Source organism: Streptomyces sp. NPDC043908 (genome assembly GCF_056435525.1).
In genome coordinates this window covers 16,387-68,249 of the sequence record NZ_JBWKEI010000024.1, presented here as the reverse complement: position 1 = coordinate 68,249, position 51,863 = coordinate 16,387, and the positions used below count along the sequence as shown (strand labels likewise).

Genomic DNA, 51,863 nt, shown 5'->3' with positions numbered 1-51,863 from the left:
GGGAAAGACGCGACGACATCCATGAAGCCTTCCTGGGCCTCGCCGTCTGCCTGATCACCCATCGGCATGTCCAGAGGCTTTGTTAGGGCCAGTAAGACTTGTCCCACCTATTGCGGCTGGGGTGGGAGGGACATACGGGCTGGCATGATGGCGTCCATGACTGCATACCGAAAGGTCGATGCCGCGTAGACGGCCGAGCGCCCTGCGCGCCGAACCATGTGGCCCACGCATGTGGGAGGACCTGCCCGCGGACCGGATCCGGGGGCTCTCCGGCCGCACCGGCCTTGCGATACATCGGGTGGAGCGTCTTTCCCGCGACTACTACATCTATCCCGGTGCCACTGAACGCGCGTTGCGGCGATATCAGGAGTTCCTGGCCCCGCAGGGGCGTGGCCCTCTGTACCCGCGGTACGCGCACTGCTCGTGCCGCGGTTGTTCCTTCGACGACGTGCGACATGCACGCGACGTGCTGGAACAGGTCCTGCAAGAGCTGCCTGCCCGGCCCCGCGTTCAGCTGAAAGGCCAAGTGGCTTCCCTGGACGCCGCATACCTCAAGCGCACCCTTCCCGATCCCTTCGCCCGTCAGCGACAGTGGGGCTCTGACCTGTGGTGGCGTCGTCGGCTCGCCGACGGAGAGGAGGGCGTGGGATCTCTGGGTCCCGGTCGGGATAGCCGGTGAGATTTGGAAGGCGTGCACGCGGCAGGCCCCCGACGGCCCGTGGCGCGAGGTGTCCCACGCTCCCATCCAGCGCTGGTGGGCGATGTGAGCCGCGGCCGTGGGGACGCAGCGCCTGGGCATCAAGTGGAGTGACCACGCCAAGACGCCCGCCTCGCTCCAGCACGGTACAGACCTGGTCATGCTCGAGGACGCTCTCATGCTCGCCCGCCGCGATCCTCGCCATCGTCTTCGTACACAAGCTGACGGCCATGCAGCACACCAAGACCCCGCACGGGCCGCTCGCCGCCGTCTGGCCCCTGGTCTACACCGTCAAGGGCGCTGCCCCAGCACTACGGCCCGGGCCAGCGCCCTTTCCCGTGCCCGCTTCACCCCCGCCGCATGGGGCCTTCCCGCGGTGCGGAGTTGGTGAGAATTGGACAGATCCGCCCTGCGTGCGCCTCGTCGAACGCGTGCGTCCGCTTCACAGGAACATCACAGGCTTCCCTGGGCTCGCAGCGCGACGGCACGCTGTGGTACCGCTGCGCTGAGTAGGCGCGACACTGGCCGGAATCATCGAACTCCCGTGCTATTTGACGCGGTTGCGCCTACGGTTGCCCGCATGCACGGAGGGTCCTGACCCGGCCCGGCGTGCGCGCACGTTCAGCAGCGGCCGGGGGAAGGCTGTCGCCCGTGAGGGTGAGGTGTGCCCTGGGTCGCTTCGGCCTCGGGATGAAAGGCACCTGCTTTGCGCTCCAGATCACCGAACCCTCTCTTACCCAGGCCCGGAAAGTCGGGGCTGGCAGCACGGATCATTCTCCTGCTGACCGCCGTGGCGATGGTGGTCGGCCTCGCGGTGCGGCCCGACCTTGCGCGGCCCGCTGGCCGTGATCAGCTGGGTCTGGTCGGGGATTCCTACGACGGCTACGACACCAAGTCCGCTGAGCAACTGCGCGAGGACCAGTGCGTGGCCGCACAAGCCCTGCGCAAGAGCGGACCCAGCCTGTATGCCCTGGCGCAGGACGCGATCACCCTGGCGCCGGACCAGCTCCACCAGAAGGTCCGCCGGGACCTGTTGGACGACAAGACGCCCCTGCACCAGGCGAACAACGCGGACCGCGACAGCACCGCCCAGTGGCTGAAGAAGGTCAGCGACCAGGAGCAGGCGTGGTCCGGCGCCGTCAGCGGTCTGGATTACCCGCACCCGCCGCGAGGCGGCGGCAAGATCTTCGATCAGGTGGGGCTGCTGCCGTGGCTGTACCAGTCGTACGGGGCCGGGGACGACGTGTGGAACCCGTTCTACGATCCGTCGCCGACCGCTGACGACAAGTCGAAAGCCGCCGCGCTGGCGATCGGTGACCAGCTGTATGCCACCGGGGGCACCCCGCAGGAGCAGCAGGCGTGGGCGCTGTGGAAGAAGAACTCGGGGAAGGTCGAGGAGAACCAGTGGTTCGTCCCCCGGGTGTTCGCCGACGACGCCCGCATCTTCCTCTCCTCGGGCGGGTTCCCCGCCACGGCGCCGGCGCCGGACAGCCCTGAATTCCGCATCGCTGTCGAGGACTTGAAGGCCCGCTTCGCCAGCTGCTCGTGGCACGACCCGATCGACCCCGACCGGGTGCTGGGCAAGGAGGTGGGGCAGGCAGCCGCGGAGTGGCAGCAGGAAATCGTCTCCCAGGCCACCCAGCGTCAGCAGATCCTCGCTTCCAGCTCCACGGCCGCGAAGGCGTTGCAGGACGGTACATTCGCCCTGGGCAGGCTGCTGGGTCAGTCGTGGGTGGCGGACTACTCCACCCGCTGGCTGGACTACTCCACCGAGGGCGGTCTCGGCTGGATCGGGGATGCCTCCAACGTGATCAAGGTGGTCGCCGCTGGGGGCAAGTGCCTGGACGTCGCGGGCGGAGGGAAGACCAACGGCACGCCCGTCCAGATCTGGACCTGCAACAACGACCCCGCACAGGACTGGCGTCTCTACCAGGACGACCACGGCCTTCACGTGATGAACGTCGGCTCCGGCCGGTGCCTGGACGTCAGCGGAGACGGCACCGCGGACGGTACGAAGATCCAGATCTGGGGCTGCAACGACTCTCCGGCCCAGACGTGGGAAGCCGACGTCCGCGCTACCACGAGCCTGAAGAACACGAACTCGGGCAAGTGCCTGGACCTGCGCTCGTTCACCAACAGCCAGGACGCCTTCCTGTTGTCCTGCAACGGTACGGACGGTCAGAAGTTCAAAGTTGCTCCCAAGGGGCACACCGGCCCTGCCCCGGCCAAGGCCAGTGTGGACAAGGCCAGGACGAACGTCACCGCTGCGCAGGCGGAGGCGAAGAACCAGCTCGGCGTGATCCGGGCCCAGCTGGAGACGGCGAAGAAGGCTGCTGCCGCCTCCACCACGGCGCAGCAGGCCGCCTACGCGATCGCTGACCAGAACGGAGCTCCGCGGGGCCGCGGGCTGATCGTCGGGCAGCAAAAGGACCAGGTCACCCAGGGCACGGTTGCCGCGCTGGAGGCAATGGTCAAGGCCGGGGAGACCGCGGAGGCCGCTACCCGCGCCTCGGCGGCCGACAGCGACACCATCACCCAGCGCGCTCTTGCCCAGGCAGCGCAAGTACGAGCCGAGTTCCGTAAGAAGGCTGCCGAGACGGCCGAGGTGCAGGCCAAGGCCGCCCGGGATGCCGCCAAACTTCACCGCGACAACGCCAAGACCGACGCCGAGACAGCGAAGGCGAAGCTGGCTGACGCGGTCAAGGCCGAGGGCCAGGCGAAGGCCGCCGCAGCCGATGCGCACGCCAAGCGGCTCGCGGCGGAAGCCGAGGAGCAGAAGGCCAAGGCGGAGAAGGAGACCGCCGCCGCCAAGCAGGGCGAAGCCAACCAGCACAAGCAGAACGCCCAGACCGAGGCCGGCAAAGCGAAGGACGCCAAGGACCGGGCCGAAGCCGCCGAGCAGACCGCCAAGGGCAAGCGCGACGACGCGGTCAAGGCCCGCGACAAGGCCGTCGAGCTGCGCAGCGACGCCTACAACGCCGAGCAGAAAGCCAACACTGCGCGCGTCAAGGCCGACGCCAAGGAAGCCTACGCACAGTCGCTGGACGCCGGTGACGCCGCGGACGCCGCCCGCAAGGCGGCAGATGAAGCCGCTGCCGCGGCGAACGACGCAAAAGCAGCAGCCGGGCGGGCCCGTTCCGAGGCCGATGCCGCCACCCAGGCGGCAGCCGAGGCCGACGCCGCGGCCACCCGGGCGGAGGCGGCGGCCAAGCGGGCACGTGCCGACGCGGACGGCGCACAGGCCGCGAAACTGAAGGCCGACGCGGCCGTCAAGACGGCCACCAGCGCCACCGCGGACGCCATCGAGGCAGCCCAGCACGCGGCGACCGAAGCCGCCGCCGCGGTCAAGCAGGCAGGCGTGGCCACAGCCCAGGCGAAGTCGGCCAAGGCCAACGCCGACGCCGCCATGAAGGACGCCCTCACCGCGCTCGCCGCCGCAGCCAAGGCGGCGGGCTACGCCCATGTCACCGCGCAGGCAGCAGCCGACGCCACGGCTGCCGCCCGGCAGGTCGCCAAGCCGGCCAACGACGCCATCCAGCTCGGTGGCCCGTACGCGGACACCGACAGCACGGCCTCCCTGGTGGTGCTGACGGGACAGGCATCGCGGACGATCGCCGAGCAGCAGCAGGCCGTCGCCCAGGCCCACGCCGACAACGCCAAAACCGAGGCCGAGGCGGCCAAGGACATCGCCAACCAGGCCCAGGGCGACATGAAGGAGGCATACCTCCACGCCGCCAACGCGGCAGCGTACGCCGCAGAAGCCCGCGGGTACGCGAAGGAGGCCCTCGGCTACTCAGCACAGGCCGCCGGGTATGCAGCCGAGGCCGCCAAGTCCCTGGCCCGCACAGTCGAATACGACCGGCAGGCCACCGAGGACGCGGCAGCCGCTGACAAGGCAGCCGGCCGAGCCGAAGGCTACGCCAAGGAGGCCCGCGCCTCGGCCGACGAGGCCGCGCTCGACGCGGCGGCAGCGCAGGAGGCCGCCAGGCAGGCCACGCAGTCCGCAAAGGACGCCCAGGCCGCAGCCGACCGCGCCGACACCGCCGCCACCGAAGCCGAACAGGCCGCCAAGGACGCCGACCAGGCATCCAAGGACACCCAGGACGCTGCCCAGCGCACCGAGACGAAGGAGAAGAACACCCAGATCTCGACCGGGGCCGGCAGCATCGGCGGCGTCTTCTTCAAGACCAAGGTCGAGCCCGTCGGCGACCCGGAAAACGTCAAGAAGGACAACTGCAACGTCATCATCCACACCGGTGACTGCGTCATCACCGCGACGATCACCTCCACGGTGTCCGTCGACCTGTACCTGTGCACCAACCCGAACATCCCTGACGCACAGTACGGATGCCCCACCTCCGACACCTTGTTCCTCGCGAGCCTGGAACTGAAGGACCCCCAGACCCAGGACGTCACCTACACCATCAGTCAGCAGGAGTTCAACCGCGCCGTCGCCAAGGGATTCATCAAGGCGCTCACCGAAGACTTCACCGGCTGTTGGGACAAGTTCACCGGAGGCGGCGGAAGCTGGGGCAACTGCGGCTGGGCAGCCTTCGACATCACCACCCTCGTCTTCGGCAACGTCGCCATCAAGGCCATCGCCGACGGCGTCAAGTCTCTCGACGCCGCCTTCCGAACCGGCATCGGCATCACAGACGCCTGGAGGGCCCTGCGCACCGCCGGCCTAAGCGAACTGGCTATCGAAGGTATCGGTGCGAAGTACATCAGCAACTTGGTCAGGCTGTGTACAAAGCCCAAGCCGCTCCGTGCGGCAGCCGCTGGTGACGGTGATCTGTGCAGGAAGATGATCCCGTATGCCGGTTCGGAACTGGCCGTCGTGGCCTACAAGTTCCGGGTTGGCAGTGGGCTCAGGTACAAGTTTGGGATGAATGTCGCGGTTGCGAGGGTTCCGGGGTGGGCCGCTGCCACCGGCGCGAAGGATGACTTCGTTGTCTTCGCCAACACGCCACTCGGGCTTCACTCTGAGGAGAAGATTATTCAGAAATTGGAGTCAAAGGGGTTCAACCGGAGCCAGATCTCTGAGCTCTACAGCGAGCGCAGCCCCTGTCCGGACAAGTGCGCTCCGCTGCTGGAAGGGATCCCCTACACCTGGTCAACACCAAACGGCCCTGGATCCGCCAGCATGCTCAAGACGATGATCGAAGCGTTTGAGAGGGGAAGGCTCGCTCGGTCTGCTGAGCGGCAGCCGTCTGGATGAGTCACTGGGGTGCCGGATTCTTAGAATCCGGCACCCCAGGCAACCAAGGAAGCGTGATCAACATCAACTTCGATGACCTGACACCCGAGGACCTCGGGCTCAAGCACGTCACCGCGGAGGTGGCTGAGGCGCGGTCCAGGCTGGCTGGCCAGGTGTGCGATGAGCTGCGAAAGGCCGGACTGCCGGCCTCCCTGGGCACGATCGACGACCCGTCACCAGGAGCGAAGGTCGAAGTCGAACTCCTTGAGGACCATCCAGCAGCAGCCTCCGTCTACTGGAAATGTGATCCGTCCGTACACAGCGCGTACGACACGAGCCGCCCGGACGGCGGCCCTGCCTTCCAATACTTCATCAAGGCGGCAGGTCACGTGCAAACCGCAGTGATGGGGATTCTGCGCTCAGCCGGATTCACCGTGGAACGGGACGACATGGACCCGCTCGCCCTGTGGGTCATGCCGCCCTCTACATGACCCGTTGACCTGCCGGGCCCTGCCCAACCAAGACACGGCAGGGTCCCGGCAGCCACGGGCCAATATGCGCTCGGGTGGGCCGGGCCTTCTCACTGCGAAGGGCCGCCCCAGGCCCCCTGTCCCGGCCGGGTCGTCGAAGTGGCCAAACTCGCCGGGCACGGTTCCCTGGTTGTGCGATGCCTGGTGCGGTGAGGCGCTTGTTGAGCCACGCCGTTCGAAACAGCCTCCGAGGCGTAGCCGTTCTTTCCCGGCGCAGCATTGCGGCAGCCGGCCGGTCAACAGGACCAGGAAATCAGACAACCGTCTCCATGTCAGATTTGGCGTTCCCTCCACGCAGGCTGGGGGGTCTGCGGCGGGTACCACTGCCTGTTTACGGGGCCGTAAGAAGACTCGTGGAGGAGCAGGAAGCTGTCGACCCTGCGCTGCAGCGAAAGCTGCCAGTCCATCCCTCGGGCGAGCAGGCCGCGACGGAGCTCGGCAGCCCGCCCCGCCTTCTCCGCAGCCACTATCCCTGACTCGATGACCGCTCCTAACAGGACCGCGTCCCTTGGGGTCAGCGACCCGCAGATATCAATGATCTGGGGGATCGGCCGAAGCTCCCTCAGCGAGGCCCTTGGCCGGGGCAACGACGGCCCCGACGTCCCGCCCGCCACAGCCGTCGCGTCGTTCGCTGACGTTGCCGTCACCGTCTCCGTCGGGCGCTACAGAGGCCCCACCAGAAAGAATCTGGTGGGGCCTCGGCTCGATTATCGGAGAGGGTTTCCGTCAGTCACTATCAAGCATCTCTTCGACTATCGCCTTGATGGCTTTCAGCGCCTCATCATCCACGGCGAGTGGCGCTGCAAGCGTTTCGATCCAGTGCCGCAGTTCGACTGCGGTTAGGTCCCGCCAACGTGGATGGAGGGCAGCCCTTCTAGCAATTAGTCGCCAGTGATGCTGGTGCTGCGACAGTCGATACCATTCATCCTGATTCTGCGCTCGCCCTGGCATCGAGCTCGAACGCAATCCGGAGATCAGACCTTCGCGAAGGTGCTTCAGCGCCGACGCATAGACCGGACTCCCGTTGAGCACGTCCGCATCATCGGAGAGCTCAAACTTGAGCTCCATACCTGCACGGAGCAGCATCTCCACCTGGGCAAAGTTGTCAAACTCGACCAGTTCTGACATCAGAATGGGTTCCTTCCATGGAAGAGGACATTCCCTGCGGGGATCTTCAACGAGCCTCTCGTAATCAGCTCATTTGGCTGAGATCCCGGACCAAGCTCTACACCTTCAGGCATCCGAAAGGCAAACATGTAGTCAGCCTTTCCGGCGTACATCGGGTTACCGATGAAGATGTTCTGCTCGATCTCTGCCGGACTTCCAATTTCTTGGGTCACATGGACCTTGCCGGAGTTGGCGCCAATCCTGAGACTGCCATCATCGGCCAAAATCCCACTGTGTCCTCCCTCGCTCGTGTAATGGAAGTAGACGTTATCGTCGAGATTATCGACAATGTTCCCGACTTTATGAGTCGCCGCGTTACCACAGTTATGAACGAGGACTGGCGTGGCGCCTGCGAGTACATAGTACGTGTGGAGGTCATTGACCGTGAGGTTGTGCATGTATGCGGCCCCGGGGACGGTAGCCGCTTTGAGGAGAGCGACCTTTTGGCCCTTATCGGTGGTCAATGCGTGACCTGCAGTGAGTCTGCCGGCCGGTACCCAGGCATGCGTGGTGGCGTCCCAGAAGGGGTGTTTCTCGTTGGTGTGGATGGTGTTGCGGGTGCCGTCCGGCCCCTTCACTGTGAGGTCGGTGAGGTCGTCGTCTTTGTTGATGAGAGTGGCATCGACGCGCCGGGAACCTTGATTCCCTCCTGTATCTGGGTCTGCCACCTGGACTTTGTCACCAACCTGAATATCTCCGATGGGCTTTGTCTTCCCGCCCTCAAGGAGGACTGGAGTTTCAGGCGTGAAGCTGCAGGCTCCCTTGAACGCGCGCACTCCAAGACCGGCCTCGCCTAGTTCGCCTTCCACGACCCCAGTTGCAATGCTGGACAGTGTGGCGAAGTCGTCGAACGTCTCAGATTTAACATCTACGCCACGCTCAGCGTATTCTTTACGGATTGCGTCGCTGGCACATTCAACCTCCCCGAAGAGCTTGAACAGGCTGCATGACCATGTCGTGGCATCGACAACACCTGTGACAAGGCCAGGGACGATATCGCGGTCCTTGCCCAGTGGCTGGTCCGTTTCGACATACTTGCACCGCCCAAATCTCGCGCATCCGGTTTTGGACTTCACCTTGGGGCGCGTACTGGTTCCGACCAGCTCCCCTGGTTTGGCTGGAGTCGTGCCGCCCAGTTTGGGCTTGCTCTGCCGTTCCACCTCCTCGGAACCTGTCGGGCAGCTGCCGGTTTCCATGTTGCAGCTGAAGGTTCCGGTGGGGTCGGAGAGGGTTACCGGGTTGTTTTCGGTGTAGCTGTAGCCGGTGAGTGACTGTGGTTTGTTGGGTTCGAGGAGGGGGTCGATGCTGATGAAGCGGCCGGTGTTGGGGTCGTATTCACGGGCGCCGAGGTGGGTGAGGCCGGTTTGGGTGTCGTTGGTGCCGCCTACGAAGCCTTTAGTGCCGGCCCAGGTGGTGGGCGGTGTGCCGCGGTTCTGGCCGAACGGGGTCATCCGGCGTTGGGTGGCTGTGCCGTCGGTGGCGTTGATGCTGGTGTCGGCGGTGCCGTGGTGGTCGGTTGCCTGGAAGGTGACCTTGTTGTCGTCGGTGCGGACGGCCGTGGCCGCGCCGAGCGGGTAGTAGCGGGTGGCGGTCGGCTTGGCCGCGCCCTTGGTGAGCTTCAGCTCGGTGGCACCGAGATAGAGCGTGGTGTTCTCGTCGGTGGGATTGGCTGTGTCCAGGGTGTGGCCGGTGAGGCGGTTGCCGCTGGGGTCGTAGACGTAGTCGGTGGTCTTCTTCGTCGTCACCGACGAGGTGGCGTTCTTCGTCTGGACGGTGTCGGTGACGTTGGCCAAATGGCCTTCGGTATCCCAGGTCAGGCTCTGGTCGCTGGAGAGGCTAGGGCTGGGGCTGAGTGTCCGGCGGGTGGTGTTTCCGGCCTGGTCGTAGTCGTAGGTGTCCGTGACCGGGTTGGTAGTGCCGGTCGTGGTGGCAGTAGAAAGCAGGGCGTGCGGGTGGGCCGCTCCCGCGGTCGGGAAGGTGTACGTGCGGGTCTGGTCCTTGGAGGTGTCACCCGTGGTGTCGTGCTGGACGTCGGTCTTGCGGGTGCCGTCGGTGTTGTAGGTGTAGCTGGACCAGTAGGGGGCCGGGCCGCCGAGTTTGCTGCCGTCCGGCGTAGTGGGGCAGGCCGTATCGGTGGGGGTGAATGCCTCGGTGAGGCGGGCGAGGTAGTCGTACTTAAAGCACTGGCGGTCGGTGCCCGTGCGGGAGACGTCGCTCAGTTCGGTGACGTTGCCCGCCTCGTCGTACTTGTAGGCGTTGGCGCGAGCCGGCACGGCCGTGTTGTCCGTGTCGGTGCGGCTGACGGAGAGGCGCTGAGTGCCCTGCTCGTAGCCGTTGGTAATGGTGGTGCTCACGCCTCCGGCGTTCAAGGTGGTCCGGTAGGGCTTGCCGGTGAGGGTGTAGGTCTGGCCGGTGAGGTAGTTGGACAGATTGCTGCTGGCGACGGTGGTCTGGTGAAGCTTGTTGTAGGTGAAGGCGACCACTTCGGCGGGCAGGCTGCCTGCGGCCGGATACGACGTCGCCTGGACGGTGCCGTCCGGGTTGTAGGAGTTGCCGGTGGCGTAGTCACCGGCCAGGGCTTCCTGGCCCGGGACGGAGGGGACCGTGAGGGTGGTCCTGGTCGGCCGGTACAGGGGGTCGTAGGTGTTGATGGTGGCCGTGTACGGGTAGAGCTTGCCGCCGATTGACACATGGCGGGTAGAGGTGGCCAGTTGTCCCTTTACTTTGTCCCACGTCTGCGAGGTCAGCATTGGCCCGGTAACCGTACTGTCGTGGGTTTCCAGGAGGCGGGAGAGGTTGTCGTAGACGCGGGCTATCGTCTTGCCGCGGCCGTCCTTGGTCGCGATGATTTCGCTGCGGTCGTTGTACGTCTTGGTGCTGGTGCCCGAGTCCGGGTCGACGGCCTTGGTCTGGCGGCCCAACTGGTCAAAGGTCCATGACCACTGGGCGCCCTGCGGGCCGGTCATCCCGGTCATGTGCCCGGCCGCGTCGTAGCGGTAGGTCGTGCTGTCGTACGGTCCCGTGGGTCCGGCTGGATTGCTGGCCTGGTACTGGCGCAGTTCGGTAGTGCGCCCCTGGGCGTCGCTGACAGTGGTGGTGGGGGTGGCGCCCTTGGGCGGGGTGACGGTGACGCGGTCGCCGCCGTAGATCGTGGTGGTCGTGGCGAGCGGGGTGCCTGTGCCGTTGCCGGAGAGCAGGGTGGACTTGGTGGGCCGTCCCAGGCCGTCGTACTCGGTGGCGGTCTGGGTCTCGATGCCGTCGGCGTCCACCACCGTGAACAGGGTGTTGCTAGGTGCCGCGGTGTTGTGGTAGGGGGCGTAGGCGAGGCGGACCTGGCCGCGCTCGTCGTAGAACGTGTCGGTCAGGATGCGGCCGCCGTCGGGGCCGGGGGCCTGGGTCTGGCGGACGCGGCCGAGGCCGTCGTAGAGGGTGTAGCTGGTGTCGGTGGAACCGTCGTTGTTGAGCGTGAGGGTGGCGACCGACTGGATCGTGTTCTCGGCGTTGGTGTAGCGGAACTGCAGGTTCGGTGACTGGTTGTTCAGCTTGGAGCGGTTGGGCTTCCACACCTTGAGCGGGCGTCCGAGCGCGTCGTATTCCACATCGGTGCGCAGGTTGTTCGCGTCGGTGGTGATGTACGGCAGGCCGCGCAGCGGCTCCAGGTAGGACGTTGTGGTCTGGGTGGTGGCCGTGTTGCCGACGGTGGCTGGGGGGCTGGTGACCGCTGCTTTGGTGGGTCGTCCGGTGGCCGGGGCGTAGGCGGTCGTGGTGGTGCGGGGGCTGGCCGCCGGGGTGGTGACCGGAGCCTTGGCCGGGTTGGTGGGGTCGAAGAGGCTGGTGGAGGCCAGTGCCGTAGTGCTCAGCGGACGTCCGTAGGCGTCATAGCTGGTGGTGTCGTCGAGATAGGTGGCCGTGCTGCCGCTGCGGGACTTGAGGGTCTCGGTCATGGTGACCAGCCCCTTGGTCGGCACGGCCCCGTACGCCTGACCGTCATAGCGGGTGCGGGTGTCGGACAGGACCACGGAGGTGCCGTCGGCACGGGTGTCACGGTCCGGGTTCGCGTCGCAGTCGGCCGCGATGGTCTCGGTGTGGATCGCGGCAGCCCGGATCCATTCGTCGTCCGCGTAGGTGGTGCGGGTGCACTTCTCGTCGCCCGTCACGTCGGTGTCGCCCAGGTCCTCGACCTTGGGGGTCCTGCCGAGGTCGTCGAGGGTGGTGTTGACGCGGGTCTCGCGCCACTTCCCGGCCGCCACGAGATAGGTGAAGTTCCGGGTGCGGCTGGTGCCGGTGAGGTTGGCTGTGGTGGTGCCCCAGTCGCGTACCCGCTTGGCGGTCTGCTTCTTCCAGGGCGTGTTCACCGTCTTGGCCAGGATCTTCCCGCCCGGCCTGTCGAAGGTCTCGCTGCGGTACTCGTAGGCGGCCCAGCCCTCGTCGTCAGTGAGGTCGTTGCCTTCCCCGTCGGAGACGATGACGCTGCGGGTTTTCGTCTTGTCGGCGGGGTCGGTGCGGTCGCCGTTCATGCCGCGCAGGAAGTAGTGGTCGGCCTGCGTCGACATCGACTGGCTGCTGCCGGTCTGCACCCGGACCTTGCCGTAGCCACGCCACTGCGACCAGGTCTTCAGCTTCTCCTTGGTGATGCCCTCGGTGTCGTCGAATGCCCACGCGCCGCCGTCGTAGTAGGTGTAGTTCGTCTGGGTGCTCAGGGCGCCACCGGTACGGTCGGAGGAGATGACCGAGTCCACGACGTACTTGTTGAACCACTCCGTGGTCACCGGATCACTGAAGCCAGCCTGGTACATCTGGGGGAAGCAGCGCGAGGTGTTGGACTGCGGGCTCGGCAGACTGTCCCAGGAGCAGGCGGCCTGCGAGTAGTTCACGTCCAGCTGCCCGCCTGACTCGTCGAGCACGGTTCGCAGCCGCTGCTTGTAGAAGCCCGGCCGCCCGTCGCCGCTCTTGTCCAGGCGTCCGATCTGCGCGCTGTAGGACAGGGTCGTCGGCGGCAGCGGGACGGGGGTGGATCCGGCCAGTCCGGTGTGCTTGATGGAGTCGAGCAGGAGCTGGTAGTCGAAGTCGGCGGTGCCCCACTTGTGGTGCAGCTCCCAGGAGTCGACCGGCTTGTAGCTGCCGTCGCTCTGCAGCGTCTTGGTGGTGACGTTGCTCAGCCGGGTGCGCCCCCAGAACGTCGGCGACAGGCGCCCCATGTCGCACTTGCTGCCGCTGTTGCAGTTGCGGTCCCAGGGGGTGTCGTACCAGTACTGCCGATTGGTGTCGATTTTCGCCGGGTCACACAGCGCGGCGTCGGTTTCCAGGCAGCGTTCGGCAGTGGTGAAGTCCACCCGCGCCATCGGCTTGACAGCGTCCGAGTACACGTCCTTGAGCTGCTGGCCGTACTCGACGTGATCCAGGACCGAGGCACGAACGTAGGGGGTGCCGTCGGAGTCCTTGAGGTTGCGGCCGTAGGTGTTGGTCTCCTGCTTGTACCAGTAGGTCATGTCGTTGCCCTTGGCATCGATGACCAGGTCCAGGTTCCAGCGCCGGCCCTGCTGGCACCACGAATCCGCGAACGCCGCCTTGTTGCACGGCTCGCCACTGTTGTTGCCGAAGACCGGAACGGTCTCCACCGATTTGGTCTCCGGCTTGCCCGCTGTCCAGTTGGTCAGCCGGTTATAACCGAAGTAGTAGCGGGTGCCATCAGAGGTGGTGGCGCGGAAGTACTCACCGTCGTTGTCACCGTTGCCACGGTCGTCCTGGCGCCAGTGGAAGACCCGGGTGTTATCGTCGCCCTTAATCCGCCATTCCTCGTCGTTGATGGGGATCAGTTCGCCAGAGTGCCCGTCGAAGCTGATGGTGGCGTTGTCGTACGCCCAGCACAAATCTCCCGGTTCGATTCCGTTGGTCTTGACCCCGTCATCGCCACACGGCTTGTAGGACCGCTCGACAAAGCCGGGCGCGATGTTGAAGCCGTCACCGGCCCACGACGCCTGATTGTTGGAGTTCGCGGTGCGCCCGTCGATCTCGCCCGAGTTGTAGGACAGGTCGACCTCGGGGGTTAGCCCTGTCGGCACGGACGGTACGGGCATGTTGTACGACCAGGAGAACGAACCGCTGTTGAGCGCTGTGCTCCACGTCGACGCCGCCGACAGCGGGGAGGCCTTGTAGTCACCTGCTGGGCTCGCGGAACCGGCGGTCGCGGCCAGCACCGTCGCACCGCCTGCCAGTGCCCGGGCTCCGACGGCGGGGGCTGCGGACTTTGATGTGCTCGTCGTGGTGTCCGCGATGGTGACCGCATCGGCGGTCACTGTGTGCTTCTCCGCGTCGTTGCGGCCTGCCAGCGGGGTCGCTGTGCGGCATTCCGGCTTGCTGGGGGCGGTCAGCACGCACGAGGGCAGCTGCACCAGGCGCAGCCGCTCTCCATATGCGGCTCCCGCCGCATCCGCGAACGCGTCGTAGTCGACACTGACCCGGACCTTGGCAGCCGCGCCGCCATTGGAGGCAACCGTCAGCAGAACCCCGTTCACACCGGCCTTCTGAGCGGCCTTTTGGTCCAGCACCCTGACGGTAGCGGCCGTGTCCTGTACGGCGTACGGCGGTGCTGCCAGCTGGTGCGGAGCGAGCGGGCCGTGCGGCGCAGCGGCCAGCGACACCGGCAGGGAACCTGCTCTGACCTGACTGCCGGTCCCGCCGGACGTCTTCGCGCTGAAGCCGGAGCCGCTGGGGGCCGGGAGGGCGACGCTGGCGGTGCCTTCCTTGGGCCAGGCCGCCTTCGGGGTACGGCGCTCGGAGACGGTCTTGTCCGCCGGGCGCGGCTTGGCCTTGGCATTGGTGCCCTTGACCGACTTCTCCTTCCACGACGCTGTGGGAAGGTTCGTTTCGGCTACGGCCTGCGTCCCGGGCAGGACTTGCAGCAGTCCCGTCACCAGGGCGGCGGACAGGACGGCGGCGACTCGCGCCGTGGTGCGGGTGCCCGTTCTGCGGGCTGGTGTGAAGCGCATCGTAAGGAATTCCCCTGCCACCCCAGCTCAGGGACCGGGGCAGCTGATCGTGCCGGCCGGAGGCCAGGCAGGTGTGAAGAGGAGGCGAAGTAGGGAGGAGCAGGGTTGCGTGCCCGCCCACATGGTGTGCGGGCACGCAACCGGAGGCCTGATCGCCTAATTGGCGAGGCTTGTGTGGCTCAGAGCTCGTCGCCTTGTGCCAGCTGTGTGATCCCGGCGGGGCTCAGGACGCCCTGGTAGGCCCAGACATCATCGATCTGGCCTGAGAACCAGTCCTTGTTGGCGACGGTGTCCAGGTTGCGGCCGAATCGCAGCGGCTGGGTCGCCTTCACCGGCTGAGCCGCGGAGGTGAACGAGACATGCGGGGTGCAGCCCGTATCTCCGTCGGGGCAGATCTCGTTCTCCCGCTGCCCGTTGACATACAGCGCCAGCTCATTGGAGAAGGCGTCGTACGTTATCGCGAGATGATTCCAGTAGCTGCCGACGCTCTGTGAACCGTCGAAGGTGTGCACCGCGACCGCATGCTTGGCCGCACCATCCACGGTCTCCACCTGCCATTCCCCAATGTTGCCGGGGCTGACTGGGTCGTCGCTCATACGCAGGAACTTCCAGCGCACGGTGACGGCTGGACCCTTGTCGCCGCCCAGGGAGAGCACGGTCATGTCCCGGTTGGGCGGCGCAGCCGACTGAGCCCAGGCCGCCAGGGTGAAGCTCTGTCCCGTGTCCAACGGCACCGAGCTGGTCTGCGCATACGCGCTGGTCCCGTCCAGCGTCAGCGTGCCGATACCGACCCGGGCCCCGTCCAGTGTCGTGGAGATCTTGGCGCCGCCGTACAGGGAGGCGGGAAACATCTGGCGGTCCTCCGGCGAGACCGGCGGAGCGGTCGCGGTGGCGGCGTTGAACTTCCACCGGGCCGCCAGCTGAGGACGCTGCTGGACCATGGTCCTGGCCTCGTCGCCGGTGACGATTCGGTCGAAGACGCGCACGTCGTCGAGGTCACCGCCGAGGAACTCCGCGGGCGTTCCCTCCCGGCTGAGTCCCGCGATCATGAGTGGCTTCGGCGCCGCCCACGGCGTGGACTGGGTGTAGTTGCTCTCGTCGACCAGGTAGCCGTTGATGTAGAGACGGATCTTGTGGGTGACCGCGTCCGAGACCCCCACCAGGTGCGTCCACTCGTTGTTCGTGGCGCCGAAGCACGGCACCCCGTTCCCGGGGGTGCAGGCAGGCTGCACCGCGCGCACGAGAGTGTCGGCGGAGGAGTCCTCCGTGGACCGGCCGAAGATCCACTTCTTGTAAGAGGGGGAGTAGTAGAGGGAGAACTCGGGCTGGTGGACACCGGGCTGGCTGATCGCCACCTTGGCGGTGGAGTCTCCTGCGGCCAGCGCCGGACGGCGCACCCAGGCGGAGACCGAGAAGCTGCGGGTGCCGTCAACTTGCGGACGGGACGTGGTGGCGTATCCGTCCGCTCCGAAGCGGACGGCCTTGTCCTCGATGCCGTCGGCGATGCCCGTTCGCAGGTCGCCGGTCGTCGTCAGGTCGCTGGTCTCGGAGGTGCCGTCAGCGGTCGTGCCGCTCTCGTCGAGCGACCACGCCGCCTTCGCGCCCGTGCCGGTGCTGACCTGGCGGCCGGCCGCCAGGTCTGTCATCTCCGCCAGGCCCAGTGCCCGGTCATAGACCCGGACGTCGTCCAGCAAGCCCTTCCACGGATCGGTGTAGGTGTCGCGCCAGCGCAGCTGGCCGAAGTTCATCGCGCCGCGCGCCGACCACAGGCTCACACCCGAGGTCGGAGTTGACGGCTTGCCGCTCACGTACAGAGTCAGGGTTTTGGCGGGTGCGTTGTACACCCCGGCCAGATGCGTCCACTGGTTGGCCACCGGGACGGCATCGGAGGAAGCGGTGTACCAGCCGTAGTCGATGGCATTGTCCGCCGTCGGCGCCTTGATGGTCCACTTCCCGCCGGTCAAACCCAGTGACACGCCTTGGTGTACGCCACTCTGGCTCACTGCGGACTGGAACTGGGCTGTCACGTCCGTGGTATTCACCCACGCCGACAGCGTGAAGCTCTGGTCCGTCTCCAGTACCGCGCTCTGGGTGGACAGGTAGTTCTTCGGCGTACCGTCCGCTGCTGCTTCGCCCGTCAGGGCCACGGCGCCGCCGGTGTGTCCGGCCGCGCCCAGGGTGCCGCCGGTGACAGTGGCGGGAAAGTTCGCAGCCGGGCTTGAGGCCAGGCGCCCGCTACCGGCTGTGTCGTTCATCGCCCACCCGGCCCGGGGTGCCTGCCCGCGCCGCACGTTGAAGTAGTACGTGGTGGTCTCACCCGCATTGCCGGCCGCGTCCTTCGCGCGGGCCGTCAGAGTATGCGGTCCCTCGCTCGGCATGAGTACCCGCACCGACCGCGCGGCTCCTCCGCTGGTGGCCACCTCTTGGGCGGCCGCGGGCTGCTGGTCCAGCCCCCACTGGTAGGCCACTGCATCGGTGGAGGCGGTGGTGAAGGTGAAGGTGCCGTAACGCCCCACCCCGTCCGTCCACGCCAGCGCCGCCTGTGCATCGTGCGATCCGGGGAAGTCGAACGAAGTGGTCACAGGTCCTGCGGGTTTGCTGGTGTCGATAGTGAAGTAGCAGCCGGTGGGATCACCGTCCCAGCTCCACGGCCCCCACTCCGCGCCGTCCCAGGCCCGAACCGCCCAGCCGACCGGCTTGTTCTGCGGGGTCCCGGACGGCAGTTGCAGAGAGAAGGTCGATCCCGATGCCCGGAACGCGTTCGATGAGGGCGGGGTGTTCGCACTTCCAGTCGAATACCAGGAACCGGTGTCCCAGACAAGCGCGAACTGCACACCGATGGTGTCCTGATCCGGGTCCCATACTCGCGCGTACACCTGCGGCACCTTCGTGATCGGCGTCGTGGTCGAGGAACAGACACCGCCGGGCGAGGACGAGAGGTCCTTCATTTCAGGCCGCTTCGGAGGCAGGTTGTAGAACACTTGCAGGTATCCGTCGTCAGTGAACCGCTTCCACTGCCCATACGCCGAGGCGCTCTCACTGCCGGCCTTCAGCCCCAGCGTCAGGTCCACGGCCTTGCGGTTAGCGGCCGACTGCACCGCATCACGCAGCCCTGCCGGTTCGAACTCCACGTATCCGGCTCCGCAGCCGTTGAAGCCATACGCGTCATTGCGCGTCGCCAGGTACTTGTTCCAGAACGACGAGGATCCCATCGAGCTGGAGTTGTTCCACGTGGTGTTGGAATTGACGCGCCCCGTGAGGAACAGGTCGACCGGCTGGGCGGTGCAGCTCCAGGAGTGTGAGTTCCATGCCCGGAACTTGGCGTCCTGGATGTGCTTGCCCACGAAAGCCTGACCCTGCACCGGGATCGCGTACAGCACCCGCTTCACATCGGCCGGCACACACCGGCCCTCATCCCCGCAGTAGCCCATGCCGAAGTCCCCGGAGAACTTCCAGAACGAGGTGCCCGACCAGTACCGGGAGATACCTGCCCAGCCCACCGCCCGCGGCGCCCGGACATCCGGGTCGATCATCACCGGGAACACCGTGCCCGGAGCATCCAGCAGCTTCTGGTCCGGGGTCAGCACCAGCGACTTCTGGTCGGCGGGCACCGCTACCTCCACCGGCGCCGCATGAGCCGCCGGTGCGTCCACCGGGACCGGGGCATTCTTCGGCGCGGCAAGTGACTTGAGCCGCCCAGTGGGGGCGGCGGACATTGCGGAGCCATCGGTCAGGCCCGGTGAGGAGTCGAACATCATCGGCTTCGGCGCCTGGAACACCGCGCCCCCGGCCGCCTTGTCGACCATCGACAGCGACCCGTCCGTCTCCTTGCGCACCATCAGGTCAGCACTGGACATCCCCAGCTTCAGCTCGTCCAACTCCGGATTCTTCGCCGCCTCCGGCGTCTTGACCACAATGAGCTGCGCGAATCCGGAATCGGTGGCGGTCATCCGCAGATCAACGTCCGGCAGGATCGAGCGGTACTCGGCCGTGCTCCCATTAATCACCGGCACCGGCAGGGGCTTGGGCCAGGTCAGCTTCACCTCCTTGCCGGCGCTCGACATCCGCACCAGCGGCTGCGTCCCGCCGCCGGAAAACTCCATGTCAACCAGCGTCGCCGTCGGTACCACCGTGCCACCGCCCGTGGTGCGCAGAGAGGTGTCGATGGCCCGCCAGGAACCGTTCTTACGGGTACGCACCGGCCTCGTGTGAATCGTCGCGGCAAGCCGTCCATCCGGCTTGGCCACCACATCGCTGGTCTCAGTCTGTAGCGATGGAACGTTCACGTCTTTGCCGCTGCGCCTGGCCTCTGTCACCGCCAGTGACTCGGGCGTCTCCTGCGGATCCGCACCGCTGCGGCTCGACACCGACTGGTCACTCGGATCACCAGGTACTGCGGAATCCGCCACGGCCGTCAGCGGCTGCGCCGCGGCGAGCATGAGCCCCGATACCGCAGCCCACCCCGCCCACCGTGCCACCCCATGACGCCGGACCTGTCTCACGGCACGACGGCCGTCCCCACCCCACACTGACGCTCCCCCCACAGGAACCACAAAGAAAAAACACAAGTGACCGAATCAAACGGAACCCAAGCCCCCGCGGTCAACGGTGATACACGACACAGCTGGGCGCCCCCAGCGCCGCCATCGCTTCCCTTGAGCAACCAAAAAGTAATCACTGCTGCCAATGCAAGACAGCCAACTACCCCTGAAATCCGGCGTTTCGGAGGTACCTTCCGACTGCGAAACGCCTCACGCGTTAATGCAGTTGGCACACCCTGCAGTGCACTGTTCACTCACAGATCTTTACCTTGCGCTTACCTGCGCGGTGGGAACGCAGCGTAGGGAGTGCAGGTTGGCCGGGCACATCCGGTTCTCCCGGCATGGGCCAGCCGACCGACGGACGGCGGTTGCGGTCGTCGGTCCCGGGTGCCATGCCAGCGGCATCATGAATGTCGCGGCGGTGTACGGCTGGTGGGCGGCCACGTGGAGTTCCAGCCAGGCGGCGGTCCGGACGATGAGTCGTCCGGACCGGACCGGCGTAGCGATGGCGAGCACGCTCGCGCGGGGATCTGTGTGCTGCTCGCGCTGGACCTGCTGCTGGCCTGGATCCGTATCCCGTTCCCGCTGCTGCGGCAGACGGCGTGGCTGCTGACCGCCGCGACGATTGCTTTCAACGGCGCGGCGGCCTGGCCCGACCCGCTGGGTGTGGGGATGCATGCGGTGATCCCGGTGCTGTTCGTCGTCGCCGTCGAGGCGGCCCGCCATACGGTCGGGCGGATCGCGGACATTACCGCCGGCAAGCACATGGAGGGCGTGCGCCTCACGCGCTGGCTGCTCTCGCCCGTGCCGACGTTCCGTCTGTGGCGCCGGATGAAGCTGTGGGAGCTGCGCTCGTACGAGCAGGTCATCAAGCTGGAGCAGGACCGGCTCGTCTACCGTGCCCGGCTCCAGGCACGGTACGGCCGCGGGTGGCGCCGCAAGGCGCCCGTGGAGTCGCTGATGCCGCTGCGGCTCGCCCGCTTCGGCGTCCCGCTGGCCGAGACGGGACCTGCGGGGCTCGCCGCCGCCGGGATCGAGCCGACGCTGCTGCCGACGGCGCCGCCGGTGACGCCGGTGGTGAGCGCGACGCCGCAGCCGGTCGAGCTCCCGACGGCCGCACAGCCGGAGCCGCAGGGCGAGCCGATGCCGGTGCCGCAGCAGGGGTACGCCCCAGAGCAGCAGGCCCAACCCGCTCCGGCTCCGGCTCCCGCTCCCGCTCCGGCTCCGGAAGAGGTCGTTCCGGTCGGGAGTCCGTGGTTTGCGGCGCGGCAGCTGTCCCAGGGGGTGTACGGGGCAACGCACGGCCCTGGATACGTCGAGGGCCTGGACATCACAGCGGCGGCGCCCTTCACCCGGCCAGGTCGCGGTGACTTGGCAGGTGAGGGTCCGGTGCCGCAGCGGAGTGCTGCCCGTCCAGGGACGGACGTGGATCCGCTGGAGCGGTCTGCCGCGCCGGCCACTGCGCCAGAGGACCCCGGTGTGGTGGAGGCGGCTGAAGCGCAAGCGGAGACTGTGCCGGTATCGGGACCTCGCGAAGGGGAATCCGTGCCGGCCGACGCCAGGGCCGCGGCCGGGCCGGGTTCGGCTCCGCCTGTCGCTGGCACCGGCCACACCACAGATATTCCGGGCGGGAGCGAGGAGCTTGACGCTGACCATTCCGGATCGCTACTACCTGGCCTGGGAGTCCTACCTCGATGAACACCAGCAGGAACCCACTGCGGTGCAGCTCTCTGAGTATTTGGCAGGCAGGGGCGTCCTGGGCAAGAACGCTGCGCCCATCCCGCCCGGCAGCCTGCGCCGCTACCTTCTGGAGTTCCGTATCTACACAGTCTGGGCCCAGGAGCGTATGAAGGCGGGAAGTGAGCCTGAGATGCGTCTGGTTGTTGAGGAGCTGGCCCGCCGCGGCGTCAGCGGCCAGTACAGGCGGCCGCTCGTACAGGGCGACGTGGAGAAGTTCGTGTCCGGCTTCCGACGCCGCTACCGGGTCGTCTCGCTCGATTTGAATGAGGCAACACCCTGATGGGGATCGGTGCGAAATTCCCCAGGTCTGCTCTTCGTTCTACGTTCTCTGCCCGCACATCGATGATCGGTTGGCCTGCCTGCAGGACGTAGCCTGCTGCCGCACGGCGCATCGCTGAGGCAGGGAAGGTGCCGCACTCGCGGCCGGGCAAGATGTATGGAGTCAACCTCCTGCCCGGCCGCGAGTGCGGCACCTTCGCCGCCTGGCTCGCTGCGCGCCCCGGCGCTGGGATCGCGCAGGGACCTGCGCCACCGTGGAGAGCAAGGCCGTCGAGGAGGCCGCGCCGGTCGCCCTGAAGGTCGCCGCTGGCCTGTGGCACACGTATGTGGGCGTGGGCCGTTGGCGGGTGCACTGCTTTCTACGGGGTTTGGTGTGCGGCTGTGCCTGGGCTGTTGAGGAGTTCGTTGATGAGCTGTGTGGTTTCCAGCTCCAGTGAGCAGTCGAGAGTGCGGTTGACTTGTTGCACGCGGGCGATGGCGGTGTGCAGTCCGGAGCGGTTGCCGCGTGCAGCTTCCAGCCGGATCATGTCCCGGTGGAGCAGTTCTGCTGAGTCGTCTACTTCAAGTCCGGTCACCAGGGCCCGGTGTGCGGCGCTGAGGTCGTGCTGGGGGCCGTGGGGGATGCGGTAGGTGGCTATGGTGTGCGCGACGTCGATGATCCGGGTGGTCATTTCCTGCTGGTAGGGCTCGGCCCACGGCAGGGGCCTGCCACCGAAGGGCCTGCCGCGCACGAGCGTCAGCGCCTTCTCCAGGTCTACGAGCCCGGATGGGCCCAGCGGCAGTGCGCGCTCGACAAGCTGGAGGAAACGCGTCCAGTCGCAGCGCACGCCGGCCGCGAGCTTGTAGGGGTCTTGGCTCGCTTTGCGGCGTGGCACATAGAGAGTGCCGGACGAGTCGCTGCCCAGGGAGCTGCGCAGGCCCCGCATCCGCGCGTTGAGGGTGCTGGTCGACCACGGGCTGAGGGGGTCCATGTCCACACACAGGGCATCTGCGTGGCGTCCGGGCCGAAAGTACAGCAAGGCGGCCAACTGTGCGATGCGCGGGCCGTGGCCGGTGCTGTCCACGCCGCTCACCTCAACCGGCCCCAGGACCCGGATCTCCGGAGCGTGCAGGTCCTGTGCCTCGGTGTCTTTTCCTGTCAGGGCCGTGGGTTCCGTGTGTGCGTGCCTGGGGCCGTCAGCGGTGCCGGCCTCTGGCGCGTCGGCGGAGGCCGCAGCGGCCGGGGGCGTTGCAGCCGGCGGTTCTGCTGTCTTGCTGCCGGGGCCCGGGGTGTTGCCGGGCCTGGGCGATGGGGCGGCGGGGGAGAGGAGACGTAGCCCGGAGGGATCGGTGCTGGCGGCGAGCAGGGCCGGGAAGGCCTCGCCGCTTGCCTCCGTAGCTGCCGCAGGCGACGGGGGTGAAGCGGAGGCCGGCGCGGTGGATTCCTCACGCGCTGCCTGATTCCGCTCCGGCATCGAGCCGGGCTCGTCCGGGATGTTCTGCCAGGGTCCCTCGGCCGGGTGTGGCGGCTGCCCGGACACCATCAGGGCTGTGATGATCTGCATGTAGGCGGCGTGCTCCAGGCGCTGCACCGTGATGCTGGTGCCGACGCAGTGGAGGTGCTGCGGGTCGTTGAGGGAGGCGTTGAGGATCTCCGCTTCGGGGAAGGACGCGGCCGCCGTGTTCGCCGGGGCGATCAGCGTGACAGGAACGGTCCCTGCCCGGCCGATGAGGTCGGCGAGTTGCCAGGCCGTGTCCTCGTCCAGGGAGGAGGCGCACAGCAGCAGATACGGCTGGTGCTGGGTTTCCGGCATTTGATGCGCTTCCAGCAGGCGTTCGCCCAGATCGCGCAGCGCGTGGGCGGGCTGGCGCATGTGGGCGATCCGCGTGGCGGGCAGCAGATGCGGCAAGTCCTCGCCGAACCCCACGGTGATGACCTCGACTTCGTTTGCCCATGGGCTCATGGCGAGTTCCAGGGCGAGGGAGGTGCAGACCTCGGTGATGTGGAGCGGGTTGCCGTCGAGCAGCAGCGCGGGCAGCTGCGCGAGGTTGAGCAGCAGGAGGTCTCCCGTCTCGGTGCTGCCGATCGTGACCAGCCCCGGGTACGGTGCTGGCACCTCATCGGTGTCCTCTTCCTTCAGGAGGACGGCATCGGAGGGCAGGGCCCACCATCCGTCCTGCCCGGTGGCGAAGGGCGCCGCAGGGTCCTGGGTGAGATGCTCGGGCAGCACCTCGACCGTGCGGGCACCGATCCGGGCAGCCCGCAGTGGAGGAAGGATCGCGTCCGTCTCCCGAGCCGCCTGGTTTGCCAGCGTCCGCAGGGCCGCGTCGAGGCGGGCAGCACCGCCCGGCTCGGCGGCCGCCGCCAACTGCGCCTCAGCCGTGGACGTCTGTGATGCGATGGCGATCGTCTCGCCGGGCCTGCGGCGGCGGCGCTGCAGCGTGCGGCGCAGGGCAAGAGCACCGGTGATCGCAGCCGCCAGCAGGGCGCCGGCCCCCAGGACCGTGCGCAGGTCCTGCTGGCCTTCAGACCGCGACACCGGTGTCTGTGACGGCGTGGCGGCGGGGGAGGGGGCAGCGGAACTGGACGGTGCCGGCGACCCTGACGCAGAGGCGGCGCTGCTGCCCGGCTGCGGCCTTCCTGAAGGAGCAGTGGAAGGGGGGCTCTGTGCTTCTCGGGGCGGCTCGGCGGGACGGCGGCTCGCTGCGCTGGGGGCCGGCGACGCTGGCGCTCCTGCCGTGCCGCGGCCCGGAGCCGGCGCATCCCGCGCGTCACCGCCCGGCGTCTGCTGGGCGCCGGGCGTCTTCGGCGTCGGGGCAGGGGTGGCCTGCCTGCCCGACCCATCGCCGTCGTCGCCGCCGCGCTGCGGCGGACCGGGATGCGCGGGGCGGGCGCCGGGCACGGTGACCTGCTGCCCCGAGTACACCCGGTCGGGGTCGGTGATCTTGGGCAGGCCGTCTGGCTGCGGCTTGTCCTGACTGGCGTCAAACAGCTCGGGCCACTTGTCGCCGTCGCCGAGTTCCTCTTGTGCGATCTTCGACAAGTAGTCACCCGAGTGGACCGTGACGACATGCTCGGGGTCCTCGGAGACAGCCGCCGGACCGTCACCCAGCTGCGCATGGACGCTTCCTGGAGCGGCGGTGGCCGCGGGCATCTTCAGCTGCCAGCCGGGCTGCAGAAAGCTGTTCGCGCGAAAGACGGTGCCGTCAACCATGGGGCGGCCTTCGTTCAGGCGCGCGATCTCCCGCCACCGCTCGCCCTCTCCCAGCTCGCGTTCGGCGATGCCCCACAGGCTCTCCGCCGGCCGCGTCTCGCGCACGGTGTACGTGGGCGACGTCGGTGTGCCAGCCAAGGTTGCGGGGGAGACCTGGTCGGCGTCGGCCTTCTGGCCGCTGTTGTCTGCCTGGCCAGGCAGCAGGCTCGCCATGGTGGCCGGTGCGGCCTGTGCATCGGAGGCCAGGGCCGAGCTGGTGGGCAGCAGTACCAGGATGCTGCCGATCAGGAGAGCTGCGGCGCGCTGCGGGGCGCCCATCCCACGTGGGGCATGCCAGGTCCGGCCCCGTACCTGCGCGATCAGCTCGCGTGCGGCACAGAACGTGAACTGCGCCCACCCGGTCCAGGCCATGAGTACGAGCACGAGCACGAACAGGCCGCCGGTGTCCTGCCGGTCCAGGAGGTGGGCGAGGTCATCGTGGGTGGCGGCCCAGATGACCGGGGTAGCCCAGATGAGCAGCAGCGGCAGCCCTGCGATGACCGCCGTCAGGACCAAGAGACTGAGCACGGCCGACAGGACCCGTTTCAGGGTGCGGCCGGCGGCTGCGGAGCGGGTGGTGGAGTGCATCAGTTTCCTTGGGGGGCGGTGACGCCATGAAGGAGGGTGGCCTTGCCGTGGCCGGTCACCGACAAGGAGCCGATCCCGACCACGGGCAGGAATTTCGTGGTGTAGGAGCCGGTGACCGTGACATTCAGCGTCTTGCCGTTCCCGGAGACGCTGACGGTGCCGGTGGCCCCAGCTGAGTTCAGGTAGGCCTGTGCGGCGGCGGCTGCCGCCTGCGGATCGACGGCAATCGCGGTGCCGTTGATGGCGCCGGTGGGGTCGATGGCCTGTCCGCCGGCCCGGGCGGCTTCGCCGGCGATGTAGTCGGCGCGTTCGGTGGCGCGCATCTTGCTGCCACCGTCGACGGCCAGGCCGATGATGCCGATCAGCGCGACGACGCACACGGCAACGAACACAGCGATGCCTCCGCGGTCGTCGCACCGTGTCTGCACCGGCCGAAGCACGATCATCAGGCAGCTCTCTGTCGGTACCGGTCTACGACGGAGGTCGCCGTCGACGTGATCGTCTTGGCTCCTGGCACGCCGGGCAGCAGCAGGTCGGACAGATGGACGGTGCAGGTCACGGTCACGGTGACCGTGCCGACTTGCCCCACGGGCACGGCGAGACCACCGGTGTTGACGGTGACGTCGGTCGATGCGCAGGTGATCCCCTGGTCGTCGAGGGATTCGGCGGCCGCGGATTGCGCGGCGCTCTGGGCGGCGGCGATTGTGCGGTGGATGGATGCCTCCCTCGCCGCGTCCTGGGCCGCGGCGTCGATCTTCGCGCCGGAGGTGACGATCCGGCCGCCCGCGACCGCCAGGCACAGGAACATGATCAGCGACGGGAGGATGATGGCCGCCTCGATCGCGGCGCTGCCCTCATCACCGTGAAGATGGCGGTTGCGGGCAGGAGGGGGAATGGATCGCACGTGATTCACCTCCCCGGGACCGTCCAGCGCTCTACTGGCCCGGATGCCGCCTGCTTGATGCGCAGGCCCGGTATTCCTGGAATCATCGACAGGGCCGTTCCCGATACCCGCACCCGCACGCGCTGCCCGTCGCTGCTGGCCGCGACGCTGTAGCCGCGCAGGCTGTCACCGGCGGTGCGCCCCAGCACGTGGCGTGCCTGGGCCGCACCCTGGGCTGGGGTCGACTGGTAGGCGCGGGCGGCGGTCAGGCCCTCGCGGGCGGCGGTCAGGGCGATCTGCCGGGCGTAGTACCACATGGAGGCCTGGATGACGGCGGCGGTGGCGAGCAGCACGAGGGGGAAGACGATCGCCATCTGGATGCTGGTGTCCCCGCGGTCCTCGCGCCACCGTCGCCCCTGCCACCATTGCGTCAGCCGGGCGGGTGGGTTCATCACAGGCCGCCGATTTTGCCGTTGTACTTGGCGATCACGACGGCGATGGTCCCGGCGATCAGGAGGGCACCGGTGACGGCGGCCACCCAGATGATGACGGTCGTAATCGAGATGTCGCCCCGGTCCGGCCGGCGCGCAGCCTCCTGGAGGCCTTCTTGCACGCGCGTGGTGAGCCGGAGCACAGCACGGCGGCTGCGGGCTGCGAGGTACGTCATGTTTCCCTGCCTTTCGGTGTGTTGAATGAGTAGGAGGCTCAGACGGTGAGCATGCGGATCACCGCGGGGAAGGCCATCAGCAGCATCACCAAGACGGCCAGGAGGGCTCCCGGGGCGGTCATCTTCTCGCTGGCCGCGTTGGCTTCGGCTCCCTGATCGGCGAGCAGTTCGGCGTTGAGTGCGGCGGTGCGGGCCCGCAGTGCCTTGTAGACGGCTGCGCCGTCGGTGGCGCTGCCGCGCATGATGTCGGCGACGTCGTCCAGGACAGGAAGGTCGTACTGCGCGGCCAGTTCCGAGAGCGCCTGATACGGCGGGATCTTCTCCAGGCGGGCTCGGCGCAGCGCGCCCTGCAGGAAGAGAAAAGGCCAGCCCTCACCGACTGCGGCGGCCTTCTCCAGCGCCTCGGCGGGCCCGGCATCGGCGGCCCGCTTGAGCGCGACCAGGTCCAGGTAGGCGGACAGGGCGTGGGCGAACTCCTCCCGTGCCCGTTTGGCCTGGTCCCGCACCGCCAGGTCGGGCGTGATGAACAGCAGGGCCGCGACGAGGAGTCCGGCGCCTGCGGGCACATAGAACGGCAGGCCGGCGCCCGCGATGATCCACGGAATGGTCGCGATCACCGGGCAGAGCAGGCCCATTGCGGCGAGCGCGGTCTTCTTCAGCATGAACTGGCCCGGCCCCAGTCCGAGCAGGGCCAGGGCGGTCGTGGGGACCCGCACGCCCGGAATGCGCTCCAGGCGGGCCAGGAGCCACCGGCCCCAGACCTCCTCCCGCTCCAGGTGCGGCTCGGGCATCGCCAGCGCAGCGGGGGCAGTGCGTTTCAGGGCCGGTGCCAACGCGGGCTGAGGCAGGAGAAGTTCCCGGATCAGCAGCGCCACGCCGGCGCCGACCGTGCCGCCGGTCAGAACAACGGGAAGCAGGCTCACCGCTCAACTCCTGCCAGCCCGGCGACGGGCAGGTCCGGCTCCGGCGCGGGCGCAGGCAGCCGGACGGTGCTCGTGGGGTCGCTGATCAGAAAACGCGGGATGCGCCGGAAGGCGCTCAGCTGCCGCATCAGCGCGAGCGTGGCGACGAACCCGGCCACCAAGAACGCCAGCACCAGCTGCCCCAGCAGCGTGGTGTACGGCCTCGTATAGGACGGCACCATGAACCCGCCGATGACGACACCCACGGTGATGATCGTCATCCACCGCACCGTGGTGCGTGGCTTTGCCCGGTCTGCCTCGATGGAACGTTTACGGGTGACTTCGTCGCGGACCGTACCTGCCAGGTCCTCCAGTGCCTGCGCCAGTCCCGGTCCGCGGTCGCCCGCCGACAGGATCAGCGCGGCGACGACCTTGTCCGCGGTGACGTCGTCAAGTTCCCCGGCGAACGCCCTCAGCGCCTGCTCCGGGCGCCAGCCCAGACGCAGCCGGTCGGACAGAGCATTGATCTGCGATGCCAGTTCCTCAGGCGCGCCTTGGCGGCTGGTCATCATCGCCTGCTCCAGGCCCATGCCCAGACGGAGCAGGCCAGCCAGGCGCTGCGTCCACTCGCTCAAGCCTTCCAACTGGCCGATGCGTTCCTTGGCCATCTGCGCCGGGGTGATCAGCCACGGCACGCCCATGACTGCGGCACCCAGGAGCAGGGCGCCGACGAAGTTCCCGGAGAGCAGCCACACACCCGCGAACACCACGAAGGCACCAACCGCCAGCGTGCCCTGCCGCAGCCGTGCACTCTCGGTCCCGCCGCCGCGCAGGGCCTGCCACCGGTGCCGCAGGGGGGCCCGGCGCGGCGCCGCGGTCCCGACGATGCCCGCCACGATGCCGATCAGGCCGCCAACGACGGCCGTGCCGCTCAACACGGCCCACACAAACGTCAGCGTCATCGGCGCACCCCTACCTTCAGTGCCAGTGGTGCGCTCCACGCCCCGTAGGGCTGCTGCAGGAGGCTGGAGTCGAAGCCGACACGGCGCAGGTCGTCGATGCAGCCCGGCTCCATCCGCGGCACCGCCCGCAGCTCGCCGAACTCGGTGCCGGGGGAGAAGATCTCGTTCGTGGCGGGCCGGCCGTTCTCACCGATCCCGGTCAGCTCCAGGACGTGGGAGACGTAGCGGTGGCGACGGCCACCGATCTGTGTCTCATCGGTCATGTCAATGAAGACCACGAAGTCCAGGCCGTTAGCGGTCTGCCGGTAGGCGAGCTGCTCGGACAAATTCCCCTGAGCCAGCGCGTACAGCTCGGCGATCCGGTCGAACACGATGGATGCGCGCCGGGCGTGGATGGTGCACAGGTTGCCGCCCGACCCGTTCGTCAACGCCTGCATCATCGCGACGACTTCCGCTCCGCGGACCTCGCCGACCACGATCCGGTCCAGCGACATCCGCAGCGCGGGATGCATCAAGTCCAGGAGCGTCACCTCACCGGCGCCGCGCCCTGCGGCGTCCTTCTCGCCGTTGGACTCACGGCCCACCAGGGAAACCACCTGGCGGTGGTAGCCGTTGGCGTGGGCGAAAAGCTCGTCCTCGGTCTGGACAGTGGCAAAGCGGCACTCCGGGTCGAACTCGCGCAGCATGGCCCGCAGCAGCGTGGTCTTCCCCGCCTTCTGCTTCCCCGCGATCATCACATTCTTCTCGGCGCGTACGCACGCGCCGAGGAATTCCCGCAGGACCGAGTCGATGGTGCCCAGCGTCACGAGGTCGTCGAGACCGGCGTGAGCGACGCGGTGCCGGCGGATCACCGCATACGTCATCGGACCGAGCCCGGTGATGGCCTGCAGACGGGAGCCGTCCTGCAGGGACAAGGCGAGAGTGGGACTCGCGGTGGAAATGGTGCGCTCGCTGTGCCCGGAGCCACGGGCCAGCTCCCGCAGCAGCTCGAGCAACTCCTCCTCAGAGTCGGCAATCGCTCCGACCCGGTGGCGCTTGCCGTCGCCGTAGTCGAGCCACACCTCATCCGGTCCCTGGATGATGATGTCCTCCACCCGCTCATCGTCCAGATATGGCTGCAGGCGCCCCGCCCTGAACAACAAGTCATAGACGGCGCGCCGCAGCGCTTCATCCTCCTGGGGCGCCATCGCCTGGGCGTCCGACCACAGCGCGACGGCCTCGTTGATCCACTCCAGACAGCGCTGCTCCTCGCTGGCCCGGTCCATGCCCGGCGTGGTTTTCAGCAGTTCCTCGCGCTGTTTGGCGACCTGGGAGGCAATGGTGCGGGCCGTTTGGTAGGGGACGGTGGCCCCGGCCGCTGTCGTGCCGAGCGCATGTGCACTCGAGGCAGCACCGGCAGGTGCAGGCGTGCCGTTGGCCGGCTGCCTCGGTGCGTGCGGCAGCGGTGCCACCGTGGGGTTGGGGTGCAGGGGCCTAGCGTGCATGGGTCACTGTCCCGTCTGCCGTACCCAAGCCGCGTGGATCGAGGCGGGTCCGGCGCCTGGCGGCGTGCTGGGCCAGCAAGGTGCTCGCCGTCGCCGCGGCCTTCATCAGGGACGAGCGGGTGAAGTGACGTGGTTGCTCGGCTCCGTCGGACAGCACGCGGGCGTCCTTCGGCGCGTACGGGAGTGTGGCGATCACGGGCACCTGCAGAACGCGCTGTACTTCGCCTGCGGGATACGGGCCCTCGTTGATCATCAGCACACTGATGTCACCGACGGACTCCTCCAACGCGCGTACCCGGCCCTCTGCTGCCTGCAGGCAGCGGAGGGTGTTGCGGACCACCACGAACACGGCGTCGGCCTGCTCGACCATGACCCCGCAGGGCCCGTACGCCCCTCTGCGGCCCAGGTCGATGAGGACGTCGTGGCCGCTTTCTGCCTCGATGCCGCGGAACATCTGCATCAGCATCTTCCAGACCGAGACCAGGCTCGCCGCCTGGGAAGGGTCGGTGACACCGGGCAGCAGCAGCCGGTCACGCGGCGACGCTTGCGTGCCGTCGTCACTGCTCAGGTCGATCAGCTGCCGCCAGAAGGCGTCGCTGAACTCGCCCTTGCGGGCAGCGACGGAGAGGTTGCGCAGCCCGTACCGGTCGCCAAGCGTGCCTTGCAGCAGGCCGTGCAGCACGGCCCCGCCGTCCGGGTCGCACTCCGCGAGGATCATCTTGCGGTCCGCTGCAAGCGGCCACGACAGGAGCAGGGCGAGGGCGCTCGTGGTCACGCCGGGTGCTCCGCTGCAGCCTGCGAGCGCGATCACAGCCATCAGCGGCCGTCCGGAGCAGCAAGGACCAGGCGCAGCGCACCGGCCGCCTCCCATGCGGCGGCCGTGGGGCCGTAGGCAGCGGAGGTGGCGACGTCGACCACCACGATCCCCGTGCCGGGCGCGGCGCCAGAGGCCTTCACGACCCGGCCGTCGATGGTCTTCGGAGCGGCATCCGACGCCTTGCCCGTGTCAGCGGCGCCCTGGGCCGGGACATGGACCAGCTGAACCTTCTGTCCCGGCACGAGAGCGGTGGCCGGGATCTGTTTGGGCTCCAGGCCGATCGGCACCAGCGACTCGCCGGCCTGCACCAGAGAGTCCTTCGTCACCTGTGTGGGGGCGAGCAGGGAGCCGGGCTTGAGTTCCACCGCAGCTCGCTTGCCCACCACCGACTTCAGATCGTCGGCGCGCACGGCCTTGACGGCCGGGTCCAGTGCGACGGACGCCTTGCCGAGGTCTGTCTCGGTGAGGACCTGGCCGACCTGGACGTCGCGGACCACGGTTACCACGTCGGTGCGGTGACCGACCTGAAGCAGCAGGACGGCAACGCCGGCGCCCCCCGTGGCGATCAGCGCCACAGACAAGGCGATGATCCCTGGCCGCCGTCTGCGCGCCGACACCCGGGGCGGGGCCACCGGCCCAGCAGCCCGTCCCTGCTGGGGGACTCCATTCGAGCGGGCGGTATCTGCACGTTGGGTCTTGCTCACCGTTGTGTCCTTCCGGCTGCGTTACCTGACGACCTGCACTTCGCCGACCGCCACCTGCGCGTTGGTCTGCCTGACCTCGGTGAGCTGGCCGGCCTGTCCGCCGCCCTGCCAGTTGATCAGCCACGTCGAGGTCGCGGTCACCGGGAACTTGCCGCCTTGAGCACCGGCGGAGGTCTTGGAGTACAGGTGTCCGCAGGTCGGGGAGTGGGCCATGCCCTGCGAAGAGCCGTAAGGCGTGCCGGGGCCGTTGCACGTCACAACGGAGCCGTCGCCCATCGCCCACACGATCTTCGACACCTTCGCGGTCGCGGTGACGGTGACACCGCCCGCCGTGGCCGACGCAGTGTTCGGCCCATAGGTCGTCGCGCTCTGATTGACCCACATCCACATCGGGACGCCCACCGTGTAGCGTCCGCTCGCCCTCGGACTGGCGATGTCGGGACCGAGCAAGGTCATGGAATCCGCCGCCCGCTGTGCCAGCGCCCGCGGGTCGATCTGCGGCACGGGCGGCTGGCCTATCGGTACGACCACGAAGCCATCTGGGTTGCTTGGGCCGCTGTCCGTGCAACCGTAGAAGTACACGTCGTTCTTCTTAGGGTCGGCGCCCTTCCAGCCCGGCCATTCGTTGGGCGGCTTCGGATCGACCTTGTTGTAACGGCACTGCATCTCGCTGTCGCTGCTGTCGCTCGCGCCATGGGAACGGCCTGCCTGGCCGCCGCTGCCGCCAGTCTCGTCCCCGTCGCTGGCGCCGACGCAGAACTCGACCACGTGGCACTCGCCGGCACTCGTTCCTGGATCATCGTCGGCATGCGCGACGTCGGATGAGGCCAGGACGAGGGCGCCGATGAGTACGGCGAGGCACGGGATCAGCAGGACTGCTCTTGAGCGGTCAACTTCGTGACCATCCACGTCTTCCCCCACTTTTCAAGACTTGCGGTGCTGACGTATTTGGTGAGCCGCGTCGTGGGCAATGGGACCGGCTTCCTCGATGCCTTATCGATCAGGATCCAGTTCGTCGTATCGACGCAGTCCTTGAGCGTTGCCTTGGAGATCCTTCCACTGGTCACGTTGACGACCTTCGGATGGATAACTGGCTTGCCGGTGGTCACTTGCCCGGCCTTTCGCATGGCCGAGAGGCTGCTCTCAATATCGAACAGTGCCCTCAGGGTGGTGTTCTTCTTCAAGTCGGTGCCCGCTGAGGAGGCCTTGGCGTAGGCCGCGGTATGCGCTTCCCAGGAGCTGGTGTATGCCGCGATGACCGCGTCGTCCTCGGCACTGGTAGTGGAGTTGGGGGATGGCGAGGCGGCCGGCGGGGTGGGGTTCGGCTTGGAGGACGTGTCCGGTCCGCTGTCGCTACATCCGGCAAGTGCCAGCAGACTGCTGGCCGCGATCAGCGCGGTCACGTGCTTCGGGAGTCCTGAAGAGCGTCGTTGTGTAGCTGTCACGTTGTCTCCTCGTACGACGGGGTGCCGTAGCCAGCCGCCCTCGGTCTGCGGCATGCGGCGGTGCGGAACTGCCGCCAGATCCAGCTGTGGCAGTGCGTTTGCGGGATCGTGGGATTGTGCATATGCCAGCCAACTTCCCATCTTGATACCGGAGTTCACTCGTACAACGCAGGCTGTATCCGGTCACACTGGGAACCCGATGTCGATCGCCAGTGCGCCCTGTAGGACAACGGCACGTTGCCTGTAGATGTGTGTCATGGGGCGGGAGATCCACCGGTGAACCCGCCCGCGTGGACCTCCGTTCCCGGCCGCGCTGCCCTCGGGCGGCCGCACCTTCTCTTTGGCTGTTCGTGAGTGCGAACTTCAGTAAGAGGGTCAGGCGCATGAGAACCTCTAGCGTCGGTCTCGCATGGCGTGTCTTTGCGGGTTCTCTGCGCTAGGGCAGCAAGATATATGTTCGCGTACGCAAACTTCAAGGGTGTGGCGCGTAGTGGCAAGGCAGTGCCGTTTGCCCGCCTCCTTCGGGGGTGTCACAGCTGGGTCCACGGCCGCGAACCGCCGCCCGTCAGTGGTACCCAGACCTCACTCGTGGGCCCCTGCTCTTCGAGGTCGTCCAGGACTGCGGCGCCCATCGGCACCTGCCGGGCCAGCGTGCCCACCAATGGGTGCTGGGCGGCCATGGCCTGCAGGTCACTGATCCGGTGGTCCAGGACGTACCGGGAGGCGCCGGTCAGGACGAACAACACCCTGGGGAACAGGGGGTACCAGCGCAGCCACACCGCCCCGAGAGCGGCTGGCGGCCGTGAGCGGGGCCGGCCGGCGGGCTGCGGCTCGTAGGACCACAGCCGGGCGTACTCGATCAGCTTGGAGGCGAGCCGCTCACTTCCCATAGTCGCCCGGTCGACCTCGACGAACGCCCGCAGCTTGGTGCGCTCCTCGCCCTCGATGAGGGTGTAGTGCATGACCGCGTCTGCGATGACCCGTTCGCCGTCGCTCAGAGGGTGGGCGACCTCCGGTGTCCAGTCCAGGTGGCCGTGCTCGTCGCCCCGTCGGCGGGCGTCGGCGACGAACGCGAGGTGGGTGCGGAGCACCGTCAGAGTGTGGGGCGTCTTTAGGGAGGCTGCTGTGGCTGAGCTGATGGGGTAGGCGGGACGGCCGCGCAGGGCGGGGAAGTCCCGGGTCAGCCGGGCGCCTTCGCTCGTCAGGTACCAGGCGCGGGACCGGTTGGACTGCGGCAGCACGGTGTAGTCCACCAGGCCGTCGCGGCGCAGCTGGTTCAGCGGCGCGGAGACGGTCTGCCGTGCTGCGCCGGGCCGCAGCAGGTCGTGGAGCTGATGCGTAGTGGCCATCCGGTGCTGGCCGAGCACGGCCAGGAGCTGATGCGGCAGCGGTTCGACCGGGCTGGGCTTATGGGCGGAGGGCCTGGTCTCGAAGGCGGTGCTCACTTGTAGCCCTTCTTCTGTAGATGGACGGCTGACGTGGAGGAGTGCTGGGTGAGGAAGTCGTGGACGCGGGGGAGCTGGTTTTCAGCCCGGTTGGTGAGCTGGCCCAGCGGGGCGGCGCCTGCGGTGGCTCGGGCGGCGCGCTCCAGTGCGGCGGCCTGGCCTGGGCGGGCGTAGTCGGCGAACACCTCGTCGAGGTGGGGGCCGGTGATCCGGACGGGACCGACACGGCGGCCCTCCACGGTCAGCGACATGTAGTGATCGAAGCGGTCCAGGGCGGCCACGACGTCCGGGCCGGGGCGGTCGCCCCACTCCGCGGTGATCGGGGCGATGGCGGACTGCGAGCCCGCAGTCGACGCCAAGCTCGAGGCGTTCTGCACCAGCGACAGCCTCACTGGCATGGGAAGGCGGCCCAGCAGCTGGGTCATCCCGTGGACGTGAACACGGTATTTGCGGAAGTCCTCGAACATCGCGGCGATCGTCTCGGGGGCGGCGCCGGTGAGGGTGATCAGCTCGTCGAAGTAGGCGCGGAACGGCACCCGCTGGTCTTCGGGGGTGTCGCGGCGCGAGCGGACGGCCCGCAGCAGATCCCGGGCCAGCAGCGCGGTGATGAGCCGGTCGGTGGGCCCGTTCCCGCCCGGGCACACCCACACGATCATCCGTGAGTCCATCGCGGCGCGGATGTTGTAGACGCCGGCGGGCTGTCCGAGGAAGGCCCGGGTGACGGGGTTCGCGGCGAGGCGGGCGATCGGGTTGAGGACGACGGCGAACGCGTCGGTGGGCAGCGTCGGGAACACTGTCCGCCACCACGAGCGGGTCTCCTCGTCCAGGCGCGTCTCCACCGCGGTGAGCGCCGCCGTACGGAAGACCGGGTCGGTCAGCAGAGACCGCAGGTGAAAGACGGTGGTCTGATCCTCGGGCCGCCCGGCCTGGCAGGCGGCCTGGTTGACAGCCACCAGCACCGCAAGTGCCGCGGTGAAGATGGTCAGCGCACGAGGGGCGCTGGCGTCGTCCCAGCCGAGCACGGACGCGTAAGCGTCGGCGGTCGCCTCGACTACTTCGTGCGCGGCCTGGCCCTGGTGCATGCCGATCGGGTTCCAGCAACCGAGCTGCGGAGCCGGGCCGTTGGCGTTGAGGTCGATGAGCGCGATCCGCTCCATGAGGTGGTCGTGGGCGAGGAACGGCAGGGCACGCGGCCACGAGTCGCGGTGCGGGTCGACGAACATCAGCCCGCCGCCGGCATGCGCCCAGCCGATCGCCTGGGCGAGGGCGCGCTCTGTCTTGCCGCCGCCCGCCTTGCCCACCCCGACCTCGAACAGCGTCTCTTTGGCGTAGGTGGCGACCAGGCGCCGGCGGCCGTCCGGGCTGCGGTAGATCCCCTGCAGCAACAGCTCGGGATCCCCGTGCGTGAACGTCGGCAGGTCGCCGGCAAGCAGCGGCATGCGGCAGTGCGCCGTGGGCGGCTTGAGCAGGCCGGTCAGCTCTTCCAGGCGGGCCCAGTTCGGACGGGGTGGCTGGCATTGCCCCAGAGCCCAGCGGCGTTCGAAGCCGCGGCGATTGGGCCAGCGGTCCGCCCCGAACCGCCAGGGGCCTACCCGCCAGCCTCGCATCGCCCATCGCGAACCGCCGCCGAACACATCCAGGGCGGCCTGGAGCTGCGCAAGCCTGGCCTGGGCGCGGCCCTCGGTGTTGGACGCGCACATCACCAGCAGCTGCACCCGCACCAGGTGGTCGTCCTCGGCGAGTTTGCCCAGTGCCTCCTGCGGGTCCACCCGGCGTGGGACGGGCGGCATGACCAGTCGGCGCCCGCCTGCGCCCTTGCCGGTTGCCAGTTGCTGCAGTTGCCAGGTGAGCGAGTCCTCGATGCTGGTGGCGTCCTGCCGTACCCACCGGGCGGCGCGCTGGGCCTCTTGTCGCTCCGCGCGACGTGCGTTGCTCATCAGCTGCCACCGGCGCGCCCGCAGTTCCCACTTGGGGGCGCGCTGGATGTCGAGCCGGATCTCGGCGAGATCCCCCAGCTCGGCCCTCAGGTCCGAGACGGCGTCGACCAGCGGCTGCAACGGGTCGGGGGCCAATGGGACCTCGCGCAGGGGTGCGGCCGGCTTACCCCGCAGGATGAACTCCGCCCGCACCACGTGGGTGCGGGTCTTGTCGGCGAGGGGACGAGCCCGGTTCACGGTGACAGCCGGACCGAACGGCGTGATCGACAGCAGGCGCTCGCCGCCTGCCGGTCCTTCGATGCGGTAGCGCAGCGGGCTGGAGCCATCGGCGCGCAGTCTGACCTGCACCGCCTTCGACCGGTGCGGTGCCCACCACGGCATGCTCGTCGAGGCCCGGGCGAGCTGAACACCCCGGCGGAAGATCTCCTCCAGACCAGGGTCGAAGTGCCGCGACGGTACGAGCTCCAGTGCCATGCGTTCAGCTGAGGCCTTGCGTGCCAGGCGGCGCACCACTGCCTCGCCCCCGGCCCAGACCGCGACGGCGGCGAGAGCCGCAGCCCACCAGTAGGTGATCAACCAGCCTGCGGCGTGGAGGATGCCGATGACGAGGCTGAGCAACTGCCCGGATGCCGGTGCGGAGCTCTGCCCGGTTACGAACGGGGCTGCGGAGTCCACGTGGACGCCTCCTTCTGTGTGGTGCTACGGGCGAAGTGCCAGTCGGTAATACGGCCGTCGGCGAAGGTGCCGCCGCGGTCGGTGCCGGCCCACACCAGGTGCACCACGGCCTTGTCCGGGCTGCCATCGCGACGCGCGATCACCGCCTGGATCCGGAACCGGGCGCTGGCGAACGCTGGTGCGAGGCCCGGCGAGGCGGGGAAAAGCGCGGGCCACTGCGCGCGGCCGATGCCGGTGGCGTCGGCGCGCAGGAGGGCGCGTCCTGCGGCCAGCAGTTCGCGCGCATCGCTGTCGGGAAGATCGGAGGGCCACGCGGCCTCCAACGCCCGCTGGACGGCCGTGTCGCTGGCCGTGCCTTCGCCGTGCGGCGGCAGTGCGGACTCATCGGCCGCCGGTGTCAACGGGGTGGGCGCCGAAGCCGGCGCACCGCGGGCCGGCGCGTCCGTGGTCGCAGAAGAGGCCTGAGGTGAGGGATCTGTGGTGGCAAGAGCAGCGGGGGATGCCGCCGGTGCCAGCGGCTGCTGACCCTGAGGAAGGCCGAGCAGGGCGACGCCGGCGACGGCGAGCACGGCTGTGCTCAGCACCAGCAGACGAGAAGAGCGCGGTGTGGCGGTCACAGCAGCCGGGCACCTCCCGCGTAGCCGGACATGGCGGTGACCGCGTCCAGGCGTACCACGGTCCCCGGGCGGGCCGCGTTGACCATCTGCCCGCCGCCCACATAGATCCCGACGTGGTAGATCGTCGCGTCGCGGCCGGGAGCGTAGGCGTAGAAGACCAGGTCCCCGGGGCGCAGTGCGCTGGTGCCCAGGCTTGCGGAGATCCGCTTGCCCACCGTGGCCTGTTCGGCTGCGGTGCGGGGAAGGCGCATCCCCGCCCTGGCGTAGGCATGCAGGGTGAGCCCGGAGCAGTCGAAGCCCTTGATGCCGGTGCCGCTTTTGCCGCTGGGAGTGCAGCAGATCCCGTAGGTGGGGCCGCCGGCATCGCCGCCGCCCCAGGAGTACGGCACCCCCTTCTGGGCGAGTGCGGCCTCGATGACGGCGCGGACCGTGCCGGTCAGGTGGTTCGTCGCTGGGCCGGTGGCGGCCGCGGTGTACTGGTCGATCCAGCCCAGCACCTCGCTCACGTACGTGGTGGAGTGGTTGTACTGCAAGATTGCCGCTTGGAGCTGTGAGCGCTGCGTCAGATCGCGCCCGTTGCCACAGAGATAGAGCGCGGCACCGAAGGCGGCGTCGTCTGCGTTGTGCGGATCGGCCGTGCCGTCGCTATTGGCGTCCTTGCCTGTCGACTCCCAGGTGGAGGGCAGGAACTGGAAGGGTCCGACGGCGCGCTCGCCGCCTGCGGTGCCATCCCACCTGCCGCCATCGGTATCGGGAACGGGGGTGATGTTGCCGCCCTGGCCGGAGCCGTTGAGGATTACCCCGTAGATCTTCGGACGGATGTCGCCGTTGTCGGCGATGTTCCTGCCCATAGCGTGGTTGGACTCGATCTTGGCGATCCCGGCGAGGACGGGCCAGCGCATGCCCTGACACTTCTGCGCTTCCTTCCCGACCTGCTGGACGGCCCTCTTGTAAGCGGCCAACATGCGGGGAGGGATGTCAGCGGCGCTGCCCCCTTCGGTGATCCCGCCGTCATCCTGCGCACCCGTCCTCAGCGCGACGTAGGCGCTGAGCGCCTGTCCCGTCGGTACGGCACAGCACACGGCGGCGAACATCAGCAGCGCCATCAGACATCCCCACCGCCGGACGCGGCGTCCAGAACGTGTCACTCCTGCTCACCGCCATCGTCCTGCGGCGGCTGTGCCCGCTGCTGACGCAGGCGGTCGGCTTCGGGAGCGGTCCTGCGCATCAGCTCCCGCATCCGGGCCCGCGCCTCCTGGCGCGCCTGGCCGCTGGCGCTCCCGCCGCCGGGAAGTACGGACTGGTGCAGACCGGGACGGGAGCGGGGCCCAGGACTGTCCGGGCGTGACGGCTGCGCTGAGGCAGGTGCGGTTGTGGAAGGGGCACCCGTTGCTTGGGCGGTCCCTCCGGCGGGGGCCGGAGGGACCGGGGAACGGCCGGCGGCTGCTGGCCGTGCCGGGGTTCCCGGGCGGGAGGTGACGGTCGATGTGCCTGCGGTGGGCAGGCGGCGGCTGGGGAAGGGGCCGGGGCCGCCGCGGTCGTTGGTGTTCTCCCCTACGACATGGGAGGCGTGCCGTGCGATGTCGTGCCAGGCACGGCCGTCTTCGCGCACGGTATTGCCCCACACCCGCACCTGCTGGCGCGCGTCCTGGGCATAGCGCGAGGCTACGGTGTCGCCCGCGCGGGTCCGGCGGACGCCAGTCGGAAGCCCGACGGTCGCCCCGTACGTCATCCGGCCGCCGCGGTGAAGGATGCGGTACCCGCGGAAACGGACCAGCCGATTATGTGCCCGCGTGGAGAGCAGGGTGCGGTCGGTGTGCTGGTCGTGCAGCACCTTGCCGCTGTTGCGGTCGATGATCTGGCCGTCGGCGTCGCGGTAGCGGTCCGGTGGTCCGCCCGGCCGGCGCGGACCCGCGCCGCCCGGCCCATCGCTCCCGCCGCCCAACGGGCCGCCACCGTGCGCATCTCCATCCGCGGTGGGTTTGCGCCACTGGGCCAGCTGCTCTCTGTCTGGCCGTCGTCCGATCAGCAGCCAGTGCCCGCCCCTGGCGCCGAGCCGCGCGCCGAGCCCGCCGATGGCGGCGGCCGCGGTGAGGGGGGCGAGTCCGCGTCCGGCCTCGGCACTGGCATCGGCCAGCAGGCCGCTGGTGTCCACCGGCATCCCCGTACCGTCGGCCAGGGAGCTGAGTGCGCCGAGAAGGCGCTGGCGGGTGCCGAGCATCCCGTACCGGCCGCCGCCTGTTCCGGTGAACAGGCGCAGTCCGCCGCCGTAGCCGCCCAGGGCTGCGGGGGAGTTCATGGCGAGCGCGGCCCCGAGTTCGGAGGTGTCGCCGGGCAGGTGGGTGCCGCCGATCTTGGCGTAGCGCATCCGCATCGCCATCCGGCGCCCGAAGGAGGAGATGCCGCTGAGCAGGCGGCGGTGTCCGGCGGCCCCGGCGATGGCCAGGACGTCGATGAGCAGGATCCGCTCCACCATCAGGTCCGGGCCATGGGTGACGGTGGCATCGACGGCGATCCCGAAGAACGGGATGAACGCACAGATGCCGACGACGGCCAGGACCGCGATGCCCCACAGGGAGAGCCACTTCCAGACGCTCTGCCGCGGGGGTCCTGGCAGCATGGCGGCGACGAAGGTGACGCCGCCGACGGCTGCTGCGGCCGCGCAGATGCCCTGAGTGCCCAGCAGCACGACCGCACTGGAGAGAAGCATGCCGCAGACGAACAGTGCGGCAACCAGGAGCAGTCCAGCGCCGCCCACCCGCCACCAGGTGGGTTTTTCCGCGTAAGCCGCGCAGGCCTTGCCGACCGGCCCGGCCTTCTTCAGATCGGCGAGGAACGCCGCGAATTCCTGGTCGTCTTCGCCCAGGACCGGGTGCGGTGAATCCAGCAGGTCACCCGCTGCCGTCAGGGACGGCAAGGCGTCGGCGCTGGGGGCTGGGCTGCCTTGTCCGGCCAGGCAGTACTGCCTGGCCGGGCCCTTGATCAGGCTGCACGGACCGCCCGGCACATCGCCTTGGGGCTTGTAGCCGCCGCTGACCCACTTCAGGTGCACGGCGTAGGCCTGGCGGTCGGCGGCTTTGCCGGGGTCGAGGATGCGCCCGTACTGCAGCAGCATGTACGGCTTGACGGCCAGAGCGTTGGTGAGGGAGTCCTGCAGCGGGCGGGCTACCGCCGCGGCGGCGGTGCTCTGGTGGCCCGGCTGGGCGAGGCAGGTCCGTTCGGCGTTGCCGGCCATGGCATCGCAGGGGCCGCGGCTGGCGAGTTTGCCACCCCAGTCGTAGGCGGCCATGCTCTGCTGCGCCACTTCCGTGCCGACCTGCTGGGCCTGCCCCAGGGGCCCGGACTGGCCGAGCAGGGTGTCCGGGCGGATGAGTGCCGAGGCAGCGATCGCCCCGATCAGCAGAGTGAGGAAGATTTCCCCCAGGCCCCGGCCGACCCGGCCGCGCACCAGCATGAACGCGGCGAACACGAACGCCCAGGCCAGCAAGAGCCCTTTCACACCGAGTGTGTCGACGACGACCTCGTTGTAGGTGTCCGCCGCCTTCTGCGCGGGATGGGAAAGGATTCTGAGCAGCGGAAAGCGGAAGGCCATCTCGACCGCCCACCCGGCCAGGCCTACCAGCAGCCGGATCAGGGTGAACAGGCCAGACAAGGCGAAGGCGAGGGCCTGACTCCTGAAGGCGACGATGGAGCCGCCGGAGGCGTTCAGGTCATACCCGTCGATGGGTACTCCCTCGGAAGAGGCGATGTTCAGCGGGGCCAGCAGGTCGCCGGTCTCGCCGCTGCCGCTCGCGGCGTAGACGACTTGGGTGTTCACCAGGAGAAACACGCCGGTGAGCACGACGATGAAACCGGCGGAACGCAGAGCCGCGCGATCGGGACGGAACACGTCAGTGCCGCCTCTGCCCAGCGGTGCCGCGCAGCCGCCACACCACGAGAGCACCCAGGCCTGCACTGGCCGGCAGCAGCCTCCAGACCTTGCCGGCCGCGTCATGCTGGCCGGAGGCGGAGCTCGCCGCGTTGCGCTCGCAGGACGCCTTGGCCGGGCCCGTGATCTGGGGGCAGGGGTGCGCAGTGTCAGCGGCAAAGGCCCATCCCGTGTGCGGCCACCACGCGTCCGGCACGCCCGCCCCCAGGGCGAGGACGACCGCGGCACCCACGACGACGAGCACGGCCAGGACGCTCACGGCGGCTGCGCGCCGCGAGCGGTCCCAGGAAGAAGTAGTCATCAGAGGTGCTCCATTTGACGGGTCTCCGCCGGTTCACCGGCGAGCGGCTCCGGCACGGAGGGTGGGGCAGCGCCCGTGCGGCGTCCTGGTGTGGTGGTGATGGAGGCGGCGATGCGCGGGATGCGGGGGATGGAGACCTTGATGCGGCCGGTGTTCTGCCGCGGGCAGGTCAGCAGGAACTCGCCCTCTCGGCCCTTGTGGCCGACGGGGGACAGGCCGGTGGTCACCAGCCGCAGCATTTCGCCGTCGGCCGGGTCGAGGCCGACGAACTCCAGGCCGCGGCGGGCGCGTTCGCGGTCGGCGGTGCGGGCGAGGGCGCGGTAGGCCATCAGTCCGCGGTCGGGTCCGAGTTCCTCAGAGTCGTGGGAGGCAGCCAGGAGTCCCGCGCCGTGCTTGCGGCCATCGTGGAGGATCTCATGCACGAGGGCCGTGCCCTCGGCGGACGAGGTGAGCCAGTACAGCTCGTCCATCACCACTGCGGTGAACCGCTCGGGGTCCTCGAAAGCGGTCTGCCGGGCGATCGCGGCGATCAGGTAGAGCACGGCGCGCCCGATCAGTGCCTCCAGCGGCTGCTGGTGCAGGACCTCTGGCTTGTCGAACGCGGCCTTCGGCGGCAGCTTCAGCCCTGTCGTGGTGATCACGATCATGTCTGAGGCGCTGGAGGCGTCCAGCCGGACCGGCGGCAGCGTCGGGTCGAAGACCATCCGGGCCAGGGGGCTGGTGGCGACGACCCTGATGAGGCCGGCGAGGGTGGCGGCGGCGTCCTGCCGCTTGCCCGCCTCGCACGCGGCCATGTCCTCGAGGACTTCAAGGACACGGTGCATGGACGGCTGCGCGCCGGCAGCGGCCTGTTCGACGGCGTGGTGCAGGACCTCGCCGTTGGTGCTCATCGGGCCGATGCCGAGCTGCAGCGTGAGGTAGGACAGGGCGTAGTGGCGGCCCTCAGGACCGTCGAACATGCGCAGCGGGTCGATGGACACCTCGGCCTGCGCGGCGTCGATGATCTGTACGCGGCCCTTGGCGGCGGTGCGGGCGAACGTGGCCCATTCGCGGACGGGGGTGCGGTCGATGCAGATCGCGCAGCCGCCGCGCGCCCACACCGCCTCAGCGATCAGCTTCTGCAGGACGCTCTTGCCGGCGCCGAGGTCTCCGACGATGCCCATGGAGGCGGAGGCGTCGACCTTGGGCGCATCCGCCACGTTGATCATGACGGGGCGGGTGGTACCGCAGTCCAGGTCGATCCCGAGGAACATGCCGGTGGGGTCGCCGACCTCTGCGGCGGTGAAGGCCCCGCCCAGCGCCCAGTCTTCTGAGACCTGGTGCTGGGTGAACTCCCGTACCACCCCGGGCCGGACGGTGCCGGGCAAGCCCAGGGTGAACAGGGCCTCCTGCAGACCGGCCGGGCGCACGGCCCGGTAGTCGGCGCCGCCGAGCAGCGCGCCCAGGGCGCGGGCCCGGGCATCGCACACGGCGGCGGTCGGCCCCCACACCGTCAGCACGGTCACCGACTGCACCTCCACCTCGACCGACGTGCGGGACAGACGGGTGTCGAGCTCACCCAGATCACGGGCGGCCTCAGTCAGGGAAGCGGGCATCCCGGTGGGGCGGGCGTCGTACTGGTCGGCCTGGTCGATCAGCTCGTTCTTCTTGCGCCGCACCTGGTCGCGGGCCTTCTCCGCGGGCACCAAGGTCAGGTCGACGGTGTAGTCGACCGGGAAATCGAGCATCTCCAGCTGGGCGAAGAGATCCGCCGCGTCCTGGCTGACCGTGGGCGGGCACTCGGCCAGCGCCAACTGCGCCTGGTAGCCCACCCCCGTCTCGCCCTCAACCTGCAGCCAGCGCCGCCCGAGCGGCGATCCGGCGTTCACTCGCCACCAGGCCTTGCGGCCCGACCGCGACAGACGGCCCGCGCTGTTGAGGTCGCCGACGTCATCGAGTTCGGGGTCGATGCCGCCTTCCTGCAGACGGACCTGGCCCAGGTTGGCGTAGCTGGGAGACTGCAGCACTCCGTCCCGGACCTGCCCGCCGTACAACTCGCTGGTCTCGGCCTCCGCCAGCAGCGGCTCGGCCATGCCGCGGTGCAGGGCGTGCTGGATCATCCACACGATCTCCGCCGGACGGGCCGGGCGGAAAGCGATGCCGCCGGCGAGCGCGGCCTCCACCCGCGAGGCCTGCTCGCGATACGCGTTCACCTCGCGCCGGGCCACCGGCGCCGGCCGCATGCCCAGCATGGGTGCGACCTCGGCCCACGCAGCACCGAGCGAAGCCGACACCTGCAGGCCGCCTGTGTCGGTCTGCAGGGGCACGGCCAGCCACAGGGTGCGGCGGTGCATCTCCTGGTCATCCAGCAGGTCGAGGGTGGCCTCGACGTTCTCCACCCATGGGTCCCGGTCTTCACCCGGTGCTGGCTCGGCCGGCCCGATGCCCTCGATCATGCGCAGGGCGATCTCGCCCGGGTCGACCTGGGCGCAGATGCCGTACAGGCGCGGAGCCCCGGACAGCGAGCGCACCAAGTGGGTGATCTTTGCCAGTTGTTCGTCGCGGACGGCGGCGGGTACGTAGGTGCCCTGGACCGTCTCCTCACGACGTCCCTGCTCGTCCGGGCCCGGGTGAAGGCGATAGATCGCCCACACACCGCCCTGCGTCGACCACACCAGGTGCCCGGCGATGTGACGGATGGGAACCCTCACTGCGCACCCCCTTGCTGGACGAGCGCGAGCAGCTGCTGCACACCCGACACCGGCCCCGCTGCTGCCACGGGAGCAGCGGGCTGTGTGCGGTGGGGTGCCACCGAGCGGTCTGCTGCCGAGCGCCGGTGTGGCGCCTGGGCCGGACGACGCTGACCCGCAGAGCGGGGCGCGGTCTGCTCTGCGAGGCCCGGCGCGGCCTCGACGGTGAAACCGGCGAGAAGCAGACGGGGAGCGCGGTCGCGGGCCGCCCGCCCGCCGATCCGCCCGCCTCGGGGCTGCCAGCCGAGCAGCACCCACCCCAAAGCGGCCTGCATCGGCACGCGGCCCCGGATCTTCGGTCGGCGCACCATCCAGATGACCAGGACCCATCCGATCAGAGGGATGGGCCCCATCCACGACCACCAGCCGATGGTCTTGACCAGGAGGAAACCGCCGCCGACGGCGACAGCGATCTGCGCGGGCGTGTACGGGCCGAGCGGGATCTTCCAGTCGGCGACCTTGCCCAGTACCCACGGATGGCGGCGGGCGGCGGTGTAGAAGCGTCCCACCCGGGCGGCTGCCGCGGTCACAGCCAGCCTCCGGCATCCAGCGAGTGTTCGTGCGAGACGGGGAGTTCGGACTGGACGACCCCGGGAACAGCCGGCGCGCCCTTGGACGGGTTCTTCACCTCGTCGGTGAACATGTTCGCCAGGTCGTTGCGCGATTTGTACAGACCAAGCGCAATCACCATCAGCAGCAGAGCACCGATCCCCGCCTTGAGGCTGAACCGCTGGATCATGATGACGACGACGAGGCAGACCAGACCGGCCTGCAGGCCCTTGGTCGCCCATTCCTGGAACATGGTGATCCACGAGGTGCCGAGGTCGTTCAGTTGCCCGGCGAGCACCGGGCCGTGCAGCGTGCTCATCGCACACCCCCGCTCTGGGAAGCCCCGGACTCCAGCGCGGCAACTTCCCACCTGCTAGATCGCGCCTTGAGCGTGAGCCCGTACGCCAGCGGCCACCGGCCGACTGCGTCCCGGGCTTCGACCCGGGCCATGACCCGCACCGGGGTGCCGTCCGCCGCCACCTGTTCCGCAGCCGCAGTTTCCTCGACCGCCAGCACCTGCCTGACGGAGACCGAGATGTACGGGGCGGGAGTGACGGCGGTGAGCTTGACGCCGGGAGCGAGGTAGCGGTCGACCTCGCCAGCTCCCGTCAGGTAGGCGGCGAGGAACTCCCCGACGGCGGACGACAGATGACCCTCGGGGACGGTCACGGCGTACGACGAGGACTTCGCCAGCTCGGCCCGTGACGGGCCGGCCACCACCCCGGGAGCACCCGTCACCGTGAACGAAGAGGCCGTACGGTCCGACGCCACCGGCACCGCGTAGTACCGCACCGACCCGTCGGACAACTGCGCAGCCACCGTCACCGCCCACGCACCGTCCGCGCGCTGCACACTGCGCACCGCCGATACGGACTGAGGCGCCGACTGCGCATCGGCCGCCGGGCGGGGCAGATCGACGTCGGGTGCCATCGACTGCACCAGGCGCGCCTGCGCACTCGTCTCGTCGTCCGCACTGCTGTGCAACCAGGCGCTCACGAACACCTGCGCATAGCCGCCCGGGTCGATGGCGGCCGCCGCGGTGCGCACGGCAGTGGACTTGGCCGTGGGGGCTGCCTCGACTGTGGCCGGGATAGAGGCGACGGCGACGCCCAGGGCGATGGGGCCGGCCGCGATGGCCGTCCAGACCGCCACGCGTGAGAAGCGGACGCGGCGGCGCATCGCCTCTAGCCGGGCGCCGGCCGCCATCGGAGCAGCGGCCTCGCTCTGTGAGGCCTGCTTACCAGGAGACATGGTCAAACTCCCAGGTCAGAACGAATGTTGCTGACCTTGAGGAAACCCGGCGGCCCCGACCCGACCACCGACCACGGACCCCCGACCATGGTCACGATGGGGACACGAAGCCCATGGTCGGGGTCATGGTCGGCCCGACCATGGGGAAGCCGCGAGCTGGCGACAGGCCATGGTGTCCGGTGCGCATTCCCCGTTTGCGCGGGCGCGGTGCGCCCTCGTGCTGCTGGACCATAAGCCGGCTGAGTCCGCCAAGCGGCTGCGCAGCGCGCCACCCGCACCTGCGCAAGAAGACCAGGAGCACGCGGGCGTGGACTGCGCAGCCGCTCTCGCGCAATCCGACAGGACACCGGCTGCGCAGCCCCGGTCGCACCACGCTCATCCGGGGCTGCCAAGCCGGGCCCAGGGTGCACTGTCGGCCCGGACAGGGGCCCGGCCGCGGCAGTTTTCTGTCCGTGCGAATGTGCGGTCGGTTGCCGGGACACGTGCCGGTCCGCAAGGCAAGGATTGGGCGCTGACCCTCAGCCGGAGTTCTGGATCTTCCTCCGTGGATGGCCAAGATGATTGCCGGGAGACCTCGGCACCGCAGGCACCGCAGACCTCAGCCCCCTATGCAGAGCGGGGGGCGAACTTATTGACGGGTCGTTAGTGCTCGCTTTACAGTGCCCTGGTGGCTGTTGAGGCGTTGTTCGTGATGATTCATGTGGGGCAGAAGGTCGGGCACCAACGGAACCTGGAACACGGCATGATGACGCGTTCCTGGGGCTTCCCGCGCAAGCAGGACTGGTATGGCCAGCGCAAGCCGGACTTCGCCGTGCTGGTGACCGGGGCGGCTCCGCGAGTACAGCCGGGGCAGTGGGAAGCGAAGTCCGCGCGGATGGTGCTGTGCAAGGTGCAGGTCGGCGTATATGAGGGCACGGCGCCGCACTGGCCGGACGAGATCGCCGAGGAGCGGATCATCTACCCCTACCGGCTGGGCCTGGAGCCGCTCGCGGTCCTCGACGATGTTCCGCTGGGCCCGGACGGGCCGCTCAGCACGGAGGCGTCTGAGGCGGCACGTCGTTCGGGAACCCAGCAGGGCGTCGGGTACCTGGTGGAGATGGACCCGCAGCCGCTGTTCGACGCGGCCGGCATCGAGGCCGACTGGGCCACGGACCAAGACGTCGCGCTCGCCGCGACGCCGGGAGTCACGCTCGAGCAACTGGAGGGCCCCAACAGCCCCCGGCGCGGGCGGCGGGGCGCGGGCCGGCAGATGGACCCGGAGAAGCGCAAGGCGGTCGAGCTGTACGCCGAGGAGAAGGCCCTCACCCACTATCAGCATCCCGGGCGGGGCTGGACGGCACACAAGGTCGGCAAGCCCTACGACCTGCGCCTGGATCGGGCGGGGCTGGAGCGGCGGGTGGAGGTCAAGGGCACCACGGGCGCTCCTACCAGCGTGGAGCTGACCGTGAACGAGGTCTTCCACGCCCGCGACCCCCGCCACACCGTCGACCTGTTCATCGTCAGCGACATTACGGTCACCAAGACGGACGGCGCGTACCACTGCAGCGGCGGCGAGGTGCTGCTGCTCGAGGACTGGCAGCCGGCTGAGGAAGACCTGCGCCCTACCCGGTACCAGTATCTCGTTCCCCAGCCCCCGAACCCCCGGTAGTAGCAGCGGCCCTGGCCCGCCCGTCGGGCCACCGACACCACCAGGCCTGGCGACACGACCTGCACGCGCCATACGCGCCTGCGGTACAGGCCGCGCCGGCGCCGAGTGGCGCACAGGTCCTGGATCGGTCTGTGCCCAGGAAACGCCGCCCGGGTCGCCGCCGGGCCGTACCCGCGTGACCCTGCCGTGCTGCTTTGTAAACCGCAATTAGACTGAGGAGGCGGCGATGCCGTTACTGCGCATGCCCGGGCACGAGTTCGTCGACCGCTGCCGAAAGGGCACGGTGGCCGATGATCTGACCGAGCGCCACCAGCGGGCACGGCTGGGCACGCTGCGGGACGGGGAGATACGGGCCTGGCGCAACAGTCTGCCCGCCCTGGCCCGCGTGCTCGACGAAGCCGGACTCCAGCATGTCGAGGTATTGATCGAGTACCAGCTGGCGCTGTCCAGTCTGCGGGCCGATGTGGTGCTTGCCGGCTGGCATCCCCAAACGTCCCAGCCGTCCTACGTCATCGTCGAGCTCAAGCAGTGGACCCATGCCCGGTCCCTGCCCGGCACCGAGGACCTGTGCCTGCAAGGCATCGGCAACAACAACCGGGCCTCCCTGCACCCGGTCGCCCAGGTACGGCGCTACTGCCAGTACCTGCAGGACTTCACCACTGTGCTGGACGCGGAACCCGACGCGGTGGCCGGTGTGGCCTACCTTCACAACGCCGACCACGCCGGTGTGGCCAGCCTGTTCGCCCTCAAACCCGATCACTACGGGCGCCTGTTCACCCAGAGCAGCCGCGACCAGCTGATCACCTACCTGCGCTCCCGGCTCTCACCCGCGCACGGCACCGTAGCCGCCGACGAGCTCATCGACAGCCCCCTGGCACCCAGCCGTCCCTTGCTGCGGGCGACCGCAGAGGAAATCCTGCATGCCGACCGGTTCGTCCTGCTCGATGAACAGCAAGTCGCCGTCTCCCTGGTGCGCCGCGCGGTGAAGAAGGCCAGAGAATCGGACACCAAAGAAGTCCTCGTCATCACCGGCGGCCCCGGCTCCGGCAAGAGCGTCATCGCCCTGCACCTGATGCGCCACCTCGCCCGCGATCGCTACACCGTGGTCCACGCCACCGGCTCCAAGTCCTTCACCCGCACCCTCCACCACGCCGTCGGCACCGCCGACCCCCGCGTCCGCAAGGCCTTCACCTACTTCATGAACTTCGCAGACGCGCCCAAGAACGGACTGGACGCGCTGATCTGCGATGAGGCCCACCGCATCCGCGCGCACTCCGTCCGCTACCGCGGGGTACGCCAGATCGACGAACTGCTTGATGCCGCCCGCGTCCCTGTCTTCCTCCTGGACGACCACCAAGTCGTACGCCCGGGCGAGATGGGCAGCCGCGATGCGATCGACCAGGCTGCGGCCGCCCGAGGCTTGCAGCCACGTCACATCGACCTCAATGCACAGTTCCGTAGTGGAGGGAGCCGGGCTTATGAACAGTGGGTCCTGCGCCTGCTGCATCTGGCCGACGACGGTCCTGTGACGTGGGCCGATGACCGGAACTTTCAGGTCCGTGTGGCGGACTGCCCGCAGGAGATGGAGGACTTTCTTCGTGGCAAGGAGGAGGCCGGTCAGACCGCGCGGATCACTGCGGGATTCTGCTGGCCTTGGAGCGACCCCCGCAACAGGCGCCTGGTCGACGACATCACGATCGGCTCCTGGCGCAAGCCATGGAACTCGCGCAGCGAGTCCCGCCTCGACGGCGTCCCGCCGTCCTGGCTGTGGGCCACCGACCCCGAGGGCTTCGGGCAGGTCGGCTGCATCTACACCGCGCAAGGGTTCGAGTATGCGTGGAACGGCGTCATCTTCGGCGGTGACCTGGTCTGGCGCAACAACGAATGGGTAGGCAACCGCGGCGCCAGCCGGGACAGCGCGGTCAACTCCGCCGACGAGGGCACCTTCTTCCGCCTCGTCCGCAACACATACAAGGTCCTGCTCACCCGCGGCATGACCGGAACGGTCCTGTACTCAACCGACCCCGAAACACAGGCGAAACTCAAGGACCTGGTGCCGGGCACCGCTGCCGGCCCGAACGGCGCGTGCTGATCCGCCGCAGGTGGTACGCGATCGACGACGCCGAGGGACCCCGACCACCGCGGCGAGCTCGCGCCCCGCGGGCGACTCCCTGCAAGCGGCACCCCGCTCCCGGGCGCTGCGGGCGATCCGGGTCTGCTGGTCGGCGAACGTCACCGTCGCGACTGCGCCCGGGCCCGCATCAGCTTCTTGAGGGCGACCCGGGCTGCGGGGTCCCGCCGGGCTCTGCCAGAACGGGTGCGCAGTGATCCGCCGCGCCGGCTCCAGCTGTCGGCGGCGCCGCGTGGCGCTGCCGTCCGCCGCGGTGGCGAGCTGCCCGTAGACGGCGTACCAGGCGGTGGGGCCGCCCGGAGATCGGGGGGAACGGCATACCGGTCCAAACTTTAATTAGATCGCACATTCGATTTGGGGCAAAGGGAACCCACCCCCTGTGCTGCCCTCGGCTGCGGACGGGTGGCCGGGTCGCTGCAACAAGATCCGGCCACCCGGCGGCAAGTACCGGAAGGGGTATTCGTCGAGGTATTCATGGGTGCATACTCGGAGGTATGGCAGATACCACTGTGAAGGTCGACTCCGAGACCCGGGACCGCTTCGCCGCCGTCGCCGCCGCCCGCGGCCAGAGCGTGCGCGCCTACCTGGCGGAGCTGGCCATCGAGGAAGAAAACCAGCTGGCCCTGGGCAGGGCGACCACCGCTTTCCGCGAAGCGGTCGGCCAGCCGGGCATCGCGGAGGCCTTCGACCGTGCGTTCGGCGGCCTGCCCGCGACCGCACGCGCGGACCGGGCGGCCTGATCTTGGAGCTGCACATCGACATCCGCTGGCTTCTGGACCGCCAGGAGGAACTCCTCGGCAAGGACCTGGGCGTCCTGGACTACTCGGGCCTGGTGGCCGCGGTCGCCAGGCACCGCGTGAACACCCCGGCGCTGGCCACGGATTCACCCGATGCGTACTGGAGGGCCGCGGCACTCCTGGAGCAGATCGTGCTGCTGCGACCATTGCCGGCCAGGAACGAGTACTTCGGCTACGGCGTCGCCGTGGCCTACATCCAAGCCTCCGGCAACGACGTGGACACGACGTTCGAGCCCTGGCGCGACCTCATCACCGACATCCGGGCGCTGCGCCTGACTGTGTACGACGTCGCTGACCGGCTGCGCTCGATGCGACCGGCCCCCTGACCGAGGGCGTGGTCCTCCTGATGTGGCCGCGCGGCCGCGTTCGTTGGATCTCTGGCCGCAACGAGCGTCACGCTGAAGAGTGGTGCCGGCTGGCCGCGCCTCCCCCATGGCAGCGCCTGTTCCCCGCCAGTGACGCCCGGACGGCGTGGCCGCCTTACGCGGGAGGGAGCCACGGCGGGGGTACGGTCGCCGCGCTGGCATGCGAGGGGTGGCCCAGTCGAGGACACGGCCCTGGTAGCCGGTCACGGGCCGGGACATCCGCTGCGGCAGTTGGTGCAGGCGAGGGCGCCGTTGTGGCTGTAGCGGTTGATGGGGCTGGCGCACAGCATGCAGGGGCCGACTTCCCAGGGCGCGCATCGGAGCTGGGCGGCGACCACGCGCCGTTCGTTTGGGGAAAGGCGGAGCTGGACGGGGCGGTTCGGGGCAGGCTGCGGGCGGGTGGGTTCGGTATCGAGGGTGAGGATTCCGGTGGCGGAGCTGCGGTCCCTGCGGGGCCTGGCAGCATCTTTGTGGGGGCGTTCGTCGCCGTAGCGGCAGAGGACACGGCCCTGGTAGCCGGTCACGGGCCGGGACATCCGCTGCGGCAGTTGGTGCAGGCGAGGGCGCCTTTGTGGCTGTAGCGGTTGATGGGGCTGGCGCACAGCATGCAGGGGCCGACTTCCCAGGGCGCGCATCGGAGCTGGGCGGCGACCACGCGCCGTTCG

Annotated in this window: 32 protein-coding genes and 1 pseudogene; 8 read left to right on the top strand and 25 right to left on the bottom strand. The window is 68.9% G+C overall.

From position 1 onward, the window contains the following. Nucleotides 1–1,493 precede the first annotated feature (1,493 nt). Nucleotides 1,494–5,915 (top strand): RICIN domain-containing protein, encoded by a 4,422-nt coding sequence (locus tag AC069K_RS34025; RefSeq protein WP_478622522.1) that lies wholly within the window; start codon nt 1,494–1,496, stop codon nt 5,913–5,915. A gap of 53 nt (nt 5,916–5,968) precedes the next feature. Then, entirely contained in the window at nt 5,969–6,385 is a 417-nt protein-coding gene (locus AC069K_RS34020) for a hypothetical protein (RefSeq protein ID WP_478622518.1), read from the top strand. 765 nt (nt 6,386–7,150) lie between these two features. Here AC069K_RS34020 and AC069K_RS34015 read toward each other — a convergent pair. The 3 genes from AC069K_RS34015 to AC069K_RS34005 all read right to left on the bottom strand — a co-directional run bounded on the left by AC069K_RS34015 (nt 7,151) and on the right by AC069K_RS34005 (nt 19,019). Continuing rightward, a complete protein-coding gene (locus AC069K_RS34015; protein WP_478622516.1) occupies nt 7,151–7,552 on the bottom strand; it encodes a hypothetical protein in 402 nt (133 codons plus the stop codon). After that, nucleotides 7,552–14,580 carry a polymorphic toxin-type HINT domain-containing protein gene (locus tag AC069K_RS34010; RefSeq protein WP_478622514.1) on the bottom strand — a complete coding sequence of 2,343 codons (7,029 nt, stop codon included), beginning with the start codon at nt 14,578–14,580 and terminating at the stop codon, nt 7,552–7,554. Before AC069K_RS34010 ends, AC069K_RS34015 begins: the two co-directional genes overlap by 1 nt. Before the next feature lie 179 nt (nt 14,581–14,759). Further along, entirely contained in the window at nt 14,760–19,019 is a 4,260-nt protein-coding gene (locus AC069K_RS34005) for a LamG domain-containing protein (RefSeq protein ID WP_478622512.1), read from the bottom strand. Nucleotides 19,020–19,643: 624 nt separating this feature from the next. On the opposite strand from AC069K_RS34005, the pseudogene AC069K_RS34000 reads away from it, so the two are divergent. Together AC069K_RS34000 and AC069K_RS33995 are read left to right on the top strand one after the other, a co-directional pair. Further along, a pseudogene (locus AC069K_RS34000) lies at nt 19,644–20,435 on the top strand (DUF2637 domain-containing protein); the annotation flags it as partial. Between the two features lie 328 nt (nt 20,436–20,763). Next, nucleotides 20,764–21,141 carry a hypothetical protein gene (locus AC069K_RS33995; protein WP_478622509.1) on the top strand — a complete coding sequence of 126 codons (378 nt, stop codon included), beginning with the start codon at nt 20,764–20,766 and terminating at the stop codon, nt 21,139–21,141. A gap of 358 nt (nt 21,142–21,499) precedes the next feature. On the opposite strand, the gene AC069K_RS33990 is transcribed toward AC069K_RS33995, so the two are convergent. The 22 genes from AC069K_RS33990 to AC069K_RS33885 form a co-directional block, all read right to left on the bottom strand. Beyond that, nucleotides 21,500–24,961: a LysM peptidoglycan-binding domain-containing protein gene (locus AC069K_RS33990; protein WP_478622507.1), complete on the bottom strand. Its 3,462-nt coding sequence runs from the start codon at nt 24,959–24,961 to the stop codon at nt 21,500–21,502. Then, nucleotides 24,961–25,407 carry a pilus assembly protein TadG-related protein gene (locus AC069K_RS33985; protein WP_478622505.1) on the bottom strand — a complete coding sequence of 149 codons (447 nt, stop codon included), beginning with the start codon at nt 25,405–25,407 and terminating at the stop codon, nt 24,961–24,963. The genes AC069K_RS33990 and AC069K_RS33985 overlap by 1 nt, the downstream gene beginning before the upstream one ends. Beyond that, on the bottom strand, nt 25,407–25,865 hold the full coding sequence (locus AC069K_RS33980; protein WP_478622503.1) for a TadE/TadG family type IV pilus assembly protein: 459 nt from the start codon (nt 25,863–25,865) through the stop codon (nt 25,407–25,409). The genes AC069K_RS33985 and AC069K_RS33980 overlap by 1 nt, the downstream gene beginning before the upstream one ends. A 5-nt stretch (nt 25,866–25,870) precedes the next feature. After that, nucleotides 25,871–26,296, bottom strand: a complete 426-nt coding sequence (locus AC069K_RS33975) for a TadE family protein (protein ID WP_478622501.1) — start codon at nt 26,294–26,296, stop codon at nt 25,871–25,873. Next, nucleotides 26,296–26,511 (bottom strand): hypothetical protein, encoded by a 216-nt coding sequence (locus AC069K_RS33970; RefSeq protein WP_478622498.1) that lies wholly within the window; start codon nt 26,509–26,511, stop codon nt 26,296–26,298. The genes AC069K_RS33975 and AC069K_RS33970 overlap by 1 nt, the downstream gene beginning before the upstream one ends. A gap of 38 nt (nt 26,512–26,549) precedes the next feature. Next, complete coding sequence (locus AC069K_RS33965) at nt 26,550–27,434, bottom strand: type II secretion system F family protein (RefSeq protein ID WP_478622496.1); 885 nt, start codon at nt 27,432–27,434, stop codon at nt 26,550–26,552. Then, nucleotides 27,431–28,375, bottom strand: coding sequence for a type II secretion system F family protein (locus tag AC069K_RS33960; protein ID WP_478622494.1), 945 nt, complete (start codon nt 28,373–28,375; stop codon nt 27,431–27,433). The genes AC069K_RS33965 and AC069K_RS33960 overlap by 4 nt, the downstream gene beginning before the upstream one ends. Then, entirely contained in the window at nt 28,372–29,859 is a 1,488-nt protein-coding gene (locus AC069K_RS33955; RefSeq protein ID WP_478622492.1) for a CpaF family protein, read from the bottom strand. Before AC069K_RS33955 ends, AC069K_RS33960 begins: the two co-directional genes overlap by 4 nt. Then, nucleotides 29,849–30,676: a CpaE/TadZ family protein gene (locus tag AC069K_RS33950; protein WP_478622490.1), complete on the bottom strand. Its 828-nt coding sequence runs from the start codon at nt 30,674–30,676 to the stop codon at nt 29,849–29,851. The genes AC069K_RS33955 and AC069K_RS33950 overlap by 11 nt, the downstream gene beginning before the upstream one ends. Then, nucleotides 30,676–31,293, bottom strand: a complete 618-nt coding sequence (locus AC069K_RS33945; protein WP_478622520.1) for an SAF domain-containing protein — start codon at nt 31,291–31,293, stop codon at nt 30,676–30,678. The genes AC069K_RS33950 and AC069K_RS33945 overlap by 1 nt, the downstream gene beginning before the upstream one ends. A gap of 108 nt (nt 31,294–31,401) precedes the next feature. Continuing rightward, nucleotides 31,402–32,301 (bottom strand): ATP/GTP-binding protein, encoded by a 900-nt coding sequence (locus AC069K_RS33940; RefSeq protein WP_478622488.1) that lies wholly within the window; start codon nt 32,299–32,301, stop codon nt 31,402–31,404. Continuing rightward, complete coding sequence (locus AC069K_RS33935; RefSeq protein WP_478622486.1) at nt 32,247–32,783, bottom strand: hypothetical protein; 537 nt, start codon at nt 32,781–32,783, stop codon at nt 32,247–32,249. Before AC069K_RS33935 ends, AC069K_RS33940 begins: the two co-directional genes overlap by 55 nt. Nucleotides 32,784–33,355: 572 nt before the next feature. Then, on the bottom strand, nt 33,356–34,270 hold the full coding sequence (locus tag AC069K_RS33930; protein ID WP_478622484.1) for a replication-relaxation family protein: 915 nt from the start codon (nt 34,268–34,270) through the stop codon (nt 33,356–33,358). Beyond that, entirely contained in the window at nt 34,267–36,882 is a 2,616-nt protein-coding gene (locus AC069K_RS33925; RefSeq protein ID WP_478622482.1) for an ATP/GTP-binding protein, read from the bottom strand. The genes AC069K_RS33930 and AC069K_RS33925 overlap by 4 nt, the downstream gene beginning before the upstream one ends. After that, entirely contained in the window at nt 36,858–37,499 is a 642-nt protein-coding gene (locus tag AC069K_RS33920; protein ID WP_478622480.1) for a hypothetical protein, read from the bottom strand. The genes AC069K_RS33925 and AC069K_RS33920 overlap by 25 nt, the downstream gene beginning before the upstream one ends. Then, nucleotides 37,496–38,605, bottom strand: coding sequence for a C40 family peptidase (locus AC069K_RS33915; RefSeq protein ID WP_478622478.1), 1,110 nt, complete (start codon nt 38,603–38,605; stop codon nt 37,496–37,498). The genes AC069K_RS33920 and AC069K_RS33915 overlap by 4 nt, the downstream gene beginning before the upstream one ends. 38 nt (nt 38,606–38,643) lie before the next feature. Further along, nucleotides 38,644–41,388: a hypothetical protein gene (locus tag AC069K_RS33910; RefSeq protein WP_478622476.1), complete on the bottom strand. Its 2,745-nt coding sequence runs from the start codon at nt 41,386–41,388 to the stop codon at nt 38,644–38,646. Nucleotide 41,389: 1 nt separating this feature from the next. Further along, nucleotides 41,390–41,728: a hypothetical protein gene (locus tag AC069K_RS33905; RefSeq protein WP_478622474.1), complete on the bottom strand. Its 339-nt coding sequence runs from the start codon at nt 41,726–41,728 to the stop codon at nt 41,390–41,392. Further along, nucleotides 41,728–44,418, bottom strand: a complete 2,691-nt coding sequence (locus AC069K_RS33900) for an ATP-binding protein (protein ID WP_478622472.1) — start codon at nt 44,416–44,418, stop codon at nt 41,728–41,730. The genes AC069K_RS33905 and AC069K_RS33900 overlap by 1 nt, the downstream gene beginning before the upstream one ends. Next, the gene (locus AC069K_RS33895; RefSeq protein WP_478622470.1) at nt 44,415–44,987 is read right to left on the bottom strand and encodes a hypothetical protein; all 573 of its coding nucleotides are present in this window, start codon (nt 44,985–44,987) and stop codon (nt 44,415–44,417) included. The genes AC069K_RS33900 and AC069K_RS33895 overlap by 4 nt, the downstream gene beginning before the upstream one ends. Then, nucleotides 44,984–45,325 carry a hypothetical protein gene (locus AC069K_RS33890; RefSeq protein ID WP_478622468.1) on the bottom strand — a complete coding sequence of 114 codons (342 nt, stop codon included), beginning with the start codon at nt 45,323–45,325 and terminating at the stop codon, nt 44,984–44,986. Before AC069K_RS33890 ends, AC069K_RS33895 begins: the two co-directional genes overlap by 4 nt. Next, entirely contained in the window at nt 45,322–46,257 is a 936-nt protein-coding gene (locus tag AC069K_RS33885; protein ID WP_478622466.1) for a conjugal transfer protein, read from the bottom strand. Before AC069K_RS33885 ends, AC069K_RS33890 begins: the two co-directional genes overlap by 4 nt. A gap of 667 nt (nt 46,258–46,924) precedes the next feature. Between AC069K_RS33885 and AC069K_RS33880 the strand changes: the two genes are divergently transcribed. The 4 genes from AC069K_RS33880 to AC069K_RS33865 all read left to right on the top strand — a co-directional run bounded on the left by AC069K_RS33880 (nt 46,925) and on the right by AC069K_RS33865 (nt 51,159). After that, nucleotides 46,925–47,905 (top strand): protein NO VEIN domain-containing protein, encoded by a 981-nt coding sequence (locus tag AC069K_RS33880; protein WP_478622464.1) that lies wholly within the window; start codon nt 46,925–46,927, stop codon nt 47,903–47,905. Nucleotides 47,906–48,131: 226 nt separating this feature from the next. Continuing rightward, the gene (locus AC069K_RS33875; RefSeq protein WP_478622462.1) at nt 48,132–49,997 is read left to right on the top strand and encodes a DNA/RNA helicase domain-containing protein; all 1,866 of its coding nucleotides are present in this window, start codon (nt 48,132–48,134) and stop codon (nt 49,995–49,997) included. Between the two features lie 533 nt (nt 49,998–50,530). Next, nucleotides 50,531–50,776, top strand: coding sequence for an antitoxin MazE7 (locus AC069K_RS33870; protein ID WP_478622460.1), 246 nt, complete (start codon nt 50,531–50,533; stop codon nt 50,774–50,776). A 2-nt stretch (nt 50,777–50,778) separates the two neighbouring features. Continuing rightward, the gene (locus tag AC069K_RS33865) at nt 50,779–51,159 is read left to right on the top strand and encodes a toxin Doc (protein WP_478622458.1); all 381 of its coding nucleotides are present in this window, start codon (nt 50,779–50,781) and stop codon (nt 51,157–51,159) included. Nucleotides 51,160–51,863: the final 704 nt, after the last annotated feature.

Coding starts and splice junctions, on each gene's coding strand:
- AC069K_RS34025 (WP_478622522.1), top strand. CDS start 1,494: ATGGTGGTCGGCCTCGCGGTGCGGCCCGACCTTGCGCGGCCCGCTGGC.
- AC069K_RS34015 (WP_478622516.1), bottom strand. CDS start 7,552: ATGTCAGAACTGGTCGAGTTTGACAACTTTGCCCAGGTGGAGATGCTG.
- AC069K_RS34010 (WP_478622514.1), bottom strand. CDS start 14,580: ATGCGCTTCACACCAGCCCGCAGAACGGGCACCCGCACCACGGCGCGA.
- AC069K_RS34005 (WP_478622512.1), bottom strand. CDS start 19,019: ATGCTCGCCGCGGCGCAGCCGCTGACGGCCGTGGCGGATTCCGCAGTA.
- AC069K_RS33990 (WP_478622507.1), bottom strand. CDS start 24,961: ATGCACTCCACCACCCGCTCCGCAGCCGCCGGCCGCACCCTGAAACGG.
- AC069K_RS33985 (WP_478622505.1), bottom strand. CDS start 25,407: ATGATCGTGCTTCGGCCGGTGCAGACACGGTGCGACGACCGCGGAGGC.
- AC069K_RS33975 (WP_478622501.1), bottom strand. CDS start 26,296: ATGAACCCACCCGCCCGGCTGACGCAATGGTGGCAGGGGCGACGGTGG.
- AC069K_RS33970 (WP_478622498.1), bottom strand. CDS start 26,511: ATGACGTACCTCGCAGCCCGCAGCCGCCGTGCTGTGCTCCGGCTCACC.
- AC069K_RS33960 (WP_478622494.1), bottom strand. CDS start 28,375: ATGACGCTGACGTTTGTGTGGGCCGTGTTGAGCGGCACGGCCGTCGTT.
- AC069K_RS33955 (WP_478622492.1), bottom strand. CDS start 29,859: ATGCACGCTAGGCCCCTGCACCCCAACCCCACGGTGGCACCGCTGCCG.
- AC069K_RS33950 (WP_478622490.1), bottom strand. CDS start 30,676: ATGGCTGTGATCGCGCTCGCAGGCTGCAGCGGAGCACCCGGCGTGACC.
- AC069K_RS33915 (WP_478622478.1), bottom strand. CDS start 38,605: ATGGCGCTGCTGATGTTCGCCGCCGTGTGCTGTGCCGTACCGACGGGA.
- AC069K_RS33905 (WP_478622474.1), bottom strand. CDS start 41,728: ATGACTACTTCTTCCTGGGACCGCTCGCGGCGCGCAGCCGCCGTGAGC.
- AC069K_RS33890 (WP_478622468.1), bottom strand. CDS start 45,325: ATGAGCACGCTGCACGGCCCGGTGCTCGCCGGGCAACTGAACGACCTC.
- AC069K_RS33885 (WP_478622466.1), bottom strand. CDS start 46,257: ATGTCTCCTGGTAAGCAGGCCTCACAGAGCGAGGCCGCTGCTCCGATG.
- AC069K_RS33875 (WP_478622462.1), top strand. CDS start 48,132: ATGCCGTTACTGCGCATGCCCGGGCACGAGTTCGTCGACCGCTGCCGA.
- AC069K_RS33870 (WP_478622460.1), top strand. CDS start 50,531: ATGGCAGATACCACTGTGAAGGTCGACTCCGAGACCCGGGACCGCTTC.